The sequence below is a fragment of the Methylovorus glucosotrophus genome (assembly GCF_009858335.1).
In the GTDB taxonomy this organism is placed as follows: domain Bacteria; phylum Pseudomonadota; class Gammaproteobacteria; order Burkholderiales; family Methylophilaceae; genus Methylovorus; species Methylovorus glucosotrophus.
In genome coordinates this window covers 1-57,671 of the sequence record NZ_VMSE01000001.1, presented here as the reverse complement: position 1 = coordinate 57,671, position 57,671 = coordinate 1, and the positions used below count along the sequence as shown (strand labels likewise).

Here is a 57,671-nt window from a genome sequence, read left to right as displayed (position 1 = left end):
GAAGGCCGCTGACCTGATTGGGCAGCAGGGCATTACCTGGCCGGGCGAGGCAGGGCAGAGTGCCCCTATTTTGAAGTCGATCCAGGAAGTTGCCCAACGTGAAGAGGCTATTACCGTTACCCTGGATGTGGCGCTGAATGGCAAGCCGAGTTATCTGGAGTGGCGCCTGATCCCGGAAAGTGATCAGCAGGGACGCGTGATCAGCGTGCTGGCGGTGGGGCGCGACATGACCCAGTTGCGCATGCATGAGCGGCTTGAGCAGATGCGTTTGCTGATTCTGGAATCACTCGCGCATGGTGACGCTTTCTCCAGCGTACTGGATCTGGTCACACGCTACATGGAGCAAGCCAAACCGGGCTTTTTGTGCAGCATCATGCTGCTGGACAATACCGGCACGCACTTGCTGTGTACCCATGCGCCCAGTTTGCCCGCCGAATTTATCGCCGCGGTGGATGGGATTGCCATCGGCATGGGGGTGGGATCGTGCGGAACGGCGGCCGTCTTGCAAGAGCGAGTGCTGGTGGATGATATCCGCACCCATCCCTATTGGGCGCCGTATAAAGAGATCGCTTTGGCCGCCAATTTGCTGGCGTGCTGGTCTGAACCCATTTTTGACTCCACTCATCGCATGCTGGGGACCTTTGCCATTTATCGCCGCGAAGCAGGATCACCCAGTGCAGAAGACCTCAACTTTATTCACCAGGCCAGCCATCTGGTCGCCATCGCCATTGAGCGTCATCGCTCGGATACTCAGTTGCAGGAGCGTGAGCGTGAGCTTAGTTCATTGCTGGATAACTCGCCCGATACGATTACCCGCTACGACGCCAATTGCAGACGTCTGTATGTCAATCAGCGCATGCTGGAGTACTTTGATACCACCCCGGATGTTGTCCTCCACACCACGCCGCGGGATTTCCCCGGTGGCAGCGTGACGGTAGAGTACGAGGCCCGTATCCGTCAGGCGTTTCTGACTGGCCAGCCCGATGAGCTGGAGCTACCGCTGAAAGCATCGAATGGAAAGCTCCTCGTGCGGCATATCCGCATGATGCCGGAGTTCAACCCCGACGGCACGGTGGCCAGTGTGCTGGCTGTCGGGCGCGATATTACGGAGATCGTGGAGTACCGCCAGCGTATTCACGACATGGCGTTCTACGATGCGCTGACCCGCTTGCCCAACCGTGCCATGTTGCTGGAGCAGATGCGCAGCGGCATATTGGCAGCGGCAGGGGCACAGCAGGTTTTCAGCCTGATGGTGCTGGATCTGGACCGCTTCAAGCAGATCAACGAAACCCTGGGGCACAGCACCGGCGATTTGCTGTTGTGCGAGGCGGCAGCGCGGTTGCAGGATCATCTTCGGGAAGGTGACATGCTCGCCCGCATGGGCGGCGATGAATTTGTGCTGCTGTTGCGCCCCGGCGATGCCGAGCCTGAACTGATCGCCATGGCACAGACCTTGATCCAGGCGTTTCGTCAGCCTTTCCTGGTCGCGGGCAGGGAGCTGTTTGTCTCGACCAGTGTGGGCATTGCCCGTTACCCGACCGATAGCCAGGATGCCGATACCCTGCTCAAGTTTGCCGATACTGCGATGTATCACGCCAAGGCGCAGGGGCGTAACAACTTCCAGTTTTATGTTAGTGCGCTGACCGAGGTTTCATCTGCCCGGATTGAGCTTGAAACCATGATGCGCCGCGCCATTCAGCAGCAGGAGCTGGAGCTTTATTACCAGCCGCAATGGGATCTGCTCGAAAACCGGATTGTGGGGGTAGAGGCGCTGTTGCGCTGGAACCAGACCGAACATGGGCTCATGATGCCCAATGTCTTTATCCCGGTGGCCGAGGAAACCGGCCTGATTATCGAGCTTGGCGAGTGGGTGCTCACAACGGCGTGTAGGCAGGCCATGCAATGGAACAAGGATAAAGACGAACCACTGAAAATAGCGGTAAATCTCTCCACTCGCCAGTTTATTCAAAATCCTTTGCTTGCCTCTGTTACCCGCATCCTGCACGAAACAGGCTGTCGTCCGGAATGGATCAAGCTGGAAATCACCGAAAGCCTGTTGCTGGAAAGCAACCTCGATATTCTCAATACCCTGAACGCTTTTGATGCCATGGGGCTGGTAATCTCGATCGATGATTTTGGTACCGGCTATTCTGCGCTGAGCTATCTCAATCGTTTCCCGGTCAAGCAGATCAAGATTGATCGCAGCTTCGTCAAGGATGTGCCCCATGACACACATAAATCCGAGCTGGTGAAAGCCATGATCTCCATTGCCCATGTCCTGAATCTGGATGTCGTGGCGGAGGGTGTGGAAACCCAGGTGCAATCGGACTATCTCAAGGCCTCGGGTTGCCGTGCCGTGCAGGGCTACTTTTATGGCAGGCCCATGCCGCTGGCCGCGCTGGAAGCCATGTTGCGTGAGCAGGCCCTGACCCGCAAGCCTGCCGACATATAAAAAAGGCCGGGTAAACAGGTTTACCCGGCCACGCTATGGATATGCCAAATGGAGATAAGGCATAAACTTACTGCAGCAAGTCGTTAATGCTTGACCGCGTTGCTGCGCAGAAACGCGACCACTTTGAGTACTTCATCCGGGGTAAGGCCCTGGGTAGGATCATCCGGTACCATGGCGCCCGCGCCTTTGGCCCCCATGCCGCCGGCTGTGCCGGCCCAGATCGTTTCAAAAATACCCTGATCGTTGGCATTCTTGGCGTAGTTCCATTTGTCATCAATCAGGTTGGGGCCGACAGCACCTTCGCCTTTTGCGCCATGGCAGGCAGTGCAGCTATACATCTGAAAAATTTTCTTGCCGGTTTTGATGGCATCGGCATTGCCCAGATAGGCATTTTTGCCGGAACTCATGAATTCCTTGGCGGCAGGGGTATCAAACATCGCGCCGGGGATCGCCAGCGGTTTGTTGTCGATGGTGGATACCAGGCTGATGCCAGCGTTACCTGCGTAAGGCAGGGCGATAGCCAACAAGGCGATATAGCGTAATTTCATCATGTTGCTCTCCTCACGGGGAGACCCGTCTAGACAGGGCCTCCCACCGTTTTTTATGGTTTAAAGACTGAATACATTCATGGCACCGCCACCAGGCGCTGCATTCCACTTGGTCAGCTCCTTGTAGCCGCCAGCTGCACCCAGGCCATCGGTTTCATTGGTGAGACCCAGATTCATCGCCACACCTGCCCAGCCACCGATACCCGACAGAACGCCCACGTATTGCTTGCCCTTGTGGCTATAGGTAATGGCATTGCCAACCACACCGGAACCTACCTGGAATTTCCAGAGTTCCTTGCCGGTTTGTGCATCCACCGCCTTGAACCAGCGGTCCAAGGTGCCGTAGAACACGATGTCGCTGGACGTTACCAATGCGCCACCCCAGGCAGAGAATTTCTCTTTGTTGTACCAGGCTGATTTGCCCTTGAGGCCGTCCCAAGCCATGAAGCCACCCATGACACCGTCAGGACCTGCGAACATGGTCAGGGTTGCGCCTACCCATGGCTGGCCAGCGATGTACTTGGACTCCACGGGTTCATAGGTCATGCACACATGGTTGAGTGGAACATAGAACATGCCGGTCTTGGGCGAGAAGGCAGAAGGTTGCTCATCCTTAACACCCAGCGCCGATGGGCAAATACCCTTGGCGTTGTAATCCTGGTGAGTCGAGAACTTGGGATCCTTTACCGGCACGCCTGATTTCAGGTCTACCTTGGTGGCCCAGTTAACGAAAGGATTCATCTTCTCAGCCACCAGCAACGTGCCGTTGGTGCGGTCAAAGGTGTAGCCAAAGCCGTTACGGTCAAAGTGTGTGGCCAGTTTCTTGCCCTTGGCTTCCCACAACACGATCTCGTTCATGCCGTCGTAATCCCACTCGTCATGCGGTGTCATCTGATAACCCCAGCGTGCCATGCCGGTATCCACATCGCGTGCAAAAATCGTCATGGACCACTTGTTGTCACCAGGGCGTACATCAGGGTTCCAGGTGCCGGGGTTGCCGGTACCGTAGTACATCAGGTTCAGCGCAGGATCAAACGAGTACCAGCCCCAGGTAGGGCCGCCGCCATGCTCATAGCCGTTCTTGATGGCCTGAGGCTTGAGCCAGGTACGGGTGCCCAGTTCTTTTTCCGGGAACTTCATCTGATCCTTGGTCAGGGCCTTGAATGAGCCGCCTTCCTTGTTGCCGCCATTCACGTCTTCGTAAACCGACAGCGCGCTGTAGTGCGGGTTATCCTTGTTGAAACCGTCGCCAATCAGCGTTTCGCTGTCCGGGCCGGTGCTGTATGCACGCCATGCCAAGGAGCCATCCTTGATGTTGTAGGCCGAGATATAGCAACGTACGCCATATTCGCCACCGGAACAGCCGGTAATGACCTTGTCCTTGATGACGTGTGGCGCATTGGTATTGGATGCGCCGGTTTTGGTGTCTACTACCTTAACGTCCCACAACTTGTTGCCGTTCTTCGCATCCAGGGCAACCAGAGTGCCGTCGTTCTGTTGCAGGAAAATCTTGCCATCGCCATAGCCCAGGCCGCGGTTAACGTTATCGCAGCACAGCAATGCCTGAACCGATGGATCCTGCTTGGGGAAGTAAGACCAGATGATCTTCTGGTTGTCGTTCAGATCCAGCGCGTATACGTTGTTGGGGAATGCCGTATGTACATACATGACATCATTGATTACCAGCGGGGCACCTTCGTGGCCGCGGTTCACACCCGTAGCAAAGGACCAGGCCATTTTCAGGTTGCGCACATTGCCTTTGTTGATCTGGCTCAAACGGCTGTAGCCGGTATTCGCATAATCTTTACGAGGATGCGCCCACTGGTTGTCGTCCTTCATCAGGTTTTCAAGTTCAGTCGCGGCAAGGCTGCTCAAACTGCTGAGACCCAGTACGCCAGCTAAGGCGAGTTTCAAGGTTGTTGTCTTCACGCTAAATCTCCATAGTTAATTTGTTTTAACAGCATGTGAGTGACTGGCCACCAGTTCCGGCGGGGGATCCAGAAGCCGGTGGCAGTAATGCCTTAATTGCAATCGCTGTGCCAGCCATGAAGCCGAGATGGGATGATTGCCTGGATGCCGCGCGGAATAAGGCTCGCGGGCGAGATGTGAAAATCATGGCCGTAGGGGGAATGCCGCTAGCGGCAGGCGTGTGGTTGTCACGAAAATGAACAGGTGTTACATTCAGTGACAGGTGATTTTCCTGCGTTTCCCCAGCCAAAGACTGACAGCTAGCCATGCAATATTCCATTCCCGATGAGGCACACCAGATCAGAAATGCGCGCTCGCAATTTCTGGTCAGTGGTCAGGTGCAGCAAGGCGCCGTGGCGGAAGAAATCGCCCGCTCCTGGCAGCGCTGCCTTGCCAATGGCATGGACAGCGCCGGGGCTGTGGATAATCAGATACTGACGCAGTATGAATTGCGCCAGCGTCAGGAGCAGTACCATCTGCTGCTGTCGCATGCGCGTCCCGAAATGACCACGCTCAATGAGCAGATTGCGCACACGCGCAGCATGGTGATCCTGACCGATGACCAGGGCGTGATTTTGCATAGCCTGGGAGACAATGCGTTTCTGTCAGAGGCGCAACAGCTTGCCCTTAACCCCGGTAGCTCATGGCATGAGGCGGACCGGGGCACCAACGCCATTGGCACGGCCCTGATCGAGCAATCTGCGCTTACCGTGCGCGGTGCCGAGCACTTCATGGAGCGCAACCAGATTCTCAGCTGCTCCGCTGTGCCGATATTCGGGGCACACAATAATCTGTTGGGGACACTGGATGTTTCCAATGATTTGATGATGCCGCAGCAACACACCCTCGCGCTGGTAAAAATGGCGGCGCAAATGATTGAGAACCGCCTTTTCCGCGCCAGCCACCAGGCCGACATGGTGCTGCATTTTCATGCCCGGCCAGAATTCATTGGCACCTTGTGGGAGGGCATCGCCATGTTCGGAGCGGATGGCCGCCTGGTCGCGCTCAATCGAAGTGGACAGTTTCAGTTGGGCTTGGCTCCCACCGAGTTGCCGCAAGGTGGCGTCTATTTCCATCAGATTTTTGAAAGTGATTTGGGCAAGCTCGAAGCCGCGAGCGCGAGTACCTTGGTATTCCCTTTGCGTCTGACCAATGGTGCGCGCCTGTTTGCCCGTGCCGAGGCTCGCACCAACAGCCCTGCACGCCCCGCGACGGCGATAGAGCCTCAGAAACGTGATGCGGCGGCCAATCTGGGCATGCTGAATACAGGTGATCCTCAGGTGGCGCGGGCGATCAGCCAGGTGACCCTGGTATTGAATCAGCAGATTCCGATTCTGATTGAAGGCGAAACCGGGGCGGGCAAGGAGTTGTTTGCCCGGGCAATTCATGAGGCCAGTACGCGCTTTCAAGGCCCGTGGGTTGCGGTTAACTGCGCCGCCCTGCCTGAGGGCCTGATTGAGGCCGAACTGTTTGGCTATGAAGACGGCGCCTTTACCGGTGCACGCCGCAAGGGCAGCACCGGCAAGCTGGAGCAGGCTAACGGGGGAACCTTGTTCCTGGACGAAATCGGCGATATGCCCTTGGGCCTGCAGGCGCGGTTGCTACGCGTATTGCAAGAGCGCAGTGTTACGCCATTGGGTAGCAGCAAGTCCAAACCCCTGGACTTCATGCTGGTCAGTGCGACCAACCAGAAGCTGCGTGAACGGGTGGAGAAGGGCGAGTTCCGGCGGGATCTGTATTATCGGCTGAATGGCCTCAGTGTCAGTCTGCCGCCTCTGCGGCAGCGCACGGACCTGGCCGCGCTGGTACAACTTATCCTGCAGACGGAAAACGCTGAAACTACGCCTATCGATGCGGAAGTCATGCAGTTGTTCGAGTGTCATCCCTGGCCTGGCAATATTCGCCAGCTGCATAACGTGGTCAAGACGGCTCTCGCCTTATCAGGTGGCGGCAAGATTCAATCCATGCACCTGATGCAGGATTTTCTGGATGAGCTTGAGCAGGGCGTGGGAGCACCGGAGCGCGTTCAGGAGTCTCCCCAGGTCTCGCTCGATGCCGTGACAACGGAGGCCGTACGCAATGCCTGGCAGCAACACGCGGGCAACGTATCTGCCGTAGCACGCCAGCTAGGTATCAGCAGGAATACCCTGTATCGCAAGCTCAAGGCCTTGCAGCTCATTTAGTCTTTCCCCGCGTCTTCATCGCGATTTCCGTTCGTCCTACAGCTAAATCGGACCAGACCTATACAGGCCGCGCAGGCTCTCCCGTATGGTAAAGGGCTGATCATAGGCTATAGACAACAGGAGGTCATCATCATGGACCATTATCAACATCGAGTAGCAGGCGTATACGTTTATCCGCAAGAGGCAGAAAACACGCTGCAAAAGCTGCGTGAGGGTGGTTTGCAGCCGGAGCAACTTCATCTGCTGACCTCAGATCGTCAGGCTACACACGAGCAGGAAGGTAGTCGCGATGTATTGAAAGACGTCATCAAGGATACAGCCATTGGAACGGTGGTCGGCGGCGGAGTAGGCGCCTTGGGCCAAGCGGCGATAGTCGCTGCCAATGTCAGCCTGTTTGTGGCCAGTCCGCTGCTGGCACCTTTGGCCATGGTGGGCTGGGGAGCGGCAGTGGGCGCCATTGCCGGTGCGGGCGCTGGCATTGCGCAGAAATCAGGCGATTTCAGTAATTTTGTGATTGATGCGATCAATAATGGCTACGTTGTCTTGCTGGCATACACGCGCTCTGGTGATGAAACCGAGCTGGCGCGCGAGATTATTGCCGCCTCCGGCAAGGAGCAGCATGAGATGCAAGTGGTGAAATTGTAGAGGTAGGTGTCTATACCACAACCAGCTAAAATTGCTATAGTCGATATGTATCATTCCAATTGACGCATGTTTTGATATATTTGCTTTATCAGTAAAGTTGGGATGGTCATGACCCTTAGTGAACTTCGTTTCATCGTGGCAGTGGCCCGAGAGCGTAATTTTAGACGCGCTGCCGAAAAAAGTTTTGTCAGTCAGCCAGCGCTCAGCCTCGCCGTCAAAAAGCTCGAGGATGAGCTTGGCGTGATGCTGTTCGAGCGCAGCCGTAGCGATGTCAGCATGACGCCGGTGGGCGAACGTATCGTCGAGCAGGCCATACGTACGCTGGAAGAGGCGGGGCGCATCAAAGAGCTTGCCAAGCAGGGCAACAACCAGCTGATCGGCACATTTAAACTGGGCGTCATTTATTCCGTTGGCCCCTATCTCTTGCCCGAAATTATTCCGCCATTGCGTAAAAGCGCGCCCGATATGCCATTGGAGGTGGAAGAAAACCTGACGGCCAATCTGGAAACCCAATTACGCAATGGCAATATAGACGCCGCCATTATTGCCCTGCCATTCGATATTCCCGGCATCAAGCTTCAGTTGCTTTATGAGGAAGAATTTGTAGTGGTGGTGCCTGCGGATCACGCCTGGGCTGGCCGCAAGAGCATTAATCCAGATGATCTCGCCGAAGAAAAAGTGCTCTTGCTGAACACAGGGCATTGCTTCAGTAATCAAGTGCTACTGGCTTGCCCGGATCTCTCCCGCAAGGGCGAAATGCTGCAGGGCAATTCTCTTGAAACCATACGCAATATGGTGGCTTCCAACCTGGGTATTACCGTGCTGCCTGCCAGTGCGGCGGTTGAGCGCTATCAGAATCCGCTGATCAAAGTCGTGCCTTTTGAAGCGCCGGTGCCCAAGCGCCAGATCGCTCTGGCCTGGCGCAAGAGTTATGGTCGCGAAAAAGCAGTGGATGAAATTGCCCATGCCATACGGGGCATACAGTCCGAATGCATACAAGTGAATAAACCCCATTAAAAAAGGAGGCCATGGCCTCCTTTTTTAATGGGAGCGTGGATCTAATCCACACCTCCTGATGCTATTGAATTAACGATTGCAAACGTACATCGTTACTTCAAAGCCGAAACGCATTTCAGTAGCTTCTGGTTTGGTCCACATGGTGATCTCCTTGGTAGTCAATGGATACTGCATGAAACACATCATAGGCTTGTGAGGGCTCAGCGCGCATGCGCAGCTTCATGAAAGAACACTCATGAAAATCATGAGTGCTTAGTAATTCACAAACAAGCGGTAGCCTGAGACGGTTTGATGATCTGCTGTGAGCAGCAGTTTGATAGGCAGCTCTTTTCCTGCCGGGATGCCTTTTTCTACCACAGTGCCGGCAGGCAGGTACTCTGCCGGGGTGAATGTGCGACGCAACACGGCTTGATCATTCGCATCGGTTAAGGTTAATTCCAGCTGCGGATAGGCTTGCACATGTCTTGCCTGATTAATCAGGGTGCTGGTCAGGATCAACAGGCCTTCGTAGTCGCTGTCTTCCAGCAGATTGGCATCGTCGATCACCAGTTTGCTCGCATCCCTGGGCAGTTCGATTTTGCAATTCAGCATGGCGCATGCTTGTTGCAGATAAGGTTTGCTTTCCGGCCAAGCCAGTGCCAGCGCATTGCGCTGGAAATAGGCCAGTTGCAGAGCAATCGTGATCACCAGCAGCAACGCAAACAAGCCACTCAGCCAGGGGACGGTCTTGGGTTGAACGAGGACTGTTTGTAACTTGGATTTGGGCGCTGCGTCATGCCAGGATGGCTGAGCAGGGATGTGCGGTGCAGTCTGATGCGTTATATGCGCTTCTGCGGCATGGGGCTGAGCCTCAGGTACGACAGCCTCAGGTACGACAGCCTCGGGTACGGCAGTCTCAGGTACGGCAGTCTCAGGTACGGCAGTCTCAGGTACGGCAGTCTCAGGTACGGCAGTCTCAGGTGCGACAGTCTCAGGTACGGCAGTCTCAGGTACGGCAGTCTCAGGTGCGACAGTCTCAGGTGCGACAGTCTCAGCCTCATGCAAATGATCCAATGCATTAAACACATGCTGGCATTCGCCGCACCGTACGATCCCCCGCCGCAAGGATAATTGCTCCGGCTTCACGTGAAACACGGTGGAACACGCTGGGCAGGAGGTAATCAGACTCATCTTTTGCGACCAGTGAGTAACACCCAGCTATCCATGAATTGCGGGGTGTCCATATCAAACCATTCGGCATAGATCGCCGAGACTTGCTCCTGTTGCTCACGCAAAATACCGGAAAGCGCTATACGGCCGTGAGGCTTGCAGGCGGCGGCGAGTGCTGGGGCTAGCACCATCAGGGCGCTGGAGAGAATATTGGCAACGACCAGATCGGCAAAGCTATCAGGGAGTTGCTTGGGAAGATAGAACTCAGCTACTACGCCATTATTTTCGGCATTGAATTCACTGGATTGTATGGCCTGGGGGTCAATATCGACGCCAACAACCTTGCCCGCTCCCAATTTGCTGGCCGCAATTGCCAGAATGCCCGAACCGCAGCCGTAGTCCAGTACGGTGAGATCCTTGCGGACATGATCAGCCAGCCATGCCAGGCACAGGTGCGTGGTGGGGTGGCTGCCCGTGCCAAATGCCAGACCGGGATCCAGCACTATATTCAATGCATCCGGGTTGGGGGCGTCATGCCAGGATGGCACTATCCATAAATCATCTCGAATACGTATAGGATCAAATTGGGATTGGGTGGCACGCACCCAGTCCTGTTCTGCCACATGCTCCGTCGTGTAGGGCAAGTCGGCAAGCCCGGTGGCGATGGCCAGCTCGCCCATCAGTTCAGGAATATCGGTCGACTCTGCCAGCAGGGCACTGACAATGTTGTGTTGCCAGATGCCGGGAGGGGGATCCCCTGGTTCACCAAAAATCGGCTGTTCATCCGGGGTTTCGGCGTTGGCGTCTTCAATACTGGCGGACAACGCCCCAAGTTCCATCAGGGTGTCACTGATGAGGTCGGCGGTGTTGTCCCTGGCTTCTATTTTCAGCGATACCCAGGCCATGCTACTTGCTGCTTATGCCCAGCTTGTGTTCGAGATAGTGAATACTGGTTTCACCGAGGTGGAACGCGGCATCGTTCATCAAATCACTGTGTAGCGGCACATTGGTTTTAATGCCTTCGACCACCATTTCCGACAGCGCGATGCGCATGCGGGCAATCGCCTGCTGACGGGTATCACCGTAAGCAATCAGCTTGCCTATCATGGAGTCGTAATGGGGTGGAACCAAGTAGTTCTGGTAGGCATGGGTATCAACGCGAATGCCAGGACCGCCAGGCATGTGGAAAGTGTTGATACGGCCGGGGGAAGGAACGAAGTTGTATGGGTCTTCTGCATTGATACGGCACTCGATGGCGTGACCACGCAATACGATGTCGCTTTGCTTGAAGGACAGCTTTTCGCCCGCTGCAATCAGGATCTGCTGCTGAACGATATCAATGCCGGTGATCATTTCCGTGACTGGATGTTCCACCTGGACCCGGGTGTTCATTTCAATGAAGTAGAACTCGCCATTTTCATAAAGGAACTCAAAGGTACCTGCACCACGGTAGTTGATGCGGCGGCAGGCATCGGCACAACGCTCGCCGATTTTTTCGCGCATTTTCTGGGTGATACCAGGCGCAGGTGCTTCTTCCAGTACCTTTTGGTGACGGCGCTGCATGGAGCAATCGCGTTCGCCCAGATATACGGCATTGCCATGTTCATCAGACAGCACCTGGATTTCAATATGGCGAGGCTGCTCAAGGAATTTTTCCATGTAGACAGTCGGGTTGCCAAAGGCTGCGCCTGCTTCTGCCTTGGTCATGCTGACCGAATTCAGCAAGGCGGCTTCCGTATGCACTACACGCATGCCGCGACCACCGCCGCCGCCTGCGGCCTTGATGATCACAGGGTAACCAATTTCCTTGGCAGCACGCAGAATTGCATCAGGATCATCGGGCAATGCGCCTTCGGAGCCTGGCACGCAGGGTACGCCAGCGGCTTTCATCGCATCCTTGGCGCTGACCTTGTCACCCATCAGGCGTATGGTTTCAGCACGCGGGCCGATAAATACAAAACCACTTTGCTCTACACGTTCTGCGAAATCGGCGTTTTCGGACAAAAAGCCGTAACCGGGATGGATGGCTTCCGCATCGGTGACTTCTGCCGCACTGATCACGGCGGGAATATTCAGATAACTTTGACTGGAGGGCGCGGGGCCAATGCAGACGGATTCATCTGCGAGTTTGACGTACTTGGCTTCACGGTCGGCTTCGGAATGCACCGCAACCGTCTTGATGCCAAGCTCGCGACACGCGCGCTGTATGCGCAGCGCAATTTCGCCGCGGTTGGCAATGAGGACTTTTTCAAACATGGAAACCTCGTTAGCCAATAATAAAGAGTGGTTCGCCGTATTCTACCGGCTGACCGTTTTCAACAAGTATCGCCTTGATCACACCGGTGTGATCCGCTTCGATTTCGTTGAGCAATTTCATGGCTTCAATAATGCAGAGTGTGCTGCCTGCGGTGATGCTGCTACCCACTTCAACAAATGGCTTGGCATCAGGGGAGGGCGAGCGGTAGAACGTGCCGACCATCGGTGATTTCACCACATGCCCTTCAATGACGGGAGCGGCAGCGGTTTCTGCGACGGCGGGAGCGGCGGCCTGCGGAGCAGGGGCAGCCTGGATATACTGTGGAGCGAACTGCATGCCGGCATGAGCATTTGGCAGATTGCGACTGATGCGTACTTTTTCTTCACCTTCGGTCAGTTCCAGCTCGGAGATGCCGGATTCTTCGACCAGGTCGATCAGTTTCTTCAGTTTGCGTAAATCCATGTTGAACCTCTAAATGATTAAAGCGCATGTAACATGCGGTTATGTTGGTAGTTAATGTTGTAAACGGCGGATGGCGTAATCCAGCGCCAGAGAATAACCATGTGCGCCAAGCCCGCTGATGACACCGACTGCGATATCCGAAAAATACGAATGATGGCGGAAGGATTCACGGGCGTGTACGTTGGAAAGGTGAACTTCGATAAACGGTACTTTGACAGCGGACAGGGCATCGCGCAGGGCGACCGAGGTGTGGGTGAAGGCAGCCGGGTTGATGATCACAAAATCGACAGGATTTCGCGCGAGATCATGAATCCGTGCAATCAGCTCCGCCTCGGCATTGCTCTGAAACGTTGTCAGGGTGACGCCATGCGTATCGGCCTGCTCCTGCAGGCGCTGGTTGATCGCCTGAAGAGTATCGTTGCCGTAATGGTCAGGTTCGCGCAACCCCAGCATATTGAGGTTGGGACCATGCAATACGAGGATGGAATGAATCGTATCAGCAACCATGGCAGTGGGATTCGGAGGACCGGAGACGCGCTTTCATGGCAGCAAGTTTGCCGTAAATTGGGGGATATTGTCCAGTGAATTGACGAAATTTACGGAATTTAGATGTTTTTGAAAACTTCTAAGGGGCGGTGCTGGCTTGCAGTAAGGGCTTGACGGTTTGTTCGAGCAAATGGCGCGTGATACGGCCAAAGTATGTTTTGACGATATGACCATCGCGATCAATAACGACAGTGTAAGGCAAGACGCTGCGATGGTTGCCCAGACTATAGCTCAAGGGGCCAGCTTCTGTATCCGCTGCGAAAAGAGGATAGCCTACCGGCGACTCACTGGCAAACTGATTTACACTTTCCTGATCTTCGGCGGCAATGCCCAGCACGAGCAGGCCTTGATCGCGGTACATCGCCTGAAGTTCGCTTAGCTCGGGCATTTCTTCACGGCAGGGCGGACACCAGCTTGCCCAGAAATTTACCACCAGAATCCGTCCTCGCAATTCGGACATCGGCTGCATGGTACCTTTGACATCGGGCAATATCACGGCAAAAAAGCGGGCGCTGCTGGCAGCGGGATGATCCTGGCTGAAGCCGGCCTCTTGCCAGCGGCTGACCAGCGAATACGCGCCTGCGGCAATCAGCAGCAAGGCAAGGATGAACAGGGCGCGCCGGGAAATTTTCATATCAGCAATAGGCGATGCCGGTTTCACAGCCCAGCGTATGGCGTGCGCGCAAGAATTGCTCGCTATTCTGATAGCCAATCAGCTTGAGTTTAGGATCACGTTGATCCTGCCCATGGAAAAACAGGATGGCAGGCGGGCCGAACAGCTGGAAACGTTGCAGCAAAGCGGCATCTGCGGGCGTATTCTGGGTAACATCCGCTTGAAGTATCACAACATTCTCGAGGGATTGCTGTACCCGTGGGTCGCTAAAGGTGAACTGTTCGAGCTCTTTGCAGGCAACGCACCAATCCGCATAAAAATCCAGCATTACGATCTTGCCTTTGGCATCAGCCAGCGATTGCTGCAGCTCTCCCAGACTATGAATGCGTTTGAAGGGCAGTGCAGGGGCTGAGGAGGTTTTTTGCAGACTGACGGCATTAAATCCCGAGAACGGCTGCAGGGGAGATCTTGCCCCGCTGAATGCGCCTATCAGCATCATCACGCCCAGCAGCAGCAGAATAATCCCCAGCCCCTTCCACACGCGTTGCCAACCCGTCGCCGTTTCCGGCAAGCGATCAAGCGCATGCAGAAAGATGGCAGGTACTATCAGCAGGGCCGCCCACAATGCCATCTGCACGGGTAATGGAATCACCGGGCTGATCAGCAGCAAGGCGACATAGAGCATGACCACGCCAAAAAGTTGCCGTATGCGTTCCATCCACGGGCCCGCTTTCGGTAACAGGCTGCCTGCCGAAGCGCCGATCAATAGCAGTGGCAAGCCCATGCCCAGCGATAGCGCAAACAAGGCGCCACCACCCAGCCAGACATCGCGCGTCTGGCTGATATACAACAGGGCGCCCGCCAATGGGGCGGCCACACACGGGCTCACAATCAGCGCAGATACTACGCCCATCAGAAACACCCCGACAAAATGCCCACCGCGGATACGGCTGTGGGTACCGGTCAGGCGATCTGCCAGTGACTGCGGCATGCGGATTTCATAAAAGCCGAACATGGAAAGCGCGAGCAGGACGAACAGTAGTGCCGTGGCTCCCAGCACCCATGGGGTCTGCAGGGCGTTGCTCAGCAGTTGCCCGGACAGGCCGGCGGCGATGCCTGCCAAGGTGTAGCTGAGAGACATGCCGAACACATAGGCGGCGGATAACAGGATGGCGTGACCTTTCCCTCCATGATTATGCGACTTGCTGCCGACGATAATGCCGGAGAGGATAGGAATCATGGGCAACATGCAGGGCGTGAAGGCAAGCAGCAGACCTATGCCAAAAAAGCCGCTCAGTATCAACCATAGTTTTCCGCTACCCAGCAGACCTGCAATACGATCCTGCTCGGGTGGAGTTGCTATAGAGGTTTGGTCGGTGCCGTCCCCACCCAGACTCACATCCAGCGTTTTATGGATAGGCGGATAGCACAGGCCTTTTTCACTACAGCCCTGGTAGGTCGCATTGAGCTTGAGAATGGCAGGAACATCGCCGCTGAACGCGAGTTGCAGTTTGGCCTCGGCTTCACGGTGAAAAACATAGGTAGTACCAAAGGTGGGATCTTTTTTGGATTCCCCTGGGGGCAAGCTGGTATCGGTGACCGTCACGCCCGGGGTTGCACTGGAAAACTTGATGCGATCCCGGTAAATGTAATGACCGGGAGCAATCTGGAAAACGGCTTGCAGGGTATCCTGCCGTATCGAGCCCACTTCCAGCTTGAAGGCTTCATCAGGCGGCAGTATGCCATCATCGTCGCTGGTAAAGAGCGCCAGCTTGCTGCTGAGCGGCGCGGCGGTAGCGGGTGCGCTGGACAGGGCGGGGAGGAGGCTGCATAACATCAGCAGCGCGTTCAAAAGGTGTTTCATGGGGTCAGGCCGTCGTTTCCTCGTTAAGCCACGCCAGGTAGGCAGGCAATCCAGTGCTGATTGGGACACAGAGGATTTCGGGAAGTTCGTAAGGATGCTGCTGCACAATGGCTTGCTGCAAGGCGGCATATTGCGTGCGACATGTTTTGATCAACAAGGGGATTTCATTGGCAGTTTCGACTTTGCCCTGCCAGCGATAGACCGAAGTGCAGGGCGCCAGAATATTGACGCAGGCCGCCAGCCGCGCGTTGACCAGGGACGCGGCCAAGCTGTTCGCCGACGTTTGATCCGGCATATTGGTCAGTACCAGAATCGCCTCGCTGGCCGTGACTGCATTTGATAAGGTGTCATGTGACATGATGTCAGCATCCCCGACTTGAAATATCCACGTGAAGCATCATTTACAAGGGAACAAGCGCGATGACGCGACGTCAGACCCTTGCTTCGCTATTTTTAAAGTACCGTTTATATGCCTTTACCCTTGCTGCTGCTGATTTTACTCGCATTCCCCGTTGTCGAGATATGGTTATTGATAGAACTGGCCGGGCGCTATGGCGTTTGGGTACTGGTTTACCTGGTGGTGGTCGCCATTCTGGGCTGGCGTTTGATACAGGACGAAAAGCTGATGATGCTGGGGCGCATGACCCAAACCCTGAGCCAGGGTGGCGCCCCCGCCCGCGCTTTGTTCAGTGGTGCCAAAAACATGCTCGCCGGCATCTTGCTGATTGTTCCAGGCGTGGTGACTGATGCCATTGCCGTGATTCTGCTGCTACTGCCCTCGGCCAAGCCGGATGTTTTTGATGAAACGGTACAGGCAGAGCCTCGCCAGAGCCGCAGGCCACCAGCCGCGAATGATGATGTTATTGAGGGTGAATATACCCGCGAAGATTAATGACAATCCTGCAATGCCCTGGGGCTATGCAAGCTCTGTTTGCAGGTCGGCATGCAGCTTGATCCAAGGCTTGTGTTAAACTCGCGCCTCACCTAATGGTTTGTTTTTGTGTGCATTAATTCTTTGTGGTCGCAGGGCCGACCAGACTTGATGCCACTTTCATCATTGTAGAATCAGGAACTGAACGCATGTCTCACCAAGTAACAGTCAAGCCTAGCGGCCATAGCTTTGTTGTTGAAGGCGACGCCACCGTATTGAGCGCCGCCATTGATGCGGGCCTGGGCTTGCCCTATGGTTGCCGTAACGGTGCCTGTGGCGCCTGCAAAGGCAAAGTGCTGCAAGGAGAAGTGAGCCATAACGATCATCAGGCCTCCGCCCTGACGGATGCCGACAAGGCCAATGGCCTGGCACTGCTGTGCTGTGCGGTTCCGCAAACCGATCTGGTTATTGAATGCCGCGAAGCCACAGGCAGCAATGGCATACGGCCTCGTATCATGCCGGCCCGCGTGCAGAAAATGGAAAAGCTGTCACACGATGTGATGGCCTTGTACTTGAAGCTGCCCAGCAACGAGCGCATGCAGTTTCTGGCTGGCCAATACATAGAATTTCTGCTTAAAGACGGCAAGCGCCGCGCCTTTTCTCTGGCGAATGCGCCGCATCATGATGAATTACTGGAATTGCATCTGCGCCTGATTCCGGGCGGGACCTTCACCGAATACGTTTTCAACGAAATGCAGGAAAAAGCCATTTTGCGTCTGGAAGGGCCATTTGGCAGTTTTTACCTGCGTGAGGATCATGAGAAGCCCATCATTTTCGTCGCAGGTGGTACCGGTTTTGCGCCTATCAAAGGCATTATCGAGCATATCCTGCATCAGAAAACGCCTCGCAAGATGGTGCTGTACTGGGGGGCTCGCTCTCTGGAAGACCTTTACATGCCGGAACTGCCCATGCGCTGGCTGGAGGAATCCAATCTTTTCAGTTACGTGCCGGTATTATCCGAGCCCAAGGACGAAGACGGCTGGCAAGGCCGGCGTGGTTTGGTGCATGAAGCCGTATTGGAAGACTTTGCCGATCTGAGTGCGTATCAGGTGTATTGCTGTGGCGCGCCGCAGATGGTGGATGTTGCCCATCAGGCTTTCCAGCTGAAGGGCTTGCCAGAAGACGAGTTCTTTTCGGACGCGTTTACCTTCTCCAATCCTCCGCCCAAGCCTGCGGCAGCATGATCCTGAGGCGCAAGCCTTAACTCAACGGGCAGTTGGCCGAGCGGCACTGCCCTTATTCGAACCCCGGACAGAATTGCGTGCTAAGACGGAATTGGTGATTGGCCGCTTCTGTCTCGCCGCGCTCGTCCAACAGGCGCGCCAGTGCCAGATGGGTGGCGGCACTTGGTTTTACGCTAAGGCTGGCCTCAAAGTAACTCTGCGCCTTGCCCCATAAACTCAGGCGTACACACAAATTGCCCAATGAGCGTAGCAGGTCTGCGTCATTTTCATGGCTCAGCAACCAGTGTTCGGCCTGTTGCAGCTGCTTTTGCGGTTGTGAGGACAGGCAGTCGCCCAGCATTCCCGCCAGCTTGCTATCCCAGCCTTTGGTCAGGCTCATTTCTACAATTTCCGCAGCCTGGTCACCAGCACCTGCCTGAATAAAGGTCTGAGCGGCAATACAGGCGATGCGGTTGTTCAGCCGATCCTCTTCCGGCATCTTTTTCCAGTAGGCATTCAGCTTGTCCAGATCGTCTGCCAGACGTTGCAAGAGATGGGTATGCGCCTGTTGACGCAGTTCGCGCAAATGCCAGCTTTCAATCGCATCATGCTTTTCCAGGCGGCGCAGGGTTACCAGCACCTGTTCCCAGTTTTTCAGGTGCACCTGGGCTTTCAACTCCAGGCGCAAGGCGGGTGGGTACTTGGATTCCAGTTTGTCCAGCTTGTGCAGTACATTCAATGCTTCGTTGTAACGGCGGTCATCCAGCATGAATTCGGCCTGGTAAAGCAGGCGGGCAACGGCAGCATCTGGCGCAATGCGTTCGGCCTCGGCCAGATAAAAATCGCGCTGCGATTTGTTTTTGAGCTTGTGCGCGGCCCGCGCAGCCACCAGCGTGGACAAGCCTGGATTTTCTTCCAGAGCCAGGGCTTTATTCGCTGCCTTTTCGGCGAGCAGATAGCGGCCTTCCGCCAGCGATTGCAGGCCTTCACTCAAGGCGGCACGGCCCAGGCGAATGCGGCGTTCTTCCTTATAGCTGCGAACACTGGCTGGCAGATGGCGCGTGTATTGAATCAGCCGCAACAAGAGGTGCAGGCTGATAAAGCCGCCCAGTATCATCACCAGCAGCAGGTTGAGCGATAGCTCCATGCGGTAAGGCGGCCGTACGATCAGCACATACCCTTGATTATTGACTGCCAGCAGCGAGATGCCTACCGCCAGCCCCAGAATCAGTAAAATCCAGAACAGCCAACGCACTATTTACGCTCCGTGTTGCTTTTTGCTGGTGTGCTCAGGCGTTCCAGCGAAAGTTTGTACTTGCTGACAAGCGACAGGCTTTCGTTCACATCAGGCAGGTCAATCACGATTTCCTTGGAAGAAAGCTCTTTCAGGATGTTTAACGCCAGCTGTGTGCCACTATCTCGCGGGTCAAAATGGCTTTTCAACCATTTTTCGGCGGCTTGCAGATCTGCCCGATAGGTCGCTTCATCATGTTGTAGCAGGGCAATGCGTGCTGTCAGCAAATGCAGCTTGATGTTTTCGCGCAGGAAGAAATTCTGCTCCGGGGCCAGCAATGGCGGTTCCGGCCGGTCGATACGCTCCAGACGGATCATGGTGCGCAAGTCCTGCCATACCTCCTGGGCCAGGCGCCGCCATGGATTGCTGTCCCATTCAGGAGCCAGCGCTGGCGCGGATTGTGGATGGCGCTCGCTTACCAAAGGCAGCGTGCCGACGGATTCCGCCAGGTTTTCCAGTTTCAGGCTGATGCCTACTGTGTCGACTTGCGGCATGTTTTGCAGGCGCTGAATATCCTGGCCTATGGATTTGCGCAACTGCACGACCTGGCCGCTATCCAGATGCTGCAAGCGGGTATCCGCAGTTTGCAGGGCCAGCAGGGCGGGCTTGATATTGCCGGCCAGCTGCAGCTGCTGGTTGGCGATGATGATCAATTGCTCAACTTCGGCAATCGTGCGTTCCTCGCGATTGTTGGCAAGCTCCAGGTAAAGCGTCTGCAAGGCTTCGGCCTGATCGCGTGATTCCGCCAGTTTTTGCTCAAACAGCGAGGCGCGGGCACTGACTTCGGTGCTGCGCTCATCGGCATTGCGGGCCAGGGCCAGGGCTTGCTGGTTCACGCCATTGAATTGCTCAAGTTTTTGCGATAGCTCCTGCTCCAGCACGGCGAAACGCTGGCGCGCGTGATACCACTGCCATGCCATGGCAATCGCCGCTGCCAGCGCGATGACGAGCGCAAGCTGGGTCAGCCAGTTGTTGCTGGTCGCAGAGGGCGCAACCTCTTCCTGCAAGACCTCTTGTGCAGGCACGTTGGAGGTCGCTATGGCGGGCGTTTCAGCTGGCTGGGAAGGCGTGGGTTGTTCGCTCATATTCAGTGTCGTTGTTGTTTCAAGAGGGCTACAGTATTCAGGCATTGCAGCATGGCATCGTCTCCCGGCGCTTCTGCCACGATGACGTGCAATCCAAGCTCAATGGGCAGTTCGGCAATGCGTGCATGATTCACACACAGTGTCACATCGCGTATCCAGGCGTGCTGTCCGTTATTCGTCATGTTCAGCAAATGGCGCATGGCTTCACTGCTGGTGACTACAACGGCATCAAGCTGCTGTTGTTGCCAACGCTGTTCCAGTGGCTCTGCGCTGGCTTGCGGGTTGATGCGGCGGTAGCACTCGGCAAAATCCACAGTAGCCCCGCGGGCTCGCAGGCTCTCTGCCAACAGTTCCCGGCCACCCACTCCACGGAAAATCAAAAACCGTTGCCCCTTTACCTGTTGCATCTCGGGGAGTGCCAGTAGCGATTCACTATCATACCTGCCTTGTGGCGTTAGCACTGGCACGATGCCCAGGCTGGTCAGTTCGGCAGCGGTGACCGGGCCAATGGCAGCATGCCGCAATGTGGCTGGCGGCTGGCCTATCAGATTCAGCATCCTTGGTATGGCATTCTGAACCGCATTACTGCTGATAAAAATAGTCCAATCGTACTTGCCGAGCTCATGCAGCTGGGCATCAAATGCGCTGTAATCTGCCAGCGGGGCAATTTCAATCAGCGGAAAGCCATAGGGCGTTCCGCCTGCTTCCACGATCAAGCGCGACAAGCGCGTGGCCTGATCCAACGGCCGGGTGATCGCCACCGACAACCCTGTCAATGCCACACTGCTCAGTGGTAAATCAGCCATGCGCGCTTTGTTCAGCGAGCGCCTGCAGAATCTTGTCTGCGCCCCTTGCAATCAGGGATTGGGCTAGCTGCTGGCCCAATAGTTCAGGCTGGGCCGCATTTCCTGTGGCTTCGGCACGCAGCATCTGTTTGCCATCTACACTGGCGACGAAGCCATGGATGGTGATGTTCTCGCCCTGCTTGGTGGCATAAGCCCCCAGCGGCACCGTGCAGCTGCCGGCCAGCGCCCGGCTCATGCCGCGCTCGGCTTCCACGCAGGCGGCTGTATCCGCGTGGTTCAGGGGCGCCAATACCGTTAACAGATCGGTACGCGCTGCGTTGATTTCAATCCCCAGCGCACCCTGGCCCACGGCGGGAATACTGTCTTCTGGCGCAATGGTTTGCGCAATACGATTACCCAGGCCCAAACGTATCAGGCCCGCGGCTGCCAGAATGATGGCCGCATATTGGCCTTCATCCAGTTTGCGCAGGCGGGTTTGCAGATTGCCGCGCAGGGACTCAATCACCAGATGCGGAAAGCGCGCTTGCAACTGGCTCTGGCGGCGCAGGCTGGAGGTACCGACGATGCTGCCCGCAGGCAAGGCTTCCAGCGATGGGTAATCATTCGATACAAAAGCATCCCGTGGGTCTTCGCGTTCGCCTATCGCTGCCATGGCAAAGCCTTCGGGCAAATGCATGGGCACATCTTTCATCGAGTGCACCGCCAGATCGGCGCGGCCATCGGCCAATGCCTGCTCCAGCTCTTTTACAAACAGCCCCTTGCCGCCAATGCGTGCCAGCGGGGAATCCAGAATTTGGTCGCCGGTGGTCGTCATGCCCAGAATTTCTACCTGCGTGCTGGGGTACAGCGCCTGCAAGCGAGCCTGGATGTGGCGTGCCTGCCACATGGCCAGCGCACTCTCACGCGAGGCAATAACAAGTTTTTCTGGGATGCTGATGGGGGAAGTCGAAGTCATAGTGGGCTGGCGGGGCGCAACGCCCGAAAAATCGAATAAAACGCTATTTTAACATACGGATGATGACCGCTTTGTGCGTCTGGTCAGCCTGCCAGATATTTAAGCAGGTGCAGTTGCCGCCGACTGACGCCCACGGTTTCCGGAATGCCTTTCAGCAGCGCAACCCATTGGTGCTCCCCCTCCGCCATTTTCTGATACCCAAGCAGATAGTGCGGATTGACCAGGCAGTTACGATGCAGCCGCAAAAAACGTTCGCCAAATTCCTGCTCTATGCTGTTGAGGCTGTCTTCGATCAGGTATTCATGCTGTGCCGTGCGCAAGGTGGTGTATTTCAGCTCTGCACGCAGATAGATCACCTCGTTGACCGGAACCAGCAAGACACGTCCGCGCTCGCTGATGCTGAAATGGCTACGCTGGGGCTGCATGGGGCGTATAGCCGCCAGTTGCGCTGGCAGCAGGGCGCGAGCCTTGTTGATGGCGGTGAGCAGCCGTTCGCGGCGGATGGGCTTTAGCAGGTAATCGATGGCACTCATGTCAAATGCCTGCAGCGCGTAAGCATCGTAAGCGGTGGTGAATATGATCGCGGGGGGCGAGGACATTTTCTGCAGATGGGCAGCCGCTTCTATGCCATCCATCTGCGGCATGCGGATATCCAGCAACACCAGATTGGCTCCGCTTTGCTGCGCCAGGGCAATGGCCTCGGCCCCATGGCGTGCTTCTCCAGCAATGCTGACGCCGGGCATGTCGGCCAGCAGCTCGCGCAGGCGGTTGCGTGCAGGCGCCTCGTCGTCGGCGATGATGAGCGTGACGGCTTGATCAACCATGGTTCAGTGGTAACTGCATCTTGAAATCCAGTTGTTTGGCATCGTGCCATTTCTCATTTCAATAGCGTGTGTCAGCCATGGCGATGGCGCTGGTAAGGCAACACGATATGCACTTCATAACGGCCATCACGCACAGAACTGGAGAGTGTGGCGGCGACATCGAAGTGCAAGGCCAGGCGCTCCCTGATATTGGCCAGCGCCATTTTGTTGCCCGAGGTGCGGTTCTGCTCGGGAGCCAGCGGGTTTGAGAGCAGCAGGTGTACATCATTATGCACAGTGTAAATCTTGATGATGATCTCGCCGCCTTCGCTCAGCGGCTCTATGCCATGGTAAACCGCATTCTCCAGTAATGGTTGCAACACCAGCGGCGGCACCATGGCATCGGGCGGCATGGTATCCATTTGCCATGTGACGAGCAGGCGCTCATCCAGCCGCAGTTTTTCCAGTGCCAGGTATTGGCGGCACAGGCTGATTTCCTGTGCCAGGGGCACCAGTTCGCGATTGTCCGCCATCAATACACGGAACAGTTCCGCCATGTCTTCCAGGGCGGCTTCTGCCCGCTGTGGCTGGCTGCGCACCAGCGATAGCACAGCATTCAGGCTGTTGAACAGAAAGTGTGGGCGTATGCGCGCCTGCAATGCCTGCAAACGTGCCTCGGCCATCGCGGGCGACATAGCCCGGTAACGCAGATGCAGGTAGTAAGCGGTGATCAGGCAGGCACTCAGGCTCAGTAGCCAGATTCTGGTTAGAGGCGGCAGGGCATCCATGCCCAGTATCTGCGTGCCCGCGAGGTACAGCAAGGTCACCACCAGCATGGCGCTTCCCCCTGCCAGCAGCATCGCCAGGCTGTACCGCAGCCGTAAAAGCCATGGGTATGCCAGATAAAGCACGAGCAAGCTCAGCAACAAGGCTGGCTGACCAAACGCCGATTGTTCGGTGAAGTGGCTGAGCGTTGCCGACAAGCTGGTGTTTTGCACTGCAGCAGAGAGCAGCATGAGCAGATTGACCAGTAACAGGATGCGCAAGGCGATGCCGGGATTACGAAAATCCGGCAGTTTCTGCAGCGCCCCCGCCGCGGTCGCAGTGAGCGTAAGGCCGGGCTTTTGCTTTATACTTGTCATAAGCTCATTATTCTTAACGAAAACGTCTCATGCAAGAACAATCCCGCACCCCCAATTCACTCGATGCAAAAGACAAAGCCTGGTCCGGCCGCTTTAACGAGCCGGTCGCCGAGCTAGTCAAGCGCTACACGGCATCGGTGGATTTCGACAAACGCCTGGCCGAGTTTGATATTCAGGGGTCGCTCGCCCACGCCCGCATGCTGGGCAAGCAGGGCATTATCAGCCATGAGGATGTCAGCGCCATTGAGCAGGGGCTGGCCTCTATCCTGCAGGAGATTCGCGCCGGCGAATTTGAGTGGTTGCTGGATCTGGAAGATGTGCATTTGAATATTGAGAAGCGCCTGACCGACAAGATAGGCGATGCAGGCAAGCGCCTGCACACAGGCCGCTCACGCAATGACCAGGTGGCCACCGATGTGCGCTTGTGGCTGCGCGCCACCACCGATGATGTGATCGCTGGCATTCGTGGCCTGCAGGCTTCGCTGCTGGATCTGGCCGAAGCTCATAGTGATACCGTGATGCCTGGCTTTACCCATTTGCAAGTGGCCCAGCCGGTGACCTTTGGTCATCACCTGCTGGCTTATTTCGAGATGTTACAGCGCGATGCTGAGCGTTTTGCCGATGCGCGCAAGCGTATCAATCGCCTGCCGCTGGGCGCCGCCGCGCTGGCGGGCACCAGCTACCCGATAGATCGTGAATACGTCGCGCAGCAACTGGGCTTTGATGCGGTCTGCCAGAACTCGCTCGACGCCGTATCCGACCGTGATTTTGCCATTGAATTTACCGCCGCTGCGGCGCTGCTGATGACCCATCTGTCGCGCTTTTCCGAAGAGCTGATTTTGTGGTCCAGCCCGCGCTTTGGCTTTATCGATATTGCCGATCGCTTCTGTACCGGCTCCAGCATCATGCCGCAGAAAAAAAATCCTGACGTACCCGAGCTGGTACGTGGCAAGACGGGGCGCGTGAATGGCCATCTGGTGGCACTGCTCACCTTGATGAAAAGCCAGCCACTGGCTTACAACAAGGATAATCAGGAAGACAAGGAACCCTTGTTTGACACCGCCGATACCATCCTGGTGACCTTGCAGATTTATGCCGACATGCTGCGTGGTATCAAGGTGGACAAGGCCGCCATGCGCGCTGCGGCCAGCGAAGGCTTTGCTACCGCCACCGACCTTGCCGACTATCTGGTGAAAAAAGGCACGCCTTTCCGCGATGCCCATGAAGTGGTGGCGCTGGCAGTGCGTTATGCGGTGGAAAAAGGCTGCGACCTGTCAGACCTGCCTTTGGCCGAGCTGCAGAAATTCAGCACCCAGATCAGCGATGATGTTTATGCCGTGCTGACGCTGGAGGGCTCGCTTGCCAGTCGCAATCACATTGGCGGTACGGCGCCGGAGCAGGTCAGGCTCGCCATAGGCCGCGCCCGTCAAGCCTTGGCCTGAGCGCTCGCCGCCCTAGGCATGCCGGTCGGATTTCATACATTCAGCGTGTCAGATGCTTCCCAGCATCTGACCTTTCCCGTTATTGCTTTTTACCCTGCCACCCAGGCTCCGCAGCCACACACGATAGGCCCTTACAGCATGGAAGTGGCGCTGGATGCTCCGGTGGCCCCCGGCGTTTATCCGCTAGTCGTGATTTCACACGGTAGCGGTGGGGCGCCGATCTTGTATCGCACCATCGCCCTGGCCTTGGCTGCCCGCGGCTATGTGGTCGTGTTGCTGGAGCATCCAGGCAATAATCGGCTAGATAACAGCCTTAAAGGCACCTGGCAAAATCTGCAGAATCGTCCGCGCCATGTCTCGCTGACCATAGACCATCTGGCCTCGCATCCGCAGTATTCCCCCTATCTTGATTTCACCCGCATTGCCGTTATCGGCCATTCGCTGGGGGCGTATACCGCGCTTGCGCTGGCGGGCGGACAGCCCTGGACTCAGGAGCGGGAGGCCGTGCCAGTGGAGGCTGATGATCGCATCTCTACCCTGGTGCTGCTGGCGCCAGCCACGGCCTACTATCTGCCCGAGGGCGCCCTGAGCGCCGTTAATCTTCCCATCCTCATCCTCACCGGTGAGCACGATGACATTACCCCGCAATGGCATGCCGACCTGGTGATCAAGGGTGTGCAGCAGCCAGCGAGTGTGAGCTGGCACGAGGTAAAGAATGCCGGACATTTTTCTTTCCTGAGCCCGTTTCCGCAGGCGATGCAGCGGCCTGGCCTGGCTCCGGCGCTTGATCCCCCGGGCTTTGACCGTGTCGCCTTTCATCAGGTCATGCCACTGCAAATTGCAGACTTTCTGGATCACCATACAGGCCGGAGCTGAGGCAAAGCGGTGCATTGTTTGCTGAATTTCGCACATCTGTAGCAAAAGGGCGGGTGCCTGCCTGTGTGACCGCGCCAGGCCTTTTGTGTTAACTTGATGATTGTTAGAGGATTTTAAAACTTGGCGCCCAAGTTGCAGCGGGCGGTACAAGAGTTGCTAGTTCTCCTGTTTGAGCAAGCGTGGATGTCTGTGCAGGCTATCGGCAATCGCGGGCTTGATGATAAAGTGGCGTGCGGCTGGGGGTAGGCTGGGGGTAGGGAAGATCAGCCGCGTCAGATGAGATCCAGGGGTTCATCTGTGATATTTAAGAATTAATAGAAAAAGATAATGAAATCAAAGGCGCTGTTCCCATTTTTTAATGAGGACCCCAAAAGTCAATCACTCTCCATCGGGTGGCTGCTACTGGGGTTTGCCAGTTTGTTGATGTACCTGCTCAAGGTATCCATTGACGTCTTTGATCTTCAGCGCCAGCTCATGCTCTCCTGGGGCGTGTTTGTGATTCTGGCGTGCATGTACAAATGGCAAGTCACCAAGCGCCCACCATGGCGCTTTTTGTTTATTCTGCTTTCCGGCTTTCTGGCGCTGCGCTACCTGATCTGGCGCAGCACCGAAACCCTGATCTATACCGGCCCGCTCGATTTCATTGCCATGACGCTGCTGTATCTGGCCGAGGTGTATTCGCTCACCATTTACATGCTGGGTATCCTGCTTAATCTCTGGCCTCTGCGTAACCGTCCGCTCAAGCTACCGCCCAATCTGGCAGACTATCCAACTGTCGATGTCTTCATCCCTACTTACGATGAGTCGGACGACATCATCCGCATTACTACCATCGCTGCCAGCCAGATTGATTATCCCAAGGACAAGCTGCGTATTCATATCTGCGACGATGGCAGCACAATAAACAAACGCAATAATCCGGCCACCGCCGAGGTCGCCTGGGCACGCTATTACCGCTTGCGCAGGCTGGCGCAGGATCTGGGCGCCAACTACATCACCCGCGAAACCAATGTTGCTGCCAAGGCGGGCAATCTCAACCATGCCCTGCATCAGACCCATGGCGAGCTTTTCCTGGTGCTGGATTGTGACCACGTGCCCACCCATGACATCCTGCGCCGCACCGTGGGTTTCTTTGCGGCCGATCCCAAGCTGTTTCTGGTGCAGACGCCGCACTTCTTCATTAATCCCACGCCCGTCGAGAAAAACCTTATCGGCGTGGGTAATCCCAATCGTGAAAACGATATGTTTTACAAGGAAATCCACCGTTCGCTGGATTTCTGGAACTCCAGTTACTTCTGTGGCTCGGCTGCATTGTTACGTCGCCGCTATGTGATGGAAGTAGGCGGTATTGCCGGTAAAACCATTACTGAAGATGCCGAAACCTCCTTTCACCTGCACAGCCTGGGCTATAACAGCATTTATCTGGATCGCCCCATGGTGTGCGGGCTATCGCCTGAGAGCTACAAGGATTACATCCTGCAGCGCACCCGCTGGGCGCAGGGCATGGTGCAGCTATTCCTGCTGAGCAATCCGCTGATGGCCAAAGGGCTGAGTTTCCACCAGCGCTTGTGCTATTTCAACTTCTGCTTTTACTGGTTCTTTGGGCTGGCGCGTGTGATGTTTTTTATCGCGCCCGCCTTGTTCCTGCTGCTCAGTCTCAAGATTTACTTTGCGTCGTTCACGCAGGTCATCAGCTATGCCGTGCCGTATATCTTCTCGACTTTCATGCTGATGGATTTCTTTTATGGCCGGGCGCGCCAGCCGTTTTTCTCGGAAATTTATGAGAGCGTGCAGTCGATTTTCCTGGCACCGGCGGTCATCGCCGTACTCTTTAACCCGCACAAGCCCTCGTTCAAGGTCACGCCCAAGGGCAACACGCAGGAGCAGGATTTTCTCAATCCTCTGGCGGCCATCTTTTTTGTCATTATCCTGGTGAATATCCTGGCGATTGGTGCCGGGGTCATCAGCTGGTTTACCGATCCTATCCTGCGCGATACCTTGTCCGTGACGGCGGTATGGTGTACTTACAATGTGGTATTGGCGGTCATTTCGCTGGGTGCCTTCTGGGAGCGCAAGCAGATGCGCCAGTTCCACCGCATCAATGTGGAAGAGTCTGTCAGGATGCGCTTGCCGGGCGGGGATGCCGAATACACAGGGGAGACCATGGACCTTTCCATCACGGGCCTGGGGTTCAAGGTCAAGCTGCCCCAGGCACCCAAGGTCTCGGACCCGGTGATACTGGAAACCACCAGCAGCGATGGCAGGAAATTTGTCTTTAACGCGGTGTTCAAGCGGGTGATTGAGCGTAACGGCGTGTTTTATTGCGGGACGGAATTTGTGCTGGACAAGCAGAGTTACGCCCAGGCCGTGGCTTATTTGTATGGCGATAGCGGGCGCTGGACGCGTTTCTGGGCCAAGAAAACCCGCAATGAGAAGACATTCAGAATGCTGGGCCACCTGTTTGTGTCTGGCATCAAAGGCATGGCGGAAAGCTTCGGAATCATGACGTCATCAGGTGTGCAGTACCTGATGGCCTTGCAAAGAAAATACGCAAAAAAATAAACCAATCAATCATGGGGAAGTTCGGGGGTCGTATGAAAGTATGGATGTATGTCGTTTTATGGATGTTTCCGCTGCTGGGGTATGCCAATACCCAGCAGGTTGAGCTCGACAAGCTGATTGCAGCGCCCACGCTCACCTTGAAATGTACCGGGGATGAGCAGGGGCTGGATATTCCGCTGGCACATCGCTGGAATGTGAAAAAGGTGACGCTGAACCTGCATTATGTTTCCTCCATCAACCTGATTACCAGCCAATCCCAGCTGGTGGTCAAGCTGAACGGCATGCCCATCGCGCAGACCAAGCTCGATGCCTTGAGCCCGGATGTGCTGGTGCAGCTCAATCTGCCTGTGCAGTATCTGAGCGCAGGCTATAACAAACTCTCCTTTGCCGTGGCACAGCATAGTGAAAGCAAAGGCTGCGAAAAGGGATGCTCGCCCGATATGTGGACGACCATAGACCTCAAGCGCTCGGTGCTGGCGATCGACTACGAAAACAAAGCGGTACCCGTGGCATTGTCCAGTGTGGGCACCCTGCTGTTTGATCCAAAAGTCTTCCCGCAGGCGGAAGTGCATCTCGTCACGGATACCCAGGATGGCGAATTGCTGAACCCGCTGTCGATAGTGGCCTCCGGCGTGGCGCATCATTTTGATTACCGCCAGGTCAGCTTCACGGTTTCACGCCAGTTGAAACCAGGGGTGGATAACATCCTGGTGGGCAAGCACGCGTCTGTCCAGGGCTTGCTGGGCGAGTCCAAGCTTGCCTTGGCTGACCACGAGCAGGGTGGCTATGTCAGCATGCTGCCTCTGCCGCAGGCGGGAGGCGGGCAGGATGCCGGACATGCGCTGGTGGTGGTCACAGGCAAGCAGGTCGATGACGTCAAGCTCGCGGCTGAAACCTTTGCCAGCATGTCGACCTTTCCCGGCACGCCCAGCTTGAGCGCGTATGAATTCAAGTTACCCAAGCTCAGGGAATACAGTGGACGTGAGCTGATTGAGCCGGGCAAGGAATATACCCTCAAGGCGCTGAATTTCCCGACGGCGACTTTCCAGGGTGGCAACGCCAGCGGCAAGGATATCAATTTCCGTTTGCCGCCGGATTTCATGATACGGCCCAACCTGTCTGCCAAGCTGGCCTTGCACTTTGCCTATGGCGCCGGCATGCGTGAAACCTCCGCGATGAATATCGTGGTGAATGGCAAGATCGTGAAGGGCATCCACCTCGGCAATACGGATGGCGCCTCGTTTCAGAATTACGTGATTGAAATCCCCACGCGTCTGTTTCAGCCGGGCAGCAACCGCATTTCGTTTGCGACCGAGTTGCATCCGCCCTTGAAAGAATGCGACCTCATGCTGACCGGCAATATGTTCCTGACCGTGTTTGATGACACCACCTTCAGCTTCCCCGACATGCCGCACTTTGTCGAGCTGCCCAATCTTGAACTGTTCATGCTGAGTGGCTTCCCGTTTACGCGCTGGGCGGATGGCTACGAAAGCAAGGTGGTGCTGACCCAGACCGATGACAACACCCTGTCTGCAGCCATGAATCTGATCGGTTTGATGACGCAGAAAAGCGGCTTCCCCTTGTATGCCATCCAGCTGGACAAGGCTCTGGCCAATCCATGGAAGGGTGACTTCATCATGCTGGGGTCGCCAGACAGCATTTCTGCCGCGTTGGGCGGCAAGAGTCTGCCTTTTACCAAGGGCAAATCTGCCGTGCCTTATGCCCTGGTACGGGACTGGGCGTCAGATCCGGTGCTGATCAGCAGTGTGCAATCGAGCCAGCTGGGCGAAGGTCAAGGCTATCTGATGCAGTTTGAATCGCCGTATGAGTCGGGACGCACCGGCATGGTATTCGCCGCACGGGATTCGAAAAATCTGCTCAGCCTGAGCGAGGCCTTGCTGAAGTCCGAAGTGCAGGCGCAGACCGAGGGCGAGCTGACCATGCTGGACCTTGCCTCGCAGGAGGACAAGGCGATTGTGAAAAGCTTCAAGCCTGAAACCACCTACACCACAGGTAAATCCGGCAAGAAATCATTCTGGCAGTCCTACCTGTACACCCATCCCTATATCTATTACGGGCTGGTGATTTTGCTGACCATCGGTTTTGCCATCACCCTGTTTGTGGTGCTGCGCCGGTATCGCAAGAAGCGTGTGGCAGGGCGGCCGGTTTAAAGTGGCTTTATTCCAGCTGGTGATCAATGGTGCGCGTGCCATCCAGCGAGCTTAAGCCGTGCTGCAGTGGCTCGCGCCAGGTATACAGAAGCACCAGCAGAAACGGGATCAGGCAAATGAGGATGACCTTGATGAAAAAGCCAACGGAAGGCGCGCCTTGATGATGCACGGGGCCTGCCAGCTCGAACTCCTGCATTTTCCAGATGGCTTTGTAGGCGGTGGTGCTGGCATGATCCACCGTCCTGAATTTGATAGGCTGATCGTGGTGGATAGCGCGGTATGCGCTTTCTGACAGATGAATTTCCCCCGGACGCAGAAAAGCCGCTGGTGGGGGTGGCAGAGCTGCCGTGATATTTTCATCGTATGCGATATGAATACCCAACAGTATGGGCGGGTGGCTGCCGTTATCAAAATTGAAGAGGTCAGTCGCGCGCTGTATGGCGATGGCGGCCTCGAGGCTGGCGTCGGTACTGGCAAAGCGGGCGACCCAGTACGCGTCTTCCGTGCTGATACTGCCGGTGTGTTCTGTCACCGCCTCTTGCGCCAGCTGACGAACTTGCTGCAAAGCCTCATCGCTGTGGCTGAAAACCTGAATGGTCATCCGGGCTTCATGTGCCGGATGCCCTTGTTGTAATTGTGCGGAGCCTGTCATCGTTACCCTGTCAGTCATTTTTGAGAGACGTTATGTTTATGAGGGATAAGTCTTTATCTTACTTTAAGGCACTGCTGCTGGGTTTGCTAGTTCAATTTGGCAGCGCTTCTGCCATGGCAGGCCAGGCCGATTGGACGGAATTCAAGCAGCGCTTTGTGCTGGCCGAGGGGCGGGTGGTGGATGTGGGCAATGGCGGCATCAGCCATTCCGAAGGCCAGGGCGTCACCATGCTGCTGGCTGTGCATTACAACGATCAAAAAACCTTTGATCGGCTGTGGCAGTGGACGCAAAGCGCACTGCAGGTGCGCAAGGATCGCTTGCTCGCCTGGCGCTGGACCACCAAACAAGGGGTGAACGACTTCAACAATGCCACGGATGGCGACTTGTATGTGGCGTGGGCGTTGCTGCGCGCCGCGGATAAATGGCATGTGCCCGCGTATAAAAAGGCAGCAGAGGCAATTCTCAACGATGTGAAGCGGCTACTGGTAAAGCCGAGCAAGTGGGGCCCCGTGATTCTGCCCGGCTCGGCAGGTTTTGAAAAACCCGCTGGCCAGATCGTCAATCTGTCTTACTGGATTTTTCCGGCCTTGAATGATTTCAGTCGGTATGCGCCGGACCCGCTGTGGGATCAACTGGGCGAGAGCGGCGTCGCCATCATCCGTGAAAGTCATTTTGGCAAATGGCAGTTGCCCACTGACTGGGTGCAGCTCGGCAGCAAGGTGACGCCAGCGCCAGGGTTCCCGGCGCAATTTGGGTATGACGCAGTGCGCGTGCCGTTTTTCCTCATGTGGGGCAAAAAAGCCAACGCCAACCTGCTGGCACCTTTCCAGGCGTTCTGGGGCTATTACCAGAAAACCCCGTATCTGCCGCCTACCGTCAGCATGGAAAACGATGCAGTGGCCCCGTATGGTGCGGCGCCCGGCATACTCAATATTGCCGACCTCACATGCCGTTTTCCAGCGGTAGCGCCCCGGCCTGACTATCCGATCAACACGCAGGATTATTACTCGGCCACGCTGTTGCTGCTGGCCGATATGATGGTCGGGGAGCAGGCACGTTGAAATACAAGGCTCTGGTGGTGATGCTGTCCGTGGCCGGCTTGGCCGAATGCCCGGTTATTGCTTGTGCAGACGAGGCCGCTGGCAATATGCGCGCGGTGACGGCCACCCCATCTGCATGGGCAGTCGTCGCAGAGCAGGAATCAAATGCATCACAGGCAACCATCAAGGCTGTGCCGTCCAATGTCATCAGCGAACCCAAGGCGGTATCCGATGCCATCGAATCGCAAACGCCAGAGAAAAATGGCCGCGTGCAAAGCCAGCCGCTGATCAACAATGTGCCGCTTTCCAGTTTTCTGACGCCCGCAAAAAAAGCGCCGGCTGCGGTAGCTGCCAAGCAAGACGCCGCACCCAGCGCGCCTGATACCCGCCCCCTGTGGAAGCTATTCAACCAGCATGAGTATGACCTTGTGGAGCAGGGCATTGCCAGGCTGCAGAGTCAGTATCCGGACTGGAAAGCGCCGTCTGAGCTGGTGGGGCTGCTGGCGCAAAAGCGTAGGGAGCAACGCCTGGAGCAGGTCATCCGCGAGCAGGATACCGAGGCGCTGGTGAAGCTGGGTGAGCAATACCCGGAAGCCTTCTCCTGCGCGGCCATAGACAAGGCCTGGGCACTGGCCGCCGCCCGCGCGACGCTGGGGCAGCGCGAATCCTTGCAAGCGCAGCTGCAGCATCTGGTCACCCAGTGCGAGAAGGAAGAAGACAGGCTCGCCACTCTGTACAAAGCCCAACACTGGCTCAGCCGTGAGGAATGGGAGGCCTTGATTGCGCTTGGTGCGGCCACCTCGCGTACGGCGCGTGGTGAGGAGCTTTTTCAGCAACTGGTATACCAGAACGGGGTAGAGGGTCTGGCGCTTGCCATCAAGCAGCATGACAATGCCAGGGTGGACCGCCTGTTTGAGCAGTTGCAGCCAGAGATCGTGGCCCGAAAAGATATCAGCCAGCTATTGCTGGTGGCCTGGCATGACTTCAAGCTGGAGCGACTGGCCGCAGCGCAGGATTTGTTTGCGACCGCACTGGCAATGGACCCGCAGAATGACAATGCACGCTATGGCCTCGCCTTGGTCTTCGCGCGCGAGCAAAATCACGAAGAAGCGATTACGGTGGCCCAGGGCTTGCCGGCGAACGATGCCGGGCGTAATGATCTGCTGCTGAATGCTTACCTGGCACTGGCAAAACAGGCCTACGGGCAACAGGATAGTCAGCAGACGCTGAACTACTTGCAGCAGGCAAAGCAGGCCGGGGCCTTGCCTCGCTATGCCTCGCTGATGGAGGCCTGGTCCCAGTTTGGATTGGGGAATACCACACAGGCTGCCGATGTGTTTGCCAGCCTTTACCGGGCGCAGCCGGATGAAGAAAGTGCCGCGGGCGTCATGGCGAGTTATCTCAAGCTGGACCGGGCAGATGACATAGCTCCGCTGGCGACCACTGAGCCGCTGGCCAGCCAATACAAGCATCATGTGGCGGCAGGGCTGTTTGGGCAGAAGCGTTTTTTTGAAGCGCGCGCGCTGGATGCTGACACCTATGGCGATGCCGGTGGCATAGCCGCGCCACAGGCCGGTGCCGGGATCGCGTTGCGCGACAAGAGTGGCACGCAGGGCTTATCGCAGTTGAGCATACGTCAGGTACCGGTGCTGGAGGCCAGCATGCCGACGGGTAACTATGGCGAGCTGAATGTGTCATTGCGCGAGGTCCGTCTGGATAGCGGCACATTGTCACGCGATGCGCTGGTGGGCTCTGGCAGTTCCGGTGCCTGGCGCTATTCCCCAACCACCTCTACCACCGGCCTGGAGCCGCGAGTGAGCTGGCGCGACGATGTGTGGGATATCGCCTTGGGCATGACGCCGGATAACGGCGAGGTCAGCAGCCGCCCAACGGGCTATGTGGCGCATCAGAGCATGAGCAAACTGGCGACGCTCACCAGCAGTTTGTATGTAGAGCCGGTGCGTGAATCCATCCTGTCGTATACCGGTATGCGTGACCCCTATACCGGCAAGCAATGGGGGCGCGTGCTGCGCAAAGGTGTTCGTTTGAATGGCCTGCAGCAACTGGGGAATAACTGGTCCGTGAGCGCTGCCATTAACCTGGAATATCTGGACGGCGAGAGTGTGGAGACGAATCGCCATGCGGGTGTGTTTGCCAGTGTGGGCAAAAACCTCGACTTGCCAGCATTTTCATATGCGGTGCTGGGGTTGGGGTTCAATTATGACCATTATCAAAAAAATCTCAGTCATTTCACGCTGGGGCATGGGGGATATTTCAGCCCGGAACGCTTTGTTAGCATAGGCCCGGCGCTGGACTTTTTAACTCGTGAAAACCAGCAGTTTATCGTGAAGGGGCGTCTGGCGTTTGCCACCGTGTCCATCGCCGAAGCGGCCTCGCCGTGGTTTCCCGGCAATGACGACGGCAATAGCTATGCCTCCAGCAAAAATAATGGCATGAGCTATACCGCGGAAGCGACTGGTGTCTGGCGCATCAACGACAGGCTGCAGATCGGCGGTGCGCTCTCCGAGCGCAATGCACCGCAGTACAGGGACGAGACGGGCATGCTGTTTTTACGGGTATTGTTTGAATCGCTGCAATCCGTATTAAGTACGGACTTACCGACCAGAACATTCAACGGGCTTTATTAAGCCGGGCTGGTAGATCGAGTGTGATCTGCCGCGAGACTGGGACCTCTGGCGCGGTTACTGCGCTGTTTATTCTTCCAGAAAGAGTTGCAACAGCTCATTCAAAAAGCGCTGCCCCAGCGCGGTGGGGGCAATCAGCTCCGGCGTGCGGGTGATCAGCCCGCGCTGCTCGGCCTGCTGCAGGGCCGGTTCCACCGTGCTGAGTGCCTGTCCTGTCATGGTGGTAAACAGCATGGGGTCAAAGCCTTCGGTCAGGCGCAGGGCATTCATCATGAATTCAAAGCCGAGGTCAGCCCGGTCCAGCAGGCGTTCTTCCTCAATGTGGCCGGTTTCTGCCACGGCTTTCATGTAAGCATTGGGTTGCTTGATGCGGGATTGCCGCAGAATGCGGTCGTGAAAGCTCAGCTTGCTGTGAGCGCCCGCACCGATGCCCAGATAATCCCCAAACACCCAGTAATTCAGGTTATGCCGACAACGTTTGCCCGCTTTGCCAAAGGCCGAGGTTTCGTAATGGCCATAGCCATGTTCTGCCAGCAGATGTTCGATGGCTTCCTGCATGGTGGCGCTGGTGTCATCGTCGGGCAGAGCCGGTGGCTTGTAGTAAAACGGGGTGTTGGGTTCCAGTGTCAGGTGATAAGCGGAGATGTGCGTGGGGCCTAACGCAATGGCGGTGCGCATATCCTGCAGCGCTTCTTCCAGCGTTTGTTCAGGCAGCGCGTACATTAAATCCAGATTGACGTTGCCGAAAATCTTGATGGCGTGCTCGGCGGCGTATTGCGCTTCTTCGCTGTTATGTATGCGCCCCAAGGCCTGCAAATGGCGCGGATTAAAACTTTGTATACCAATGGAAATGCGGTTGACCCCGGCATCACGGTAGCCTGCAAAGCGTTCCGCTTCAAAAGTACCAGGGTTGGCTTCCAGCGTGATTTCCGCTTCGTATTCCAGCGGTGTGAGCATGCGCACATGACTGAGAATGCGGTCTATGGACTCCGCACTGAACAGGCTGGGCGTGCCACCACCAAAAAAGATGCTGCGCACCTTGCGGCCCCATACCAGCGGCGTGGCTTGCTCAAGGTCGGCAATCAGCGCATCAACATAGGCGCTTTCCGGGATAGGGTTGCGCGACTCATGTGAATTGAAATCGCAATAAGGGCATTTGCGCACGCACCAGGGGATATGGATATACAGGCTGAGTGGTGGCGGATTGCGCAGGCCGCTGCTGGTGAGCTGGCCGACCAGCGGATTTTCAGTCACCGGGGCAGGCGCAATCGGAATGATGGGTATCATGCGGCGCGGATAAGCGCTAAGCTTTGTTGTACGGATTGATCAGGCTGTCGACCAGCTGGTGCAAGGCGTCACGCATCTGCTGCTCGGAGACTTCCATCAACAGGCCGTCCTCCAGCGCATCCTGCGCAATCTGTTTCAGCTCGTCAAAATTCTCGGTCATCACCTTCACTTTTTCGGTGCAGGAGACCACGCTGTTGTCATCACGTACCCATTTGGGCCAGTCGTTGCTACTCATGTTGCCAATCTCTCCAGCCTATGCAGCAAGCGGGCCATGGCCTGGCCTCGATGGCTGATGCGGCTCTTAATATCCAGGGGTAATTCGGCGACGGTCTTGCCGGTTTTGGCATCCAGAAACAAAGGGTCATAGCCGAAGCCATCTTCGCCGCGCAATGAGTCCAGTATCTCGCCTTGCCATACGCCTTCGGCAATCAGCGGTTCCGGGTCGTCAGCATGCCGCACCAGCACGATCACGCAATAAAAATGTGCCTGCCGCTGGGTGAGACCCTGCATGACCTCCAGCAGTTTCGCATTATTACGGGCATCCGATTTTGGTTCACCGGCATAACGCGCTGACAGCACGCCAGGCGCGCCCTGCAGGGCATCCACGCACAGGCCGGAATCATCGGCCAGCGCGGGCAATCCGGTATGGCGGCTGGCATGGCGCGCCTTGGTCAACGCATTTTCAATAAACGTGCAGTAGGGCTCTTCCGCTTCCGGCACATTCAGGGTCGATTGTGGGATGATTTCCAGGTCGAGCGGCGCCAGCAGATGGCGGATCTCACGCAACTTGCCAGCGTTGCCGCTGGCGATCACCAGTTGGTTGAAGGGCAGCGCCATGTTACAAGCCCAGCGCCTTGGCTTGCAGGCTGGTCAGCTCACGTATGCCTGCGGCGGCGAGGTCCAGCATGCGATCCATATCGGCACGCTGAAACGGCACACCTTCAGCCGTGCCCTGAATTTCCACGTAGCCGCCGCTGCCTGTCATCACGACATTCATGTCGGTATCACAGTCTGAATCTTCAATGTAGTCAAGGTCCAGCACCGGCGTGCCCTGGTATACACCGACCGACACCGCAGCGACCGAATCACGCAAGGGCGATTCGCTGATAAGACCCTGCGCCAGCAAACGGCTGATGGCATCATGCAGGGCGACATAGGCGCCGGTGATGCTGGCGGTGCGGGTGCCGCCGTCAGCCTGAATCACATCACAGTCTATCTGTATGCTGCGCTCGCCCAGTTTTTCCAGATCGATGATAGCGCGCAGGGAGCGGCCAATCAGGCGCTGAATTTCTTGTGTGCGCCCACTCTGCTTGCCGCGTGCCGCTTCGCGGTCCATGCGGCTGCCGGTAGAGCGGGGCAGCATGCCGTACTCTGCGGTTACCCAGCCCTGATTTTTGCCGCGCAAAAACCCGGGTACTTTTTCGTCCACGCTGGCGGTGCACAGTACATGGGTATCGCCAAATTTGACGAGTACCGAGCCCTCGGCATGCTTGGTGTAGTGCCGGATGATTTCAATGGGGCGTAGCTGGTGGGTTTCTCGCTGGCTGGGGCGCATGATGGTTTCGCTCTGTCAAAACCCTGATTATAAGCCAGTCATGGGGAATTCAATAATGCCGGGTTCCACGTGAAACGGCGCCGCCTGGCAGGCGACTAGCCGCGTGATTTGCTAATGGCGGCCTGTATCTCGGCAATTGCCAGGTCTATCTGCGCTTCGCTGAGCTCGACATCTTCTGCCTGACCTGCGCTTTCGGTCACCGGGTTCAGAATGGTGGTGATGGCACCCATCGCCATATCATGAGAAGACAGCATCAGCTCGGCTTGGCCCAGACGCAGCCCGATGGCACTGGCATTGTCGCCTTCACTGCCATTTTGCTCCTCGGCAGTTTCCAGCATCCTGGGAATGGCAATGTCGACCGGATGCTGGTAGATCATCTCGGCCATTTGTTCTTCGCTCAAGCCTGACCACAGGCCATCCGAGCACAGCAGCAGAATGTCGCCATCCATCAGCTTGCGCGGGGGCGTCAGCTCGATTTTGGGCGTATGGCTACTGCCCAGGCAGTTATAGATTTTGTGACGCTCCGGATGACGCGCCATCTCATCGCGATGCAGCAAGCCCTGGCGAAACATCTTTTGCACCACGGAGTGATCCTCTGTGTGGTAAATGCTGCGCCCGCTGCGGAAATGATAAAGGCGGGAGTCGCCCACATGGGCGGTGTACAGACGATGCTGCTGAATAATGGCGGCCACGATGGTAGTGCATGGTGCCTCGAGCATATGCTGGGTGTGCTTGAGTTGATGCAGGGCCTGATGAATGATCTGGATTTGCTCCATCAGGTAACGTCCGGGATGCGGTAGCAGGTCTACCGCTCTTTTTTTGAAATCCTCGGTCAGGGTTTTGACGGCCATGCGAGCCGCCACTTCACCGTGGCGATGGCCACCCATGCCATCGGCCAGCACCATCAGCACGGCATCGCGGCTGTAAGCATAGGCCAGCCGGTCCTGATTATGCGCGCGCGGCCCTTTGCGGCTGCTTTGGTAAATGCTGAATTTCATGTGTCTGGCCGCAAGTACTGACGAAGCTTGTCCATCAGGCCGGCTTTGGCGACTGGCGCACTGGGGATATTGTCCGCCAGCATTTTCTGCAGGGTCAGCACGCTTTGCGGGCGTTGCATGTGGTCCAGTGCCAGGCAGCGATCAATAATTTCCAGCAGTGCCGGCGAGTAATGGGCTTTGCCGAGGCGGACGGCGGGGATGAGTTTATCCTCCTTGCGGCGGGCATCGGCGGCGGGTGGCGTGCCGCGACTGATACAGGCATACATACTGGCGCCCACGCTGTAGATATCGCTCCATGGCCCCAGCAGGGTCTTGTCGAAGTATTGCTCGGGGGAGGCAAAGCCCGGCGTATAACTGGGCGGCAGGCTGGGCTGGGTGGCGGACAATGTTTGCCGGGCCGAGCCGAAATCCAGCAGCACAGGCGAGCCATCGAGCCGGATATAGATGTTGGCGGGCTTGATGTCCAGATGTAACAGCTTGCGGGCATGCACTTCACGCAGGCCATTCAGCAACTCGCAGAAAACGCGACGGATGAAATTCTCCCCCAAGGGTTGCGACTGGTTGAGGATGGAAGCCTGCAGGGATTTGCCACGCTCGTATTGCATGACCATGTAAACGGTATCATTGGCGCGGAAAAAATTCAGCACCCGCACTATATTGCGGTGTTCGATGGTAGCGAGTGCTCGCCCTTCTTCAAAAAAACATTTGAGGCCATGCTTGAAATTGGTCGAGGCGGCGGCGGAGTTGATCTGCACTTTGCTGCCTTCGCTGCGCAAGGCAAGACCGGTAGGAAGATACTCCTTGATAGCGACGGTATTCTTGCTGGCATCCTCGGCCAGGTAGACCACGCTGAAGCCACCCGCGCTCAGAACCTTCTTGATGACATAGTCCTGTAGCGGGTGTCCAATGGGGAGAGACTGGTTTTGCGTAGCCTGCATACTGAACGATACATCCCAAGTGTCGGCCGTGGCATGAATAAAAAATGCGCATCATCATCAGAAAACCATGTGCCGCCGCGGCGAGGCACCAGCTTATTTTGGCATGAATCCGGCGGGATTTGATACCATGCCCCAACTTTAAAATCTTCATCTCCCCCAGGAATTTTCCATGACATTCAGTATGACCGGATTTGCCTCGCTGGAGCGCGAGGTCAGCGGCGTTACCCTCATTATCGAGTTGCGCTCCGTCAATCACCGCTATCTTGAATTGCACATGAAGCTGGATGACAGTCTGCGCAGTTTTGAGCCCATGGCACGCGAACTGATTGCAGCCCATCTGGGCCGTGGCAAGGTGGAGTGCCGCATGAGCCTGATGCGCAGCCAGGATGCTACGAAAAAAGCCGAGCTTGATGTCAGCATCGTGCAGCAGCTGGCCAAGCTGTCAGCCGATGTACAGCAGCACATGCCTGCCAGTGCACCGTTGACCGTAGCTGATATTCTGCGCTGGCCTGGTGTGGTGATGAGCGATGGCATCGATACGGCTGCGCTGGGGGATCAGGTCAGAGCGATTCTGGAGCAGGTGTTGCAGGACATGAGCGCCGCGCGGGCACGTGAAGGGGCCAAGCTGGCCGCGGTGATCCGCGAGCGCCTGGCCGAGATGGAGCGCGAAGTTGCCCAGGTCAAGCCGCTGTTGCCATTGCAGATCAAGGCCTATCAGGAGCGCCTGGTTGCCAAGCTGCAGGAGGCGCTGAAATCGGTGGATGAAGAGCGCGTGCGGCAGGAGCTGGTGCTGTTTGCACAACGCGTGGATGTGGACGAGGAGCTCACACGCCTCACCGCGCATATTGAAGAGGTGAAGCGCATTCTCGGTGCCAAGGGCGCCGCCGGCAAGCGTCTGGATTTCCTGATGCAGGAGCTGAATCGCGAAGCGAATACGCTGGGTTCCAAGTCGGTCTCAACCGAAGTATCGCAAACCGCGATGGCGCTTAAAGTATTGATTGAACAGATGCGTGAACAGATTCAAAATATCGAGTAATCACATTTGAAAGGGCAGCGCGGAAACGGGCAGCCCATCTTGCAATCGCCGCCAGCCGGCGCAGACCATTTAAAAGAAATCACGAGCATGACAGGCAATCTATTTATCATCACCGCAGCTTCTGGCGCGGGCAAAACCAGTCTGGTGCGCGAATTGCTGGCGTCAGACAGCCAGATCCAGCTATCGGTGTCGTACACCACCCGCAAGCCGCGACCAGGCGAGGTGGACGGGGTGCATTATCACTTTGTGGAAGAGGCTGAATTCATGCGCATGCTGGAAGCCAGCGACTTTCTGGAAAGTGCGCATGTGCATGGTGCGCGCTATGGAACATCGCAAAGCCGGGTGGAAAGCGTGTTGCAGCAAGGCAATGACCTGATTCTGGAGATTGACTGGCAGGGCGCTGCCCAAGTGCGCAGTCTTTACCCGCAAGCCATCAGCATTTTTATTCTGCCACCTTCGCTGGAGGCGCTGGAGCAGCGCCTGCACGGCCGTGGGCAGGATAGCGCCGAGGTGATTGCCCGTCGACTGGCGGCTGCTCGCGATGAGATGCGCCATGTGGTCGAGTTCGACTATGTTACAATTAACGACGATTTTGAGGTGGCGCTAAATGATCTGCGCGCCATCATCCGCACCCAGCGTTTGCAGCGCGAAAAGCAGTTGCTGCGGCACCAGGATCTGCTGGAAAAACTCATATAGATCATACGGAGGAATAACACATGGCTCGCATGACAGTAGATGATTGTCTCGAAAAAATCCCTAATCGCTTTCAACTGACGCTGGTAGCAGCGTACCGTTCGCGCCAATTGGCCAACGGCTCGGAACCTTTGGTCAATACCCATGGCCAGAAGGACAAGCCCACAGTGCTGGCATTGCGCGAAATCGCATCCGGCAAGGTCGGTCTGGAAGTGCTGAACCGCGGCCAAGCCTAAGTTCAACATCCGGTGCTAGATGCACCGAAGATCAAGCAAGGCGCTGTTTGAAGGCATTATGTGTGTTCAATCGGTGCCTTGTTTTTTTGGTAAAACCCTTTAGAAGCTTATGGATAGTCACAGGTGGTTGAGTCAGCATGCCTAAATTGGTAGCCAAACGTCCAGCAGAGTCGCTGAAACATGTGGCAGCCCCCCTATTGCCCGCCGATAGCGAAGATTCGCTACTGACGCAGCGCTTGCGGGTTTACCTCAAGCCCGAAGATATTGAACAGGTCTGGGCGGCGTATCGTTTCAGCGATATGGCGCATACCGGCCAGCTGCGCAAGAGCGGCGAGCCGTATATCACGCACCCGGTGTCGGTGGCCTGCATCCTGGCCGAGCTGCATATGGATGTGCCAACGCTGGTGGCCGCCTTATTGCACGACGTGGTGGAAGATACTGGTGTCACCACCCAGGAGGTGAGTGAGCGCTTTGGCAAACAGGTAGCCGAGCTGGTGGATGGACTTTCCAAGCTGGACAAGATCAAGTTCAGTACCGAGACCGAAGCCCAGGCGGAAAACTTCCGCAAGATGCTGCTGGCGATGTCGCAAGACGTGCGCGTCATTCTGGTCAAGCTTGCCGACCGCCTGCACAACATGAGTACGCTGGGGGTGATGACTCCGGAAAAACGCCGTCGCACTGCGCGCGAAACCCTGGAAATTTACGCGCCCATTGCCAATCGCCTGGGGCTGAATGCCATCTACCAGGAGCTCGAAGATCTCAGCTTCAAGCATTTGTATCCCATGCGCTATTCGGTCATCTCCAAGGCGATTCTGGCTGCGCGCGGCAATCGCAAGGAAGTGGTTGGCAAGATTCTGGATGCCATACGCGAGCGCCTGGGCGAGATGCACATAGAAGCCGAGGTGACGGGGCGCGAAAAGCATCTTTATAGTATTTACCGCAAGATGACCGGTAAAACTGTGACCTTTTCGCAGATCTACGACATTTACGGTTTCCGCATCATCGTCAAGGATTTGTCCAGCTGCTATCTGGCGCTGGGAGTATTGCACGGTTTGTATAAGCCTATCCCAGGCAAGTTCAAGGATTACATCGCCATCCCCAAAGCCAATGGCTACCAGTCGCTGCACACCACGCTGTTTGGCCCGTTTGGCACACCGATTGAAGTGCAGATACGCAGCCGCGAGATGCATAACATTGCTGATGCGGGCGTAGCGGCCCACTGGCTGTACAAAACCACTGACGCGCATCTGACGGAACTGCAGCAGCAGACCCACCAATGGTTGCAGCGCTTGCTGGATATCCAGAGCGAAAGCACGGACTCGCTGGAGTTTCTCGAGCACTTCAAGGTCGATCTGTTCCCGGATGAGGTGTATGTATTTACGCCCAAGGGCAAGATCATGGCGCTGCCCAAAGGCGCGACGGCGGTGGACTTTGCCTACGCCGTGCATACGGATATTGGCAATCGCTGCGTAGCCGTCAAGATCAATCAGGAACTGGCGCCGTTACGTACCGAGCTGCATAACGGTGACCATGTGGAGATCATCACCGCTGCCCATGCGCACCCCAACCCGGCCTGGCTCAATTATGTTGCCACCGGCAAGGCGCGGGCGCATATCCGCCATTTTCTCAAGTCCTTGCAGACGACCGAATCTGCCCATCTTGGTGAGCGCTTGCTCAACCAGGCCTTGCGCGCGTTGCATGCGGATGTCGCGAAGATCGACGACACGCATTGGCAGAAACTGCTGCGCGATTATGGCGCCAAGAACAAGGAAGAAATTCTCACCGATATCGGCCTGGGCAAGCGGCTGAATGTCATGGTCGCGCATCAACTGCTGGCGATGAGCGAAGAGCAGGGCGAGCGCCATGCCAAGCATACCAACAAACCGCTAGGCACGATCACCATACGCGGCTCCGAGGGCATGGCGGTGCAGTTCGCCCAATGCTGCCGCCCGATACCTGGCGACCCCATCCTTGGCTTTATCAACAAGGACAAGGGACTGGTCATTCATACGCATGATTGCCCGGCCATTCGCAAATTCCGTGTCGACCCCGAAAAGTGGCTGGATGTCGAATGGGATCCGGATGGCAAGCGCCTGTTCAATGTGAACCTGAAGCTGGTGGTCGCCAATCAGCGCGGCATGCTGGCGCAGATCGCATCTACCATTGCCGAGGCGGGCTCCAATATTGACCATGTCAGCATGGAAGAGTCAGACAGCAGTGCCTATACCAATATGCATTTCACCGTGCAGGTGGAAAATCGCGTGCACCTGGCCGAACTGATGCGGCGTATCCGCAAGATTCCTGACGTGGTGCGCATCAATCGCGTCAAGGGTGCCGGCACCGAACAGCGCATACAGTAGGCTCGGCTACATCACGCAAACCTAATATCCTGAAAACCAAGACCTGAGGAAAACCATGGCAAAAAAGATCATCCATACCGACCACGCTCCTAAAGCGATTGGCACTTACTCGCAGGCGGTTGCCGTCAATGGCACCGTTTACCTGTCAGGGCAGATTGGCCTGGACCCCGCCAGCATGGAGCTGGTAGAGGGTATTGAAGCACAGGTGCATCGTGTATTCACCAACCTCAAGGCCGTGGCTGAAGCGGCTGGTGGTTCTCTGGCGGATGTCGTGAAACTGAATATTTTTCTGACCGATCTCGGTCACTTTGCCCTGGTCAATTCCATCATGTCTGAATATTTCAGCGAGCCTTATCCTGCGCGTGCTGCCGTTGGCGTCGCCACACTGCCACGTGGTGCGCTGGTGGAAGCCGATGCCGTCATGGTGCTCGCCTGAGTCTTTAATTTCTCCGCTGGCAAGGATAGTCTCTGAAACCGCTGCAAGACCTCAAGGGCATCACGCAGCCGGTGCTAAGCGGGCTGCGCAAGCTTGGCATTCATAGTATTGAAGACTTGCTCCTCCACCTGCCCCTGCGCTATGTGGATGAAACGCACGTAACGCCGATTCGCGACCTGCGGCTCGGCGAGCAGGCGCAGGTCGAAGGCGAGATTATTCATGCCGAAGTCCAGTACAAACCCCGTAAAGCCCTGATTGCAAGATTGCAGGATGCCAGTGGCATCCTGACCTTGCGCTTTCTCAATTTTTATCCCAGTCAGATTGCGGCGCTGAAAGAAGCCAACCGTTTGCGCGCACTGGGTGAAGTGAGGAATGGCTTTTTCGGCTATGAAATGGTGCACCCGCAGTGCAAGCCGGTGCGAGAAGGGGCTGCGGTCAAGCAGACCTTGACGCCGGTCTATCCGACCACGGCAGGCTTGTCGCAGCCTTCGCTGCGGAAATGGATAGGGCGCGCCCTTGAGACGGCCAGCCATGATGAACTTCTGCCGGCCAAGGTGTATCAGGGCAAAGCCTGGCCTGATTTTCAGCAAAGCCTGCTGCAGTTGCACTATCCGCCACCCGATGCTGATCAGCATGCCCTGCAGGAAAAAACTACCCCCGCCTGGCAACGCCTGGCATTTGACGAGCTGCTGGCTCAGCAGATTTCCATGCGCAAGCATTACGCCCGTCGTCGTGGTCTGGGCGCGCCTGCCATGCCGCCTTCCAAAAAGCTGGTCTCCGCATTATTGAAATCCCTGCCGTTTGGCCTGACAGCAGCCCAGCAGCGCGTATTCACCGATATTCAGCACGATCTTGGCCGCAGTTATCCCATGCAGCGCCTGTTGCAAGGCGATGTTGGTAGCGGCAAGACCATTGTGGCGGCCATGGCTGCCTTGCAGGCGATTGAGCATGGCTGGCAAGCGGCCATCATGGCGCCTACCGAGATTCTCGCCGAGCAGCATTTCAATAAGCTGAATACCTGGCTGCAAAATCTGGCGGCTGGCGCAGCTCCGGTGCGCGTGGTGTGGGTGGCTGGCAGCCAGGGCAAAAAGGCGAGAGCAGAGGCTTTGGCCGCGATTGCCAGTGGCGAGGCGCAACTGGTGATCGGCACCCATGCCGTGTTTCAGGACCAGGTACAGTTTGCCAGGCTTGGCCTCGTGGTTGTGGATGAGCAGCATCGTTTTGGTGTGCAGCAACGCCTGGCGCTGCGGCAGAAGGGCGCACAGCCGCATCAGCTGATGATGAGTGCCACGCCGATACCGCGTACGCTTTCCATGAGCTATTTTGCCGATCTGGATGTATCGGTGATTGATGAGCTGCCGCCCGGGAGAACCCCGGTGGTGACCAAGCTGGTATCCGATGCGCGCCGTGAAGAAGTCTTCGAGCGGGTGCGTGCAGCTTGCAGTCAGGGCAGGCAAGCCTATTGGGTTTGCCCTCTGATCGAAGAAAGTGAAGCCTTGCAGCTACAGACGGCCGTGGATACCCATATGGCATTGCAAGAGGCGTTTCCCGAGTTGCAGGTGGGGTTGGTGCATGGCCGCATGAAACCGGCCGACAAGCAGGCCGTCATGCAAGCGTTTGCCGCCAATCAAATCCATTTGCTGGTGGCGACGACGGTGATTGAGGTCGGGGTGGATGTGCCGAATGCCAGCCTGATGGTGATAGAACACGCCGAGCGCATGGGGCTTTCGCAATTGCATCAGCTGCGTGGGCGGGTAGGGCGGGGGGCCGCCAGTAGTGCCTGCATTCTGCTTTACCAGACGCCGTTGTCGGAAACGGCGCGTGCGCGCCTCAAGATTATTTATGAATCGAGTGATGGGTTCGAAATTGCCCAGGCCGACTTGCACTTGCGGGGGCCGGGTGAGTTCATGGGCATCCGGCAGAGTGGTACCCCCATGCTGAAGATTGCCGACCTGGAAAGAGATGCCGGGTTGCTGGAGGAAGCTCAGGCCATGGCTGACTGGTTATTGCAAAAGCATCCCCAGGCAGCCGAAGCGCATTTGCAGCGTTGGCTGCATCAGGCCCAAGAATTGGTCAAAGTGTGATTGAGCCTGCGATAATAGCGCCGTGAGAATTGTCCGCGCCTTCCCCCAACAACGTCAGCACTGGTTGCGCCAACCGATAGGCAGCGGCGCCTATCGCTCATGGCTGGTAGAGACGGCATCTCTGACGCAACGCCTGCAATCCCGTTCGACAACATTCGCCGTTCATACGCTTGGCTTGAGGCAGGCAATGCCTGCTCTGGAAGATGCCGTGTTACTGGGTATCCCTTCGCGGCGTACTTCCCTGATGCGAAACGTGCATTTGCTTTGCAATGGCGCGCCAGCCGTCTATGCATCCAGTGTGTTGCCACAATCGAGTTTGCGTGGCGCCTGGCGTGGTCTCGGGCGGTTGGGGAACCGTTCGCTGGGTTCCATGCTGTTTTCCAATCCCCGGGTGAGTCGTGCGCCATTAAGTTATCGCAAACTGACAGCGCAGCATGCGCTATACAGGCAGGCTGTGGCGCATTTGCACAATAAACCAGCCTACGTGTGGGCAAGGCGCTCGGTCTTTCACCTTGAGTGTTCCGCCATTCTGGTCACGGAAGTTTTTTTACCCTCGGTCTTAACCTTATGAACTGGCTAGTGAAGAAGAGTAGCGCCTACTGGCGATTGACGCGCATGGATAAACCCATCGGCATACTGCTGCTGCTGTGGCCCACGCTCTGGGCGCTGTGGCTCGCCAGTGCCGGCAAACCAGACCTGAAAGTATTAGCGGTGTTTGTCTTGGGTACGGTGCTTATGCGGGCCGCTGGCTGTGTCATGAACGATATGGCGGATCGCAATTTTGATGGGCATGTCGCTCGCACGCGCCATCGCCCCCTGGCGACGGGTGAGGTCAGTGTTAAAGAGGCATTGTTGCTGGCGATGATATTAAGCCTGATCGCTTTCGCATTGGTCATGCAATTAAACAAGCTGACGGTGCTACTGTCTTTCCCGGCCCTGTTCCTGGCGGCCAGCTATCCATTGACCAAGCGCGTGATTGCGATTCCCCAGGCCTATCTTGGCGTGGCCTTTGGTTTTGGCATTCCCATGGCATATGCCGCACAGACGGGTAGCATCCCTGGCATTGCCTGGTTTCTGCTGCTGGGAAACGTGTTCTGGGCCATCGCTTATGATACGGAATACGCCATGGTGGATCGGGCGGATGACCTGAAGATCGGTATCCGTTCTTCGGCTATCTTTTTTGGTCCTAGGGATGTGGCGGCCATTATGCTATCGTACGGAGTCTTGCTGGGAGTATTGCTCCTTACGGGCCTTCATTATGGCTTGGACTGGCCTTATTATCTCGGTTTGATCATTGCCGCCATGCTCGCGGTTTACCACTACCTGCTCATTCGTGAGCGTCAACCAGCACGCTGCTTCAAGGCGTTTTTGCATAATAACTGGTTGGGTGCGGTGGTGTTTTTCGGGCTGGCAGCAAGTTATGCTCTTCATTTTTCGTCATAAAACCGCTAGCAAACGCAATATATCGTTTGACAAGCGTTACTTGCGTGACATAAAATCCGCCTCTTAATTTTTTCAGCGATTAATGGTTGTCCGATGAAGACCTTTTCTGCAAAAGCGCATGAAGTAAAGCGCGACTGGTTCGTGGTAGATGCCACGGATCTGGTGCTGGGCCGACTGGCCAGCGAGATTGCCCACCGTCTGCGTGGCAAGCATAAAACGATTTACACTCCGCACGTGGATACGGGCGATTACATTGTCGTGGTTAACGCCGACAAGATCAAAGTAACCGGCAACAAGGCAGGCGACAAGCTGTACCATCGCCACTCTGGTTACCCAGGCGGTATTTCCACCACGACCTTTGCCAAGATGCAAGACCGCTTTCCTGGTCGCGCGCTGGAAAAGGCTGTCAAGGGCATGCTGCCCAAGGGTCCTCTGGGCTATGCCATGTTCCGCAAGCTGAAGGTATATGCTGGTCCTAAGCATGACCACGCGGCACAACAGCCACAACCTTTGACTATTCAAAGCCAAGCGTAAGGATAAACGATGATTGGTAAATATAACTACGGTACTGGCCGCCGCAAAAGCTCGGTAGCTCGTGTCTTCATTAAGTCCGGCAGCGGCAATATCGTTGTTAACGACAAGCCTGTTGACCAGTATTTCTCCCGCGTGACTTCACGCATGATCGTGCGTCAACCACTGGAATTGACCGACAACGTTGCCAGCTTTGACATCATGGTCAATGTGGATGGCGGCGGTGAGTCCGGTCAGGCTGGTGCAGTTCGCCACGGTATTACCCGTGCACTGGTAGATTACGATGCAGCGCTGAAGAGCGCCCTGTCCAAGGCAGGCTTCGTTACCCGCGATGCACGTGAAGTTGAGCGTAAGAAAGTCGGCTTCCGTAAAGCACGTCGTCGTAAACAGTTCTCCAAGCGTTAAGCAGGACTGCTTTACCATGTACAAAAAGCCGCACTTGTGCGGCTTTTTGCTTTTCGCACACTCAATCGGTTAGGTGAGCCCCGTAAGCTTTGATACCATAAGCGCAACAAAGCCAGCTTAAGCTGGCGTTTTATTCATAGAAATCAGATCATGCAAACATCTAAAATCAAGGTAGGTATTGTAGGCGGCACTGGCTATACCGGTGTTGAGTTGCTAAGAATACTGGCGATCCACCCATCGGTGGAGTTGAGTGTGATTACGTCGCGTGGCGAAGCTGGTTTGCCCGTGGCAGACATGTTTCCCAGCTTGCGCGGCTATATCGACTTGAGCTTTAGTGATCCGGCCAAATCAGACTTGGCCAGCTGTGACCTGGTCTTTTTTGCCACGCCTAATGGTATTGCCATGCAGCAGACCAGAGAGTTGCTGGCAGCGGGGGTGCGGATTATCGACTTGGCAGCTGACTTCCGCATTCAGGATGTGGCTACCTGGGAAAAATGGTATGGCATGACCCATGCCTGTCCGGAGCTTTTGTCACAGGCGGTATATGGCTTGCCGGAAATGAATCGTGAACAAATCAAGGCTGCGCAGCTGGTGGCAAATCCAGGATGCTATCCCACGGCGGTGCAGCTTGGGTTTATGCCGCTTCTCGAAGCGGGGCTGATTGATCCTCAATACTTGATTGCAGATGCCAAGTCCGGGGTGAGTGGCGCTGGCCGCAAGGCGGAAACGCATATTCTGTTTGCTGAAGCTGGAGACAATTTCAAGGCGTATGGTGTAGCAGGGCATCGCCATTTGCCGGAAATCAGTCAAGGCCTGACCCATATGGCAGGCAAGCCAGTGGGCTTAACCTTTGTACCGCATTTGACGCCGTTGATTCGGGGTATTCACGCCACTCTGTATGGCCGGCTGAATAAAGAGGCTGATTTGCAGGCTTTATTTGAACAACGCTACGCTAATGAGCGTTTTGTAGACGTGCTGCCCAAGGGGGCGCATCCTGAGACGCGCTCGGTGAGAGGTTCCAACCAATGCCGTATTGCTGTGCATAGGCCACAAGGTGGCGACACGGTTGTCGTATTGTCGGTTATCGATAACCTGGTCAAGGGGGCTGCCGGGCAGGCTGTGCAAAATATGAACATCATGTTCGGCTTTGCTGAGAATGCAGGGCTGGAAATCGTGCCCTTGCTGCCTTAACAATGCGATCTGTCAAACGCAAGCTACGGCGACACTTCGGTGCGACTGCGCATCGTGTTGCTGTGCGTGCGCATCTGGCCTGGTATTGGTTGCCTTTGACGGCGCTTGTTGCCCTTGTTGTGGGCTATGGTGCGGCCTATGTACAATTTGCCGGGAGCCAAGTCCGTGGCATACATCAAAAATTGGCAGATGTGGATGCGCGAAACCAGGTTATGCAGTTCAAGCTCGTGCAGGCTGAGCGCCAATTGCAGGTGGAGCGGGCAGCCCAAGCCAACTTGTCACGAGAGCTGGATAGCGTGCAGGCAGAGAGTATGCGGCTCAAGGAAGATATTGGCTTTTATCAAAATATCTTCAGTGAACGCAAGGCTTTACGGGAGATACGTCTTCATACCTTCAAGGTGAATAAAGCGCTGGGCAATGGGGATTATGATTACCACATTCTGCTGATGCAGGCAGGCAACCATGATAAAGTTGTCGACGGTAGCCTGACGTTGACGTTATATGGAGCGCCGGCAGGTGGAGTGGAACCTCAGGCTATTTCGCTACAGGGCAACCCCAATCTGAAACAAAATCTGAGTTTTAAATATTATCAACAGGTGGACGGTAAATTTTCTTTGCCCGCCAATGTCAAATCTGGATATTTATTGCTGGAATTTGTTGAAAAAGGGGCAACCCGTGCCAATATAAGTGAAAAGGTAGAGATTCCTGCTCAGTAGCGAATACTCAACCATGAAAGGGTCATGATGTTTTCCAGAAACAAGAATAAGCCGCAAAGCCGCATTGATACCTTGATCGGCGTAGAGTCCAGCATCGAGGGTAATGTCAGATTCAATGGAGGGCTGCGGGTTGATGGAAAAATCAAAGGTGATGTGACGGAAGCAGAGGCCAGTGCCTGTACCTTGGTATTAAGCGAGCATGGCAGTATCGATGGGGCCATCAAGGTTGCGCATGCGGTACTGAATGGCAATGTGAACGGCCCGGTTCGTGCCAGTCATTATCTTGAGTTGCAGAGCAAATCACGCATTGTCGGAGATGTGCATTATCAAACGCTGGAAATGCATACGGGCGCTGTCATTGAAGGAAAGCTTGTTTACCTGGGTGACGATAAAGAGTCCCCTGCGAAGGATAATAAAACGCTGGAAGATTGACCTGCTATCAAGTCCGCAGGATAATGATTTTATTAAGAATTTAAGGAGTGTGAAAAATGAACGCGATTACTGAAATGCCAAGCCCTTTGGTCTTTACGGACAACGCTGCCAAGAAAGTAAAGGAATTGATTGAAGAGGAAGGCTCGCCTGACCTCAAACTGCGCGTTTTTGTTAGCGGTGGCGGCTGCTCCGGTTTCCAGTATGGCTTTACTTTTGAAGATACGGTGAACGAAGACGACACCCAGGTGCAGAAAGATACCGTGACACTGCTGATCGACCCGATGAGCCTGCAATATCTGACAGGTGCCGAGATCGATTATCAGGATAGCCTGCAGGGTTCACAGTTTGTGATTCGCAATCCGAATGCGACGACGACGTGTGGTTGCGGTTCGTCTTTCTCGGTATAAATGAACGTGGATTAACCGGGCCCCGAAACGGGTCGGTTAATTTCAATCAATAAAAAAGGAGCCTATGGCTCCTTTTTTATTTGGTGCTACATCCAGTTATCGCTGATCAATCGGCACAAAATCGCGACGGGTTGAGCCTGTGTAAAGTTGACGTGGTCGACCGATCTTGGCTTCCGGATCCGACATCATCTCGTTCCACTGTGATACCCAGCCAGCGGTGCGGGCAAGGGCAAAAATTGCGGTGAACATGGAATTTGGAATGCCCATGGCGCGCATGACGATACCGGAATAGAAGTCGACATTCGGGTAAAGTCGACGGCTGACAAAATACTCATCTTCCAGCGCAATTTGCTCCAGCTTGAGTGCCAGCTTGAACATTGGATCATCATGCAAGCCGAGTTCATCCAGCACCTGGTGACAGGTTTCACGCATGATGGCCGCACGTGGGTCCATATTGCGATAGACGCGATGCCCAAAACCCATGAGTCTGAAAGAATCCGATTTATCCTTGGCGCGCTTGATGAATTCGCCTATGCGGCTCACATCGCCAATTTCTTCCAGCATGTTCAGGGTGGCTTCGTTTGCACCGCCATGCGCAGGGCCCCAGAGCGACGCAATCCCTGCGGCAATACAGGCGAATGGATTGGCACCGCTGGAGCCTGCCAGGCGCACTGTGGAGGTTGAGGCGTTCTGTTCATGATCCGCATGCAGAATCAGGATGCGATCAAAGGCTTTTGCCAGAATCGGATTCGGTTCATACGTTTCACACGGCGTCGCAAACATCATGTGCATGAAGTTTTCCGCAAAATTGAACCGGTTCTGCGGATACATGAACGGTTCGCCTATATTGTATTTGTAGCTCCAGGCAGCGATGGTCGGCACTTTGGAGAGCAGGCGATAGGCGGATATTTTGCGGCTCTGTGGATCCTTGACATCCATGGCGTCATGATAAAACGCGGACATGGACCCCACGACGCCTACCATGACAGCCATGGGATGAGCATCGCGGCGGAATCCACGGAAAACGTTGGTCAGCTGATCGTGCAGCATGGTGTGCTGCGCAATGCTGTCAGTAAACGATTTTTTCTGCGTGGCATCGGGCAATTCCCCGTGCATGAGCAAATACGAGACTTCAAGGAAGTCGCAATTCTTGGCCAATTGCTCAATGGGATAGCCGCGATAGTAGAGCAGGCCTTCGTCGCCATCAATAAAGGTGATATTTGAGCTGCAAGAGGCTGTCGATAAAAAGCCAGGGTCGTAAGTAAATACGCCGTGCTTGCCGAGATTACGAATATCAATGACGTCGCTACCCAAGTTGCCTGAAACGACAGGCAATTCAATGGGAGGGGCGCCATTGTCAAAAGTGAGTGTTACTTTGGTGGGCTTTGTCATAGTCATTTTTGTATTTTAGTGAATGCGGCGGTGAATGCCAAATTACCTAGCATAAATCGCGCCCAGAATACGCGGCCCTTTGGCGCCGGTAACTGCTGGCAGGTTGGCAGGTTTGCCTTCCATGCATTGTTGAGCCAGCCATGCAAAGGCTGCCGCCTCCACCCAATTTACGCCTATCCCCAAGCTATCGCTTAAGCGGATCTTGATCGCTGGCAGCAGCTCCTGCAAGCGTTCCAGTAGCAGGGTGTTGTGCGCCCCGCCGCCACATATATAAGCCTCGTCCACATTGTCGCAAAAGTCGTTGATGGCATTGGCAATGCTCCTCGCAGTCAGCTCAAGCAAGGTGCGCTGCACATCTTCAGGTGCATATGCATCTTCCAGATGTTGCCCCAGCCAGGTCATATTGAAGCTGTCCCTGCCCGTGCTTTTGGGCGGGGATGCACTAAAATAGGGATATTGCAGCCATTGCTGGAGCAATTTTTCGATCACCGTGCCCGTTGCGGCCCATCGGCCCCCTGCATCATATCGCTCGCCCAGATGTTTCTCTGTCCAGGCATCCATCAGCATATTGCCGGGCCCGGAGTCAAAGCCCCTGACCTCGCCTGCGCTTGGCAAGTCTGTGATATTGGCAATCCCACCGATATTGATGACGGCGCGATTCGCTTGTGGGTGAGCAAATACAGCCTGATGAAAGGCGGGCACCAGCGGTGCTCCCTGGCCGCCTGCGGCAACATCACGGCTCCGAAAGTCCGCGATGACTGTCATGTCGAGTAACTCAGCCAGCAATGCCGCATTGCCCAGTTGCAGCGTAAAACCCAACTCCGGGCGATGGCGAATGGTTTGACCGTGACAGCCAATGGCGCGGATACGCGATTTATCAACATACGCACTTGCCAGCAGGGCACGTACTGTCTCGGCGTAAAGATGGGCTAGCTGATTGGCTGCGCTTGCGGCCAGCTCAAGCTCATTATGGGCGGGCGTGTGCAAATCCAGCAATGCAGCACGTAACTCGGCAGAATAAGGAATGGAATAGGTGTGGCGTACATGGCAGCTATGCCCGTCCAATTCCGCAATAACCGCATCGACGCCGTCCATGCTGGTGCCGGACATCATGCCGATATAAAGCTCGGTTGACATAGAACTAGACGATGCTCAAGTGAATACGATATTCACCTGAGCCTGTGAGATGGCAGTCCATGGAAAGGATTACTCGAGAGAGGCAAGGTTGCTGCTGATCAGCAGCTGTAACTGGGCAACCAGCTTGCTGCTGTTGGCCAGAAAGTCAGCTTTGTATTTTGGCGCAATCGGAACAGCGTTAGGCAAGGCCACGGTGAGCGGATCGCGATGCTGGCCGTTCAGCAGAAACTCATAATGAAGATGCGGACCAGTGGCCAAGCCTGTCATGCCCACGTAGGCAATGATGTCCCCTTGACTGACTTTGCTACCGCGATGCAAACCCGCAGCAAATCGGGATAAGTGCCCGTATACCGTGCTGATGCCGTTTTGATGGCGCAGCACAACAACATTGCCGTACCCGCTTTTGACACCGACAAAATCCACGACGGCATCGGCGGAGGCTTTGACTCGAGTCCCAATGGGTGCGGCGTAATCCACGCCTTTATGCGCACGCATTTTTTGCAGAATCGGATGGAAACGACCGAGGCTGAAACCAGAACTGATACGGCTGAACTCTAATGGAGAGCGCAGGAAAGACTTGTGCAGGCTTTTGCCTTCAGGCGTGTAATAACTGACTTGACCTTCGGGGTTGCGATACCTGACGGCACGATAGGTTTTGCCGTCATTAATGAATTCGGCTGCCAGTACTTGGCCAGTGCGGGCCAGTTCCCCATTCCAATAGCTCGCTTCATAGACGACCACAAAGCGGTCCCCACGGCGGAGATCGCTATGAAAATCGATATCCGAAGAAAATATCTCGGCCAGTTGTATGGCAATCGCATCAGGAATGCCCGCTTCATCGGTAGCGCCGAAAAGCGAGCTTTTGATTTCTGCAGATTTCAGGACAGGATGAGTTTCCATCACTGTTTCAGCGACATGAGCTTCATAGCCGTTCGCGGTTAGTTCTACATGCAGGGTAGAGTTGTTGTCAGTCTGGTATTGCAGCTTTAATAGCTGACCATCCTGATTGGTTTGTGCCTGAATGGATCTGCCTGGGCGTAGTTGTGTTGCCAATGCTCTGGCATCAGGGTTGCGCTTGAGGAATTCAATGGCATCATCATTCGTGATATTGAGCCGAGAAAGCAAGCTGGCGAGGGTATCGTCGCGCCGGATCTGGTCTGCTTGCCAGAACGAACTATTTTGCGCATCCACTTGCACCATCGGCGCAATTGTCTCGGGAAGCTCAATATTTTCGACCACGGTATGGATGTTGATGTCTTGAACCGAAGTCTGTGGCGCAATACCGAATGCCGTGAAAATGCCGAATAGAGGAAGGCTTGAAAAGGCCAATAACCAGCGGAGGCGTAGCTTTCGTTCTTTAAATCTGCGGTTTTGCGATAAAATGCCGGGTTTGGAACTAGGTTCGCTTCGCTGCACTGGAGCTACCTCAAATACATGATAGGGATAGGGGATGCTAACAGAAAACCTATTCCTGGTGAAGGCAAAATGCCAGAGGCATGAAAGATAACAAAGAATGCGTGCTTTAAATGAAGATTTGGCGCTGATCAAGCGCGGATGCGATGAACTGCTGATTGAGCAAGAGCTGGTAGAAAAGCTCAAGCTGGGCCGACCTTTGCGCGTCAAGGCCGGTTTTGATCCCACCGCGCCTGATTTGCATCTGGGGCATACTGTATTGCTCAACAAATTGCGTCAGTTGCAAGAGCTTGGGCATCACGTGCTCTTTTTGATAGGCGATTTCACCGGAATGATCGGCGACCCAACCGGCAAGAGTGCTACTCGGCCACCGCTGACGGCTGAGCAGGTTCAGGAAAATGCCAAATCGTATGAAGCCCAGGTTTTCAAGATATTAAAGCCTGAGCAAACGGAAGTAGTTTTTAACTCTGCCTGGATCAGTCAGCTAGGGGCTGCCGGCATGTTAAAGCTGGCGGCGACACATACTGTCGCCCGCATGCTGGAGCGCGATGATTTCAGCAAGCGATATAAAAATAATCAGCCTATCGCTATTCATGAATTCCTCTATCCTTTATTGCAGGGATATGACTCCGTGGAGCTGAAAGCGGATCTGGAGCTCGGCGGTACGGATCAGAAATTCAACCTGCTAATGGGGCGTGAATTGCAAAAGCATTATGGCCAATCGCCGCAATGCGTGTTGACCATGCCTTTGCTGGAAGGGCTTGATGGCGTCAATAAGATGTCCAAGTCGCTCGGTAACTATATAGGTATAGCGGAACCAGCAAACGACATCTTCAGTAAATTGATGTCCATATCCGATACTTTGATGTGGCGTTATATAGAGTTGCTGTCGTTTGAGTCCATGGAAACCATTGCATCCTGGAAGCAATCGGTAGAGGCGGGTGAAAATCCTCGCAATATAAAGGTAAGGTTTGCCCAGGAGCTGGTCACCCGTTTCCATTCTGCCGAAGCTGCAGAGCAGGCGCTGGCAGATTTCTCCCTGCGCTCCAAAGGTGGAATACCGGACGATGTGCCTGAGGTAAGTATCGCACTGGCTCAGGATCAGATAGGTATTGCCGCCTTGCTGAAGCAGGCCGGGTTGGTCGCAAGCACCTCCGAGGCGTTGCGCATGATAGAGCAAGGCGGCGTTAAGCTGGATACTGAGAAGGTTGAAGATAAGGCTCTGCAACTGGCGGCTGGCGTAACAGTAGTGGCGCAGGTTGGTAAGCGCAAATTTGCCCGCATTACTATCAATCGCGGTTAATTGTAAATAATTTGTAATAATCGCGGATTGGGTATTGACGTCATTCGGCCAATCCGTAGAATGCGCGGCTCGCTTCAACGGCGACGTCGGGCAGGAAATCAAGCAGTAGAAAATTTCCCTTGACCAAATAAATTTGGTCTGTAAAATGCGCGGCTCGCTTGAGAAAGCGGCAGTGCAAAACAGGGCGAAACAAAAGATTTTATGTTTCGCTTGACCAAGTAAAAACGGTCTGTATAATGCGCGGCTCGCTAGTAACAACGCGGTGTGCAGAGAAGTTAGCAGCAAAATTTCTCTTGACTGAATTAAAACGGTCTGTATAATGCGCACCTCTCAACGGAAACGTTGATGAGTGAAAGCGAAGTAAGAAGTACCTGCTCTTTAACAAACTGAACAATCGATAGGTGTGA

Annotated in this window: 54 protein-coding genes (1 of these 54 running past the window's edge); 27 read left to right on the top strand and 27 right to left on the bottom strand. The window is 55.6% G+C overall.

Annotated features, from left to right (window positions below; all coding sequences use genetic code 11):
- On the top strand, positions 1-2,452 hold the 3' portion of the coding sequence (locus FNL37_RS00270) for a sensor domain-containing protein (RefSeq protein WP_159354753.1). The gene continues 1,259 nt to the left of window position 1, outside the view; the window shows 2,452 of its 3,711 coding nt (coding positions 1,260-3,711); its start codon lies beyond the left edge, outside the window; its stop codon occupies positions 2,450-2,452.
- 83 nt (positions 2,453-2,535) lie between these two features.
- Here the strand turns inward: FNL37_RS00270 and FNL37_RS00265 are convergent, their stop codons facing one another.
- Together FNL37_RS00265 and FNL37_RS00260 are read right to left on the bottom strand one after the other, a co-directional pair.
- On the bottom strand, positions 2,536-3,003 hold the full coding sequence (locus FNL37_RS00265; protein ID WP_013440840.1) for a c-type cytochrome: 468 nt from the start codon (positions 3,001-3,003) through the stop codon (positions 2,536-2,538).
- A gap of 57 nt (positions 3,004-3,060) precedes the next feature.
- On the bottom strand, positions 3,061-4,929 hold the full coding sequence (locus FNL37_RS00260) for a methanol/ethanol family PQQ-dependent dehydrogenase (protein ID WP_013440841.1): 1,869 nt from the start codon (positions 4,927-4,929) through the stop codon (positions 3,061-3,063).
- A 305-nt stretch (positions 4,930-5,234) separates the two neighbouring features.
- Here FNL37_RS00260 and FNL37_RS00255 point away from each other — a divergent pair, with 305 nt between their 5' ends.
- The 3 genes from FNL37_RS00255 to FNL37_RS00245 all read left to right on the top strand — a co-directional run bounded on the left by FNL37_RS00255 (position 5,235) and on the right by FNL37_RS00245 (position 8,813).
- On the top strand, positions 5,235-7,151 hold the full coding sequence (locus FNL37_RS00255) for a sigma-54-dependent Fis family transcriptional regulator (protein WP_159354752.1): 1,917 nt from the start codon (positions 5,235-5,237) through the stop codon (positions 7,149-7,151).
- A 132-nt stretch (positions 7,152-7,283) separates the two neighbouring features.
- A complete protein-coding gene (locus FNL37_RS00250) occupies positions 7,284-7,796 on the top strand; it encodes a hypothetical protein (RefSeq protein WP_013440843.1) in 513 nt (170 codons plus the stop codon).
- A 108-nt stretch (positions 7,797-7,904) separates the two neighbouring features.
- Positions 7,905-8,813 (top strand): hydrogen peroxide-inducible genes activator, encoded by a 909-nt coding sequence (locus FNL37_RS00245; RefSeq protein WP_015829069.1) that lies wholly within the window; start codon positions 7,905-7,907, stop codon positions 8,811-8,813.
- 69 nt (positions 8,814-8,882) lie between these two features.
- On the opposite strand, the gene pqqA is transcribed toward FNL37_RS00245, so the two are convergent.
- The 9 genes from pqqA to cutA form a co-directional block, all read right to left on the bottom strand.
- Positions 8,883-8,954 (bottom strand): pyrroloquinoline quinone precursor peptide PqqA, encoded by a 72-nt coding sequence (gene pqqA / locus FNL37_RS00240; RefSeq protein WP_013440845.1) that lies wholly within the window; start codon positions 8,952-8,954, stop codon positions 8,883-8,885.
- 111 nt (positions 8,955-9,065) lie between these two features.
- Positions 9,066-9,983: a zinc-ribbon and DUF3426 domain-containing protein gene (locus FNL37_RS00235; protein ID WP_159356124.1), complete on the bottom strand. Its 918-nt coding sequence runs from the start codon at positions 9,981-9,983 to the stop codon at positions 9,066-9,068.
- Positions 9,980-10,867 (bottom strand): 50S ribosomal protein L11 methyltransferase, encoded by an 888-nt coding sequence (prmA, locus tag FNL37_RS00230; protein WP_159354751.1) that lies wholly within the window; start codon positions 10,865-10,867, stop codon positions 9,980-9,982. The genes FNL37_RS00235 and prmA overlap by 4 nt, the downstream gene beginning before the upstream one ends.
- Before the next feature lies 1 nt (position 10,868).
- Positions 10,869-12,218, bottom strand: coding sequence for an acetyl-CoA carboxylase biotin carboxylase subunit (accC, locus tag FNL37_RS00225; RefSeq protein WP_159354750.1), 1,350 nt, complete (start codon positions 12,216-12,218; stop codon positions 10,869-10,871).
- Positions 12,219-12,228: 10 nt separating this feature from the next.
- Positions 12,229-12,681, bottom strand: coding sequence for an acetyl-CoA carboxylase biotin carboxyl carrier protein (accB, locus tag FNL37_RS00220; RefSeq protein WP_159354749.1), 453 nt, complete (start codon positions 12,679-12,681; stop codon positions 12,229-12,231).
- Between the two features lie 51 nt (positions 12,682-12,732).
- The gene (aroQ, locus tag FNL37_RS00215) at positions 12,733-13,188 is read right to left on the bottom strand and encodes a type II 3-dehydroquinate dehydratase (RefSeq protein ID WP_159354748.1); all 456 of its coding nucleotides are present in this window, start codon (positions 13,186-13,188) and stop codon (positions 12,733-12,735) included.
- A 118-nt stretch (positions 13,189-13,306) separates the two neighbouring features.
- Complete coding sequence (locus FNL37_RS00210; protein ID WP_159354747.1) at positions 13,307-13,861, bottom strand: TlpA family protein disulfide reductase; 555 nt, start codon at positions 13,859-13,861, stop codon at positions 13,307-13,309.
- A 1-nt stretch (position 13,862) separates the two neighbouring features.
- Positions 13,863-15,704, bottom strand: a complete 1,842-nt coding sequence (gene dsbD / locus FNL37_RS00205; protein WP_159354746.1) for a protein-disulfide reductase DsbD — start codon at positions 15,702-15,704, stop codon at positions 13,863-13,865.
- 4 nt (positions 15,705-15,708) lie between these two features.
- Entirely contained in the window at positions 15,709-16,062 is a 354-nt protein-coding gene (cutA, locus tag FNL37_RS00200; RefSeq protein WP_159354745.1) for a divalent-cation tolerance protein CutA, read from the bottom strand.
- Between the two features lie 111 nt (positions 16,063-16,173).
- Here cutA and FNL37_RS00195 point away from each other — a divergent pair, with 111 nt between their 5' ends.
- The gene (locus tag FNL37_RS00195) at positions 16,174-16,596 is read left to right on the top strand and encodes an FxsA family protein (protein WP_159354744.1); all 423 of its coding nucleotides are present in this window, start codon (positions 16,174-16,176) and stop codon (positions 16,594-16,596) included.
- 188 nt (positions 16,597-16,784) lie between these two features.
- The gene (locus FNL37_RS00190) at positions 16,785-17,819 is read left to right on the top strand and encodes a CDP-6-deoxy-delta-3,4-glucoseen reductase (RefSeq protein WP_013440855.1); all 1,035 of its coding nucleotides are present in this window, start codon (positions 16,785-16,787) and stop codon (positions 17,817-17,819) included.
- Positions 17,820-17,871: 52 nt separating this feature from the next.
- Here FNL37_RS00190 and FNL37_RS00185 read toward each other — a convergent pair whose 3' ends face one another.
- The 6 genes from FNL37_RS00185 to FNL37_RS00160 all read right to left on the bottom strand — a co-directional run bounded on the left by FNL37_RS00185 (position 17,872) and on the right by FNL37_RS00160 (position 23,883).
- On the bottom strand, positions 17,872-19,053 hold the full coding sequence (locus tag FNL37_RS00185; protein ID WP_013440856.1) for a heme biosynthesis protein HemY: 1,182 nt from the start codon (positions 19,051-19,053) through the stop codon (positions 17,872-17,874).
- Entirely contained in the window at positions 19,053-20,177 is a 1,125-nt protein-coding gene (locus FNL37_RS00180) for a uroporphyrinogen-III C-methyltransferase (protein WP_015829078.1), read from the bottom strand. The genes FNL37_RS00185 and FNL37_RS00180 overlap by 1 nt, the downstream gene beginning before the upstream one ends.
- A gap of 2 nt (positions 20,178-20,179) precedes the next feature.
- Complete coding sequence (locus FNL37_RS00175) at positions 20,180-20,983, bottom strand: uroporphyrinogen-III synthase (RefSeq protein WP_159354743.1); 804 nt, start codon at positions 20,981-20,983, stop codon at positions 20,180-20,182.
- Positions 20,976-21,938: a hydroxymethylbilane synthase gene (gene hemC / locus FNL37_RS00170; protein WP_015829080.1), complete on the bottom strand. Its 963-nt coding sequence runs from the start codon at positions 21,936-21,938 to the stop codon at positions 20,976-20,978. The genes FNL37_RS00175 and hemC overlap by 8 nt, the downstream gene beginning before the upstream one ends.
- Before the next feature lie 83 nt (positions 21,939-22,021).
- A complete protein-coding gene (locus FNL37_RS00165; protein ID WP_159354742.1) occupies positions 22,022-22,762 on the bottom strand; it encodes a LytR/AlgR family response regulator transcription factor in 741 nt (246 codons plus the stop codon).
- Between the two features lie 71 nt (positions 22,763-22,833).
- Positions 22,834-23,883 (bottom strand): sensor histidine kinase, encoded by a 1,050-nt coding sequence (locus tag FNL37_RS00160; RefSeq protein WP_159354741.1) that lies wholly within the window; start codon positions 23,881-23,883, stop codon positions 22,834-22,836.
- Between the two features lie 29 nt (positions 23,884-23,912).
- Here FNL37_RS00160 and argH point away from each other — a divergent pair, with 29 nt between their 5' ends.
- The 4 genes from argH to FNL37_RS00140 all read left to right on the top strand — a co-directional run bounded on the left by argH (position 23,913) and on the right by FNL37_RS00140 (position 30,934).
- The gene (gene argH / locus FNL37_RS00155; protein WP_159354740.1) at positions 23,913-25,325 is read left to right on the top strand and encodes an argininosuccinate lyase; all 1,413 of its coding nucleotides are present in this window, start codon (positions 23,913-23,915) and stop codon (positions 25,323-25,325) included.
- Positions 25,326-25,343: 18 nt separating this feature from the next.
- On the top strand, positions 25,344-26,201 hold the full coding sequence (locus tag FNL37_RS00150) for an alpha/beta hydrolase family protein (protein ID WP_159354739.1): 858 nt from the start codon (positions 25,344-25,346) through the stop codon (positions 26,199-26,201).
- 327 nt (positions 26,202-26,528) lie between these two features.
- Positions 26,529-28,763, top strand: coding sequence for a UDP-forming cellulose synthase catalytic subunit (gene bcsA / locus FNL37_RS00145; RefSeq protein ID WP_015829085.1), 2,235 nt, complete (start codon positions 26,529-26,531; stop codon positions 28,761-28,763).
- 32 nt (positions 28,764-28,795) lie between these two features.
- Positions 28,796-30,934, top strand: coding sequence for a cellulose biosynthesis cyclic di-GMP-binding regulatory protein BcsB (locus FNL37_RS00140; RefSeq protein ID WP_159354738.1), 2,139 nt, complete (start codon positions 28,796-28,798; stop codon positions 30,932-30,934).
- A 7-nt stretch (positions 30,935-30,941) separates the two neighbouring features.
- On the opposite strand, the gene FNL37_RS00135 is transcribed toward FNL37_RS00140, so the two are convergent.
- A complete protein-coding gene (locus FNL37_RS00135; protein ID WP_244948157.1) occupies positions 30,942-31,535 on the bottom strand; it encodes a hypothetical protein in 594 nt (197 codons plus the stop codon).
- Positions 31,536-31,669: 134 nt separating this feature from the next.
- On the opposite strand from FNL37_RS00135, the gene FNL37_RS00130 reads away from it, so the two are divergent.
- Both FNL37_RS00130 and FNL37_RS00125 read left to right on the top strand, forming a co-directional pair.
- Complete coding sequence (locus FNL37_RS00130) at positions 31,670-32,647, top strand: family 8 glycosyl hydrolase (protein WP_244948156.1); 978 nt, start codon at positions 31,670-31,672, stop codon at positions 32,645-32,647.
- Positions 32,644-35,274: a cellulose synthase subunit BcsC-related outer membrane protein gene (locus FNL37_RS00125; RefSeq protein WP_159354735.1), complete on the top strand. Its 2,631-nt coding sequence runs from the start codon at positions 32,644-32,646 to the stop codon at positions 35,272-35,274. The genes FNL37_RS00130 and FNL37_RS00125 overlap by 4 nt, the downstream gene beginning before the upstream one ends.
- 66 nt (positions 35,275-35,340) lie before the next feature.
- On the opposite strand, the gene hemW is transcribed toward FNL37_RS00125, so the two are convergent.
- The 6 genes from hemW to FNL37_RS00095 all read right to left on the bottom strand — a co-directional run bounded on the left by hemW (position 35,341) and on the right by FNL37_RS00095 (position 40,049).
- A complete protein-coding gene (gene hemW, locus FNL37_RS00120; RefSeq protein WP_159354734.1) occupies positions 35,341-36,558 on the bottom strand; it encodes a radical SAM family heme chaperone HemW in 1,218 nt (405 codons plus the stop codon).
- 16 nt (positions 36,559-36,574) lie between these two features.
- Positions 36,575-36,793 carry a hypothetical protein gene (locus tag FNL37_RS00115; protein ID WP_013440870.1) on the bottom strand — a complete coding sequence of 73 codons (219 nt, stop codon included), beginning with the start codon at positions 36,791-36,793 and terminating at the stop codon, positions 36,575-36,577.
- Positions 36,790-37,395 (bottom strand): RdgB/HAM1 family non-canonical purine NTP pyrophosphatase, encoded by a 606-nt coding sequence (rdgB, locus tag FNL37_RS00110; RefSeq protein WP_159354733.1) that lies wholly within the window; start codon positions 37,393-37,395, stop codon positions 36,790-36,792. The genes FNL37_RS00115 and rdgB overlap by 4 nt, the downstream gene beginning before the upstream one ends.
- Before the next feature lies 1 nt (position 37,396).
- Complete coding sequence (gene rph / locus FNL37_RS00105; protein ID WP_015829091.1) at positions 37,397-38,113, bottom strand: ribonuclease PH; 717 nt, start codon at positions 38,111-38,113, stop codon at positions 37,397-37,399.
- A gap of 95 nt (positions 38,114-38,208) precedes the next feature.
- Positions 38,209-39,111 (bottom strand): PP2C family protein-serine/threonine phosphatase, encoded by a 903-nt coding sequence (locus FNL37_RS00100; RefSeq protein ID WP_013440873.1) that lies wholly within the window; start codon positions 39,109-39,111, stop codon positions 38,209-38,211.
- Complete coding sequence (locus tag FNL37_RS00095; protein ID WP_159354732.1) at positions 39,108-40,049, bottom strand: serine/threonine protein kinase; 942 nt, start codon at positions 40,047-40,049, stop codon at positions 39,108-39,110. Before FNL37_RS00095 ends, FNL37_RS00100 begins: the two co-directional genes overlap by 4 nt.
- A gap of 169 nt (positions 40,050-40,218) precedes the next feature.
- On the opposite strand from FNL37_RS00095, the gene FNL37_RS00090 reads away from it, so the two are divergent.
- From FNL37_RS00090 to erpA, 14 genes are all read left to right on the top strand, one after another.
- Positions 40,219-41,085 carry a YicC/YloC family endoribonuclease gene (locus FNL37_RS00090; protein ID WP_159354731.1) on the top strand — a complete coding sequence of 289 codons (867 nt, stop codon included), beginning with the start codon at positions 40,219-40,221 and terminating at the stop codon, positions 41,083-41,085.
- A gap of 87 nt (positions 41,086-41,172) precedes the next feature.
- A complete protein-coding gene (gmk, locus tag FNL37_RS00085) occupies positions 41,173-41,781 on the top strand; it encodes a guanylate kinase (RefSeq protein WP_159354730.1) in 609 nt (202 codons plus the stop codon).
- A gap of 20 nt (positions 41,782-41,801) precedes the next feature.
- Entirely contained in the window at positions 41,802-42,014 is a 213-nt protein-coding gene (gene rpoZ, locus FNL37_RS00080) for a DNA-directed RNA polymerase subunit omega (RefSeq protein WP_013440877.1), read from the top strand.
- 137 nt (positions 42,015-42,151) lie between these two features.
- Entirely contained in the window at positions 42,152-44,374 is a 2,223-nt protein-coding gene (locus FNL37_RS00075) for a RelA/SpoT family protein (RefSeq protein ID WP_013440878.1), read from the top strand.
- A gap of 55 nt (positions 44,375-44,429) precedes the next feature.
- Positions 44,430-44,810: a RidA family protein gene (locus FNL37_RS00070; RefSeq protein WP_013440879.1), complete on the top strand. Its 381-nt coding sequence runs from the start codon at positions 44,430-44,432 to the stop codon at positions 44,808-44,810.
- Positions 44,811-44,842: 32 nt separating this feature from the next.
- Positions 44,843-46,894 (top strand): ATP-dependent DNA helicase RecG, encoded by a 2,052-nt coding sequence (gene recG / locus FNL37_RS00065; RefSeq protein WP_159356123.1) that lies wholly within the window; start codon positions 44,843-44,845, stop codon positions 46,892-46,894.
- A gap of 22 nt (positions 46,895-46,916) precedes the next feature.
- A complete protein-coding gene (locus FNL37_RS00060) occupies positions 46,917-47,465 on the top strand; it encodes a chorismate--pyruvate lyase family protein (RefSeq protein ID WP_159354729.1) in 549 nt (182 codons plus the stop codon).
- A complete protein-coding gene (gene ubiA, locus FNL37_RS00055; RefSeq protein WP_015829098.1) occupies positions 47,462-48,337 on the top strand; it encodes a 4-hydroxybenzoate octaprenyltransferase in 876 nt (291 codons plus the stop codon). Before FNL37_RS00060 ends, ubiA begins: the two co-directional genes overlap by 4 nt.
- 93 nt (positions 48,338-48,430) lie before the next feature.
- Complete coding sequence (rplM, locus tag FNL37_RS00050) at positions 48,431-48,871, top strand: 50S ribosomal protein L13 (RefSeq protein WP_013440883.1); 441 nt, start codon at positions 48,431-48,433, stop codon at positions 48,869-48,871.
- A gap of 9 nt (positions 48,872-48,880) precedes the next feature.
- A complete protein-coding gene (rpsI, locus tag FNL37_RS00045; protein WP_013440884.1) occupies positions 48,881-49,273 on the top strand; it encodes a 30S ribosomal protein S9 in 393 nt (130 codons plus the stop codon).
- Between the two features lie 150 nt (positions 49,274-49,423).
- A complete protein-coding gene (argC, locus tag FNL37_RS00040; protein ID WP_159354728.1) occupies positions 49,424-50,464 on the top strand; it encodes an N-acetyl-gamma-glutamyl-phosphate reductase in 1,041 nt (346 codons plus the stop codon).
- A gap of 2 nt (positions 50,465-50,466) precedes the next feature.
- Positions 50,467-51,180 (top strand): DUF6776 family protein, encoded by a 714-nt coding sequence (locus tag FNL37_RS00035; protein WP_159354727.1) that lies wholly within the window; start codon positions 50,467-50,469, stop codon positions 51,178-51,180.
- 27 nt (positions 51,181-51,207) lie between these two features.
- The gene (locus FNL37_RS00030) at positions 51,208-51,612 is read left to right on the top strand and encodes a bactofilin family protein (protein ID WP_170291274.1); all 405 of its coding nucleotides are present in this window, start codon (positions 51,208-51,210) and stop codon (positions 51,610-51,612) included.
- Between the two features lie 56 nt (positions 51,613-51,668).
- Positions 51,669-52,019, top strand: a complete 351-nt coding sequence (gene erpA / locus FNL37_RS00025) for an iron-sulfur cluster insertion protein ErpA (protein WP_013440888.1) — start codon at positions 51,669-51,671, stop codon at positions 52,017-52,019.
- A 96-nt stretch (positions 52,020-52,115) separates the two neighbouring features.
- Here erpA and gltA read toward each other — a convergent pair whose 3' ends face one another.
- The 3 genes from gltA to FNL37_RS00010 all read right to left on the bottom strand — a co-directional run bounded on the left by gltA (position 52,116) and on the right by FNL37_RS00010 (position 55,964).
- Entirely contained in the window at positions 52,116-53,411 is a 1,296-nt protein-coding gene (gene gltA, locus FNL37_RS00020; protein WP_190274882.1) for a citrate synthase, read from the bottom strand.
- A 42-nt stretch (positions 53,412-53,453) separates the two neighbouring features.
- Positions 53,454-54,548, bottom strand: coding sequence for an anhydro-N-acetylmuramic acid kinase (locus tag FNL37_RS00015; protein WP_159354725.1), 1,095 nt, complete (start codon positions 54,546-54,548; stop codon positions 53,454-53,456).
- 69 nt (positions 54,549-54,617) lie between these two features.
- The gene (locus FNL37_RS00010) at positions 54,618-55,964 is read right to left on the bottom strand and encodes an OapA family protein (RefSeq protein ID WP_015829104.1); all 1,347 of its coding nucleotides are present in this window, start codon (positions 55,962-55,964) and stop codon (positions 54,618-54,620) included.
- 97 nt (positions 55,965-56,061) lie between these two features.
- On the opposite strand from FNL37_RS00010, the gene tyrS reads away from it, so the two are divergent.
- Positions 56,062-57,264 (top strand): tyrosine--tRNA ligase, encoded by a 1,203-nt coding sequence (tyrS, locus tag FNL37_RS00005; RefSeq protein WP_159354724.1) that lies wholly within the window; start codon positions 56,062-56,064, stop codon positions 57,262-57,264.
- Positions 57,265-57,671 lie beyond the last annotated feature (407 nt).

Bases quoted from the DNA above. Each gene is read 5' to 3' on its own strand.
- rplM (WP_013440883.1), top strand. From the start codon at position 48,431: ATGAAGACCTTTTCTGCAAAAGCGCATGAAGTAAAGCGCGACTGGTTC.
- gmk (WP_159354730.1), top strand. From the start codon at position 41,173: ATGACAGGCAATCTATTTATCATCACCGCAGCTTCTGGCGCGGGCAAA.
- rdgB (WP_159354733.1), bottom strand. From the start codon at position 37,395: ATGGCGCTGCCCTTCAACCAACTGGTGATCGCCAGCGGCAACGCTGGC.
- FNL37_RS00250 (WP_013440843.1), top strand. From the start codon at position 7,284: ATGGACCATTATCAACATCGAGTAGCAGGCGTATACGTTTATCCGCAA.
- accC (WP_159354750.1), bottom strand. From the start codon at position 12,218: ATGTTTGAAAAAGTCCTCATTGCCAACCGCGGCGAAATTGCGCTGCGC.
- FNL37_RS00160 (WP_159354741.1), bottom strand. From the start codon at position 23,883: ATGACAAGTATAAAGCAAAAGCCCGGCCTTACGCTCACTGCGACCGCG.
- FNL37_RS00035 (WP_159354727.1), top strand. From the start codon at position 50,467: ATGCGATCTGTCAAACGCAAGCTACGGCGACACTTCGGTGCGACTGCG.
- gltA (WP_190274882.1), bottom strand. From the start codon at position 53,411: ATGACAAAGCCCACCAAAGTAACACTCACTTTTGACAATGGCGCCCCT.
- ubiA (WP_015829098.1), top strand. From the start codon at position 47,462: ATGAACTGGCTAGTGAAGAAGAGTAGCGCCTACTGGCGATTGACGCGC.
- prmA (WP_159354751.1), bottom strand. From the start codon at position 10,867: ATGGCCTGGGTATCGCTGAAAATAGAAGCCAGGGACAACACCGCCGAC.
- tyrS (WP_159354724.1), top strand. From the start codon at position 56,062: ATGCGTGCTTTAAATGAAGATTTGGCGCTGATCAAGCGCGGATGCGAT.
- FNL37_RS00075 (WP_013440878.1), top strand. From the start codon at position 42,152: ATGCCTAAATTGGTAGCCAAACGTCCAGCAGAGTCGCTGAAACATGTG.
- FNL37_RS00265 (WP_013440840.1), bottom strand. From the start codon at position 3,003: ATGATGAAATTACGCTATATCGCCTTGTTGGCTATCGCCCTGCCTTAC.
- FNL37_RS00210 (WP_159354747.1), bottom strand. From the start codon at position 13,861: ATGAAAATTTCCCGGCGCGCCCTGTTCATCCTTGCCTTGCTGCTGATT.
- hemW (WP_159354734.1), bottom strand. From the start codon at position 36,558: ATGATACCCATCATTCCGATTGCGCCTGCCCCGGTGACTGAAAATCCG.
- FNL37_RS00175 (WP_159354743.1), bottom strand. From the start codon at position 20,983: ATGGCTGATTTACCACTGAGCAGTGTGGCATTGACAGGGTTGTCGGTG.
- hemC (WP_015829080.1), bottom strand. From the start codon at position 21,938: ATGACTTCGACTTCCCCCATCAGCATCCCAGAAAAACTTGTTATTGCC.
- argC (WP_159354728.1), top strand. From the start codon at position 49,424: ATGCAAACATCTAAAATCAAGGTAGGTATTGTAGGCGGCACTGGCTAT.
- FNL37_RS00245 (WP_015829069.1), top strand. From the start codon at position 7,905: ATGACCCTTAGTGAACTTCGTTTCATCGTGGCAGTGGCCCGAGAGCGT.
- FNL37_RS00195 (WP_159354744.1), top strand. From the start codon at position 16,174: ATGCCTTTACCCTTGCTGCTGCTGATTTTACTCGCATTCCCCGTTGTC.
- cutA (WP_159354745.1), bottom strand. From the start codon at position 16,062: ATGTCACATGACACCTTATCAAATGCAGTCACGGCCAGCGAGGCGATT.
- FNL37_RS00070 (WP_013440879.1), top strand. From the start codon at position 44,430: ATGGCAAAAAAGATCATCCATACCGACCACGCTCCTAAAGCGATTGGC.
- accB (WP_159354749.1), bottom strand. From the start codon at position 12,681: ATGGATTTACGCAAACTGAAGAAACTGATCGACCTGGTCGAAGAATCC.
- FNL37_RS00140 (WP_159354738.1), top strand. From the start codon at position 28,796: ATGAAAGTATGGATGTATGTCGTTTTATGGATGTTTCCGCTGCTGGGG.
- FNL37_RS00015 (WP_159354725.1), bottom strand. From the start codon at position 54,548: ATGTCAACCGAGCTTTATATCGGCATGATGTCCGGCACCAGCATGGAC.
- rph (WP_015829091.1), bottom strand. From the start codon at position 38,113: ATGCGCCCCAGCCAGCGAGAAACCCACCAGCTACGCCCCATTGAAATC.
- argH (WP_159354740.1), top strand. From the start codon at position 23,913: ATGCAAGAACAATCCCGCACCCCCAATTCACTCGATGCAAAAGACAAA.
- FNL37_RS00100 (WP_013440873.1), bottom strand. From the start codon at position 39,111: ATGAAATTCAGCATTTACCAAAGCAGCCGCAAAGGGCCGCGCGCGCAT.
- FNL37_RS00135 (WP_244948157.1), bottom strand. From the start codon at position 31,535: ATGACCATTCAGGTTTTCAGCCACAGCGATGAGGCTTTGCAGCAAGTT.
- FNL37_RS00180 (WP_015829078.1), bottom strand. From the start codon at position 20,177: ATGAGCGAACAACCCACGCCTTCCCAGCCAGCTGAAACGCCCGCCATA.
- erpA (WP_013440888.1), top strand. From the start codon at position 51,669: ATGAACGCGATTACTGAAATGCCAAGCCCTTTGGTCTTTACGGACAAC.
- FNL37_RS00165 (WP_159354742.1), bottom strand. From the start codon at position 22,762: ATGGTTGATCAAGCCGTCACGCTCATCATCGCCGACGACGAGGCGCCT.
- FNL37_RS00095 (WP_159354732.1), bottom strand. From the start codon at position 40,049: ATGCAGGCTACGCAAAACCAGTCTCTCCCCATTGGACACCCGCTACAG.
- rpoZ (WP_013440877.1), top strand. From the start codon at position 41,802: ATGGCTCGCATGACAGTAGATGATTGTCTCGAAAAAATCCCTAATCGC.
- dsbD (WP_159354746.1), bottom strand. From the start codon at position 15,704: ATGAAACACCTTTTGAACGCGCTGCTGATGTTATGCAGCCTCCTCCCC.
- aroQ (WP_159354748.1), bottom strand. From the start codon at position 13,188: ATGGTTGCTGATACGATTCATTCCATCCTCGTATTGCATGGTCCCAAC.
- FNL37_RS00150 (WP_159354739.1), top strand. From the start codon at position 25,344: ATGCCGGTCGGATTTCATACATTCAGCGTGTCAGATGCTTCCCAGCAT.
- bcsA (WP_015829085.1), top strand. From the start codon at position 26,529: ATGAAATCAAAGGCGCTGTTCCCATTTTTTAATGAGGACCCCAAAAGT.
- FNL37_RS00090 (WP_159354731.1), top strand. From the start codon at position 40,219: ATGACATTCAGTATGACCGGATTTGCCTCGCTGGAGCGCGAGGTCAGC.
- FNL37_RS00115 (WP_013440870.1), bottom strand. From the start codon at position 36,793: ATGAGTAGCAACGACTGGCCCAAATGGGTACGTGATGACAACAGCGTG.
- FNL37_RS00255 (WP_159354752.1), top strand. From the start codon at position 5,235: ATGCAATATTCCATTCCCGATGAGGCACACCAGATCAGAAATGCGCGC.
- FNL37_RS00190 (WP_013440855.1), top strand. From the start codon at position 16,785: ATGTCTCACCAAGTAACAGTCAAGCCTAGCGGCCATAGCTTTGTTGTT.
- FNL37_RS00235 (WP_159356124.1), bottom strand. From the start codon at position 9,983: ATGAGTCTGATTACCTCCTGCCCAGCGTGTTCCACCGTGTTTCACGTG.
- FNL37_RS00030 (WP_170291274.1), top strand. From the start codon at position 51,208: ATGTTTTCCAGAAACAAGAATAAGCCGCAAAGCCGCATTGATACCTTG.
- rpsI (WP_013440884.1), top strand. From the start codon at position 48,881: ATGATTGGTAAATATAACTACGGTACTGGCCGCCGCAAAAGCTCGGTA.